Source organism: Streptomyces platensis, assembly GCF_008704855.1.
Lineage (GTDB): Bacteria > Actinomycetota > Actinomycetes > Streptomycetales > Streptomycetaceae > Streptomyces > Streptomyces platensis.
Genome location: NZ_CP023691.1, coordinates 6,464,879 through 6,522,549, shown reverse-complemented (window position 1 = coordinate 6,522,549; position 57,671 = coordinate 6,464,879). Strand labels below are relative to the sequence as shown.

General features: G+C 70.9%; 45 protein-coding genes and 1 riboswitch (2 of these 46 running past the window's edge). Of the genes, 13 read left to right on the top strand and 32 right to left on the bottom strand.

The window, feature by feature from the left end:
• The 4 genes from CP981_RS28900 to CP981_RS28885 form a co-directional block, all read right to left on the bottom strand.
• On the bottom strand, positions 1-528 hold the 5' portion of the coding sequence (locus CP981_RS28900) for a thymidine kinase (RefSeq protein WP_085928613.1). Its footprint begins 138 nt before the window's first position; only the first 528 of its 666 coding nucleotides appear in the window; its start codon is at positions 526-528; its stop codon lies beyond the left edge, outside the window.
• A gap of 61 nt (positions 529-589) precedes the next feature.
• Positions 590-1,780: an alkaline phosphatase family protein gene (locus CP981_RS28895; RefSeq protein WP_085928612.1), complete on the bottom strand. Its 1,191-nt coding sequence runs from the start codon at positions 1,778-1,780 to the stop codon at positions 590-592.
• Positions 1,780-2,370, bottom strand: a complete 591-nt coding sequence (locus CP981_RS28890) for a DUF5998 family protein (protein ID WP_085928622.1) — start codon at positions 2,368-2,370, stop codon at positions 1,780-1,782. Before CP981_RS28890 ends, CP981_RS28895 begins: the two co-directional genes overlap by 1 nt.
• Positions 2,371-2,408: 38 nt before the next feature.
• Positions 2,409-5,393, bottom strand: coding sequence for a bifunctional acetate--CoA ligase family protein/GNAT family N-acetyltransferase (locus CP981_RS28885; RefSeq protein WP_150522373.1), 2,985 nt, complete (start codon positions 5,391-5,393; stop codon positions 2,409-2,411).
• 208 nt (positions 5,394-5,601) lie between these two features.
• On the opposite strand from CP981_RS28885, the gene CP981_RS28880 reads away from it, so the two are divergent.
• Entirely contained in the window at positions 5,602-5,883 is a 282-nt protein-coding gene (locus CP981_RS28880) for an HPr family phosphocarrier protein (protein WP_026170334.1), read from the top strand.
• A 314-nt stretch (positions 5,884-6,197) separates the two neighbouring features.
• On the opposite strand, the gene CP981_RS28875 is transcribed toward CP981_RS28880, so the two are convergent.
• The 4 genes from CP981_RS28875 to CP981_RS28860 form a co-directional block, all read right to left on the bottom strand.
• Positions 6,198-6,887 (bottom strand): GntR family transcriptional regulator, encoded by a 690-nt coding sequence (locus tag CP981_RS28875; RefSeq protein WP_085925299.1) that lies wholly within the window; start codon positions 6,885-6,887, stop codon positions 6,198-6,200.
• Positions 6,888-7,147: 260 nt separating this feature from the next.
• Positions 7,148-7,948, bottom strand: coding sequence for a M23 family metallopeptidase (locus CP981_RS28870; protein WP_085925298.1), 801 nt, complete (start codon positions 7,946-7,948; stop codon positions 7,148-7,150).
• A 12-nt stretch (positions 7,949-7,960) separates the two neighbouring features.
• Positions 7,961-8,116, bottom strand: a riboswitch (cyclic di-AMP (ydaO/yuaA leader).
• Between the two features lie 211 nt (positions 8,117-8,327).
• Positions 8,328-9,710, bottom strand: a complete 1,383-nt coding sequence (locus CP981_RS28865; protein WP_167536253.1) for a M16 family metallopeptidase — start codon at positions 9,708-9,710, stop codon at positions 8,328-8,330.
• Between the two features lie 38 nt (positions 9,711-9,748).
• Positions 9,749-11,089, bottom strand: a complete 1,341-nt coding sequence (locus CP981_RS28860) for a M16 family metallopeptidase (protein WP_085925296.1) — start codon at positions 11,087-11,089, stop codon at positions 9,749-9,751.
• Between the two features lie 289 nt (positions 11,090-11,378).
• Here CP981_RS28860 and CP981_RS28855 point away from each other — a divergent pair, with 289 nt between their 5' ends.
• Positions 11,379-13,826 (top strand): DNA gyrase/topoisomerase IV subunit A, encoded by a 2,448-nt coding sequence (locus CP981_RS28855; RefSeq protein WP_085925295.1) that lies wholly within the window; start codon positions 11,379-11,381, stop codon positions 13,824-13,826.
• A 64-nt stretch (positions 13,827-13,890) separates the two neighbouring features.
• On the opposite strand, the gene CP981_RS28850 is transcribed toward CP981_RS28855, so the two are convergent.
• Positions 13,891-15,015, bottom strand: coding sequence for a CobW family GTP-binding protein (locus CP981_RS28850; protein ID WP_085925294.1), 1,125 nt, complete (start codon positions 15,013-15,015; stop codon positions 13,891-13,893).
• 115 nt (positions 15,016-15,130) lie between these two features.
• Positions 15,131-16,300 carry a citrate synthase/methylcitrate synthase gene (locus CP981_RS28845; protein WP_085925293.1) on the bottom strand — a complete coding sequence of 390 codons (1,170 nt, stop codon included), beginning with the start codon at positions 16,298-16,300 and terminating at the stop codon, positions 15,131-15,133.
• A 112-nt stretch (positions 16,301-16,412) separates the two neighbouring features.
• Between CP981_RS28845 and CP981_RS28840 the strand changes: the two genes are divergently transcribed.
• The 4 genes from CP981_RS28840 (at position 16,413) to CP981_RS28825 (ending at position 22,302) form a co-directional block, all read left to right on the top strand.
• Entirely contained in the window at positions 16,413-17,660 is a 1,248-nt protein-coding gene (locus CP981_RS28840; protein ID WP_085925292.1) for a citrate synthase, read from the top strand.
• A gap of 193 nt (positions 17,661-17,853) precedes the next feature.
• Positions 17,854-18,855: a sucrase ferredoxin gene (locus tag CP981_RS28835; protein WP_085925291.1), complete on the top strand. Its 1,002-nt coding sequence runs from the start codon at positions 17,854-17,856 to the stop codon at positions 18,853-18,855.
• 1,120 nt (positions 18,856-19,975) lie between these two features.
• A complete protein-coding gene (locus tag CP981_RS28830; protein ID WP_085925305.1) occupies positions 19,976-21,631 on the top strand; it encodes an ATP-binding protein in 1,656 nt (551 codons plus the stop codon).
• Positions 21,628-22,302 (top strand): response regulator, encoded by a 675-nt coding sequence (locus CP981_RS28825; protein WP_085925290.1) that lies wholly within the window; start codon positions 21,628-21,630, stop codon positions 22,300-22,302. The genes CP981_RS28830 and CP981_RS28825 overlap by 4 nt, the downstream gene beginning before the upstream one ends.
• Before the next feature lie 114 nt (positions 22,303-22,416).
• Here CP981_RS28825 and CP981_RS28820 read toward each other — a convergent pair whose 3' ends face one another.
• The 6 genes from CP981_RS28820 to CP981_RS28795 form a co-directional block, all read right to left on the bottom strand.
• On the bottom strand, positions 22,417-24,021 hold the full coding sequence (locus tag CP981_RS28820) for a solute symporter family protein (RefSeq protein ID WP_085925289.1): 1,605 nt from the start codon (positions 24,019-24,021) through the stop codon (positions 22,417-22,419).
• Positions 24,018-24,515 carry a DUF485 domain-containing protein gene (locus CP981_RS28815; protein ID WP_085925288.1) on the bottom strand — a complete coding sequence of 166 codons (498 nt, stop codon included), beginning with the start codon at positions 24,513-24,515 and terminating at the stop codon, positions 24,018-24,020. Before CP981_RS28815 ends, CP981_RS28820 begins: the two co-directional genes overlap by 4 nt.
• Before the next feature lie 107 nt (positions 24,516-24,622).
• A complete protein-coding gene (locus tag CP981_RS28810; RefSeq protein WP_085925287.1) occupies positions 24,623-25,297 on the bottom strand; it encodes a response regulator transcription factor in 675 nt (224 codons plus the stop codon).
• The gene (locus CP981_RS28805; protein WP_085925286.1) at positions 25,294-26,460 is read right to left on the bottom strand and encodes a sensor histidine kinase; all 1,167 of its coding nucleotides are present in this window, start codon (positions 26,458-26,460) and stop codon (positions 25,294-25,296) included. The genes CP981_RS28810 and CP981_RS28805 overlap by 4 nt, the downstream gene beginning before the upstream one ends.
• A 30-nt stretch (positions 26,461-26,490) precedes the next feature.
• Positions 26,491-26,979: a DUF1453 family protein gene (locus tag CP981_RS28800; RefSeq protein ID WP_085925285.1), complete on the bottom strand. Its 489-nt coding sequence runs from the start codon at positions 26,977-26,979 to the stop codon at positions 26,491-26,493.
• A gap of 156 nt (positions 26,980-27,135) precedes the next feature.
• Positions 27,136-29,256 carry a DNA gyrase/topoisomerase IV subunit B gene (locus CP981_RS28795; RefSeq protein WP_085925284.1) on the bottom strand — a complete coding sequence of 707 codons (2,121 nt, stop codon included), beginning with the start codon at positions 29,254-29,256 and terminating at the stop codon, positions 27,136-27,138.
• 442 nt (positions 29,257-29,698) lie between these two features.
• Here CP981_RS28795 and CP981_RS28790 point away from each other — a divergent pair, with 442 nt between their 5' ends.
• The gene (locus CP981_RS28790) at positions 29,699-29,929 is read left to right on the top strand and encodes a DUF7455 domain-containing protein (protein WP_006602664.1); all 231 of its coding nucleotides are present in this window, start codon (positions 29,699-29,701) and stop codon (positions 29,927-29,929) included.
• A 123-nt stretch (positions 29,930-30,052) separates the two neighbouring features.
• On the opposite strand, the gene CP981_RS28785 is transcribed toward CP981_RS28790, so the two are convergent.
• From CP981_RS28785 to CP981_RS28760, 6 genes are all read right to left on the bottom strand, one after another.
• Positions 30,053-30,862: a serine protease gene (locus CP981_RS28785; protein ID WP_085925283.1), complete on the bottom strand. Its 810-nt coding sequence runs from the start codon at positions 30,860-30,862 to the stop codon at positions 30,053-30,055.
• Between the two features lie 134 nt (positions 30,863-30,996).
• The gene (locus CP981_RS28780; RefSeq protein ID WP_085925282.1) at positions 30,997-32,556 is read right to left on the bottom strand and encodes an RNA polymerase sigma factor; all 1,560 of its coding nucleotides are present in this window, start codon (positions 32,554-32,556) and stop codon (positions 30,997-30,999) included.
• Between the two features lie 398 nt (positions 32,557-32,954).
• On the bottom strand, positions 32,955-33,902 hold the full coding sequence (locus CP981_RS28775) for a FadR/GntR family transcriptional regulator (protein WP_190839015.1): 948 nt from the start codon (positions 33,900-33,902) through the stop codon (positions 32,955-32,957).
• A gap of 882 nt (positions 33,903-34,784) precedes the next feature.
• On the bottom strand, positions 34,785-35,546 hold the full coding sequence (locus CP981_RS28770) for an NUDIX hydrolase (protein WP_181018681.1): 762 nt from the start codon (positions 35,544-35,546) through the stop codon (positions 34,785-34,787).
• Between the two features lie 48 nt (positions 35,547-35,594).
• A complete protein-coding gene (locus CP981_RS28765) occupies positions 35,595-37,598 on the bottom strand; it encodes a glycogen debranching N-terminal domain-containing protein (protein ID WP_085925280.1) in 2,004 nt (667 codons plus the stop codon).
• 215 nt (positions 37,599-37,813) lie between these two features.
• Positions 37,814-39,442, bottom strand: a complete 1,629-nt coding sequence (locus CP981_RS28760; protein WP_244329820.1) for a DUF4192 domain-containing protein — start codon at positions 39,440-39,442, stop codon at positions 37,814-37,816.
• Between the two features lie 126 nt (positions 39,443-39,568).
• Between CP981_RS28760 and CP981_RS28755 the strand changes: the two genes are divergently transcribed.
• Positions 39,569-41,734, top strand: a complete 2,166-nt coding sequence (locus CP981_RS28755; protein WP_085925279.1) for a RecQ family ATP-dependent DNA helicase — start codon at positions 39,569-39,571, stop codon at positions 41,732-41,734.
• A 213-nt stretch (positions 41,735-41,947) separates the two neighbouring features.
• Positions 41,948-42,649 carry a hypothetical protein gene (locus CP981_RS28750; RefSeq protein ID WP_085925278.1) on the top strand — a complete coding sequence of 234 codons (702 nt, stop codon included), beginning with the start codon at positions 41,948-41,950 and terminating at the stop codon, positions 42,647-42,649.
• Positions 42,650-42,802: 153 nt separating this feature from the next.
• Here CP981_RS28750 and CP981_RS28745 read toward each other — a convergent pair whose 3' ends face one another.
• The 5 genes from CP981_RS28745 to CP981_RS28725 form a co-directional block, all read right to left on the bottom strand.
• A complete protein-coding gene (locus CP981_RS28745; RefSeq protein WP_085925277.1) occupies positions 42,803-43,450 on the bottom strand; it encodes a hypothetical protein in 648 nt (215 codons plus the stop codon).
• A 66-nt stretch (positions 43,451-43,516) separates the two neighbouring features.
• Positions 43,517-44,218, bottom strand: a complete 702-nt coding sequence (locus tag CP981_RS28740) for a ribonuclease HII (RefSeq protein WP_085925276.1) — start codon at positions 44,216-44,218, stop codon at positions 43,517-43,519.
• 310 nt (positions 44,219-44,528) lie between these two features.
• Positions 44,529-45,440, bottom strand: coding sequence for an ADP-ribosylglycohydrolase family protein (locus CP981_RS28735; RefSeq protein ID WP_085925275.1), 912 nt, complete (start codon positions 45,438-45,440; stop codon positions 44,529-44,531).
• A gap of 11 nt (positions 45,441-45,451) precedes the next feature.
• Positions 45,452-46,111 carry a histidine phosphatase family protein gene (locus tag CP981_RS28730; protein ID WP_085925274.1) on the bottom strand — a complete coding sequence of 220 codons (660 nt, stop codon included), beginning with the start codon at positions 46,109-46,111 and terminating at the stop codon, positions 45,452-45,454.
• A gap of 295 nt (positions 46,112-46,406) precedes the next feature.
• Entirely contained in the window at positions 46,407-48,026 is a 1,620-nt protein-coding gene (locus CP981_RS28725) for an ABC-F family ATP-binding cassette domain-containing protein (protein ID WP_085925273.1), read from the bottom strand.
• Positions 48,027-48,109: 83 nt separating this feature from the next.
• Here CP981_RS28725 and CP981_RS28720 point away from each other — a divergent pair, with 83 nt between their 5' ends.
• A complete protein-coding gene (locus tag CP981_RS28720; RefSeq protein WP_085925272.1) occupies positions 48,110-48,832 on the top strand; it encodes a TetR/AcrR family transcriptional regulator in 723 nt (240 codons plus the stop codon).
• Positions 48,833-48,844: 12 nt separating this feature from the next.
• Here CP981_RS28720 and CP981_RS28715 read toward each other — a convergent pair whose 3' ends face one another.
• Entirely contained in the window at positions 48,845-49,450 is a 606-nt protein-coding gene (locus tag CP981_RS28715; protein ID WP_042159834.1) for a YdbC family protein, read from the bottom strand.
• A 69-nt stretch (positions 49,451-49,519) separates the two neighbouring features.
• Complete coding sequence (locus CP981_RS28710; RefSeq protein WP_085925271.1) at positions 49,520-50,932, bottom strand: amidase; 1,413 nt, start codon at positions 50,930-50,932, stop codon at positions 49,520-49,522.
• A 139-nt stretch (positions 50,933-51,071) separates the two neighbouring features.
• Between CP981_RS28710 and CP981_RS28705 the strand changes: the two genes are divergently transcribed.
• Entirely contained in the window at positions 51,072-51,659 is a 588-nt protein-coding gene (locus CP981_RS28705) for a TetR/AcrR family transcriptional regulator (protein ID WP_085925270.1), read from the top strand.
• Between the two features lie 204 nt (positions 51,660-51,863).
• On the top strand, positions 51,864-52,385 hold the full coding sequence (locus CP981_RS28700) for a TerD family protein (RefSeq protein ID WP_085925269.1): 522 nt from the start codon (positions 51,864-51,866) through the stop codon (positions 52,383-52,385).
• 93 nt (positions 52,386-52,478) lie between these two features.
• Here CP981_RS28700 and CP981_RS28695 read toward each other — a convergent pair whose 3' ends face one another.
• A complete protein-coding gene (locus tag CP981_RS28695; protein WP_244329819.1) occupies positions 52,479-53,042 on the bottom strand; it encodes a CGNR zinc finger domain-containing protein in 564 nt (187 codons plus the stop codon).
• A 201-nt stretch (positions 53,043-53,243) separates the two neighbouring features.
• Between CP981_RS28695 and CP981_RS28690 the strand changes: the two genes are divergently transcribed.
• Positions 53,244-54,416, top strand: coding sequence for an MFS transporter (locus CP981_RS28690; RefSeq protein ID WP_244329818.1), 1,173 nt, complete (start codon positions 53,244-53,246; stop codon positions 54,414-54,416).
• 176 nt (positions 54,417-54,592) lie between these two features.
• Here CP981_RS28690 and CP981_RS28685 read toward each other — a convergent pair whose 3' ends face one another.
• Positions 54,593-57,469, bottom strand: coding sequence for a vitamin B12-dependent ribonucleotide reductase (locus CP981_RS28685; protein WP_085925267.1), 2,877 nt, complete (start codon positions 57,467-57,469; stop codon positions 54,593-54,595).
• 124 nt (positions 57,470-57,593) lie between these two features.
• Positions 57,594-57,671: the final stretch of a transcriptional regulator NrdR gene (gene nrdR / locus CP981_RS28680; RefSeq protein WP_085925266.1), read on the bottom strand. Its footprint extends 453 nt past the window's final position; only the last 78 of its 531 coding nucleotides appear in the window; the start codon falls outside the window, past its right edge — the gene reads right to left on this strand; it ends in the stop codon at positions 57,594-57,596.

The following is a 57,671-nucleotide window of genomic DNA, read 5'->3' as shown; positions in this document are numbered from 1 at the left end:
GACGACATCGCCGACCACGACCTGGGCGCCCTCGACGACCATCCGGTTGCCGACCGTGCGGGCGTTGTGCGTGGCGCGGGCGCCGCACCAGCACAGCGCCTCGACCTGAAGCACCTCTACCCGGTCGGCCAGTTCGACCAGGCGCTGGGATCCGGGGAAGAGCTTGCTGCGGAAGTCGGTGCTGATGCCGAAGGCGAAGACGTCCAGTTCGAGGTCGTCGACGACCCGGGCGAGCTGGTCGATCTGTTCGGGGGCGAGGAACTGGGCCTCGTCGGCGATGACGTAGTCGACCCGGCCGCCGGAGGAGAGATGGCCGACGACATGCGCGTAGAAGTCCATGTCGTCCGCCGCTTCCACGGCCTCGGTGACCAGCCCGAGGCGGGAGGAGAGCTTGCCGTGGCCGGCCCGGTCGTTGCGGCTGTAGATCATTCCCTGGAGTCCGCGGGACGAGCGGTTGTGCTCGATCTGTAGGGCCAGTGTCGACTTGCCGCAGTCCATCGTTCCGGAGAAGAACACCAGCTCGGGCATGGGGAGTTGCGGGCCTTTCAGGCTCGTAAGGGGTGGGGCGACGGGCGGGCGGCCGTGCGGGTCAGGTGCGGACTTCCAGGAGCGGCACCAGCTGCTCCACCGGGGTCATGGAGCCGTGCATCCCGACCATCTCCGACTCCCGGGGCTCTCGTTCCGTCGCGATGATCACCATGTCGGCGTGAGCGGCGGCGACGACATCGCCGATCCGGGCACGCACCCGGTCGTCGACCTGCGGCCCGAACCACCCCGCGGCGATGGCCTCTTCGCGACTGGCCACCCACATCTGCTCACCGACCACCTCGCGCCATACGGCGAGCACATCGGCGGCCGCGCCCGGGTGGGCATACACATGGCGCGCCCGGCCCTCGCCGCCCAAGAGGCGTACGCCGGCGCGCAGTTCCCAGTCCTCGTCGAAGTCGATCCGGGAATCGGGGTCGAAGGGGATGTCGATCATGCCGTGATCGGCGGTGATGTAGAGGGCGCTGCGCGGCGGCAGCTGCTCGGCCAGCCGCTGGGCGAGCCGGTCGACATACATCAACTGGCCGCGCCAGGCGTCGGAGTTGACGCCGTAGCGGTGCCCCTTGCCGTCGACCTCGGAGTAGTACGTGTAGACCAGCGAACGATCACCGGCGGCGAGCTGTTCGGCGGCGAGGTCCATCCGCTCCTCGCCGGACAGCCGGCCGTGGAAGGTGCCGCCACTGAGCGCGACCTTGGTGAGCGGGGTGTGCTGGAAGTTCGGCGCGGAGACCTGGCAGGTGTGGATGCCGGCGGCGTCCGCGCGCTGGAAGACCGTCGGATACGGCTGCCAGACATAGGGGTCGGTCCACGGGTACCAGCGCAGCTGGTTCATCAGGGCGCCGGTCGCCGGGTCCTCGCAGGTGTAGCCGGGCAGGCCGTGGGCGCCCGGCGGCAGTCCGGTGCCGACCGAGGCCAGGGAGGTGGCAGTGGTGGACGGGAAGCCCGCGGTGAGCGGACGGCCGCTGCCGTTGAACGATGTGCCCAGGAGCGAGGTGAGGAACGGTGCCTCCTCCGGGTGCGCTCGCAGCAGCTCCCAGCCGAGGCCGTCGATCAGGAAGACACAGGCCCGGTCGGCGGGGGCCAGCTCCATCGCACCGGCGGTGCCGGGTATGCCCAGCCCGGTGGCGATGGTGGGCAGCAGATCGGCGAGGGAGGCGGTGCCGTATTGGGGTACCGGGGCGCTGAGCGGGTCGAGCGGTTCGGGTTCCGGCCAGGCGGGGGCGGTGTGGACCATCAGCTGGTGGTGGTGGCCGCGGTGGCCTCGGAAAGCGCCTGGGCGAAGGTGAGCGTCTCGCGCACCGAGTCCGGGCCGTCCCCGGCCTCGCTGACCCGCAGCGAGAGGTCGTCGGCGGTGGAGGAGCCCGTGTAGCCGTGGTCCGCCTCGCAGTTGGGGTCGCCGCAGGCGGCCGGCTCCAGGTCCAGGCGGGCGACCGCGCCCCAGCCGATGGTCAGCACGACCTCGCGGGGCAGCTGGCCCGGGGTGTAGGACTCCGGGTTGGCGACCACCCGGCTGAGCACCACGGAGGAGATCCGGCCCAGCTTGACGGACTCGGTGGAGGTGGTGGCGTACGGCGACGGGGAGGTGGCGTCGGCGGCCTGCTCGTCGGTGTGGCTGACGATGAAGCGGGTGCCGGTCAGGACCAGGACCGTGACATGGCGGCGGACCTCATTGGCATCGAAGGTCGTCTCTTGATGGACGAGGTACGACACCACCGGCTCACCGCCGACCGCGGCCTGCACCGCCTCGGCCACGAGCGTCGGGTAATAGCCACTGCGCTCGATTGCCGCGCGCAGCCCCTGGGTCGTCGTACCGGTCTTAGCCATGGAGTCCATCTTACGGGGCGTACCGGGCCGCGAGAGCCTCAGTAGACGGGCAGCCGGCGGGGGCCGAGGTCGGTGGTGGCGGGGGGCCTGGCCAGCCGGACGGTCGCGCCGAGGACGGACAGCCCGTGGGCTGCGACGACGACCGGTTCGAGGTCCACGCCGACGACCTCGGGGTGGTCGTCGACGAGCCGGGAGACGCGCAGCAGCAGCTCCGCCAGGGCGGCGGTGTCCACAGGCTGGGAGCCGCGCCAGCCGAACAGCAGCGGGGCGGCGCGGATCGAGCGGATCTGCTCGGCGACCTCGCGGTCGGTGGCGGGGATGAGGCGGTGGGCGATGTCACCGAGCAGCTGGGAGGGCGCCCCGGCGAGGCCGAAGGAGAGGACGGCGCCGGCGGCCGGGTCGATGGCGGCGCGGACGACCGTGTCCACGCCGCGCGGCACCATGGACTGGACGACCGGGCGCAGCTCCTCCGGGGAGCCGAGGAAGTCGGTCAATTCGGCGTAGGTCCGGCGGAGTTCGGCCTCACCGCCGATGTCCAGGCGTACGCCGCCGAGATCGGGGCGGTGGCGCAGGTGGGGTGCGGTGGTCTTGAGAGCCACCGGGTAGCCGAGGCGGGCGGCGGCGCGGACGGCGGTGTCCGGGTCGGGGGCCGGGAGGACGGGGAGGGTGTGGATGCCGTAACGGGCGAGCAGGGCCTCGGCGTCCTGGGGCGGCACCGGGACGGAGCGGCCACTGGGGGTGTCGGGGGTGAGCCGGTCCAGGAGGCGCTCGATGTCGGCGCCGGCCTGGGCTTCCTGGATGTCGTCGTACTCCGGCACCCGGCCCGGGTCGGCCGCCTCCCGGCGCCAGGCGGCATAGCGGACGGCCTCGGCGAGCGAGCGGACGGCGCGCTCGGCGGCAGGGTAGGCGGGGATCCGGAGGGGCTCCCGACGGGGGCGGCGCGGCGGGGCGGCCTCGGCGTCGCGGGCCGGGGGCGCGTGGCGTGCGGCGAGGGTGGGCGGTGGGCCGGTGGGGGCCGGGGGGCGTGGAGCGCGAGCCGGGGCGGGCGGGACGGGCGGGGGTACCGGGGCCGGGTCCGCGGGACGGGCCGCCGGCTCGGGGCCGGCCCCGTCGGGAGCTTGGGACTCGGCCGGTTGGGCCGGTGCCGCGAGCGTGTCCGCCAGGTCGTCCATCGCGAGGTGGACGACCGTGACCGGCTTCTGGGGGTGGGCGGTCGCGGCGGCGCGCAGGGCGTCGGCGAGCGCGGCCCCCTCGCTGGCGCCCGGGGAGACGGCGGCCCCCTCTCCCACCCAGGGGATGGCCGTGACGACCACGGCATCGCAGCCGTCGGCGGACAGCGCTTCGGCGAGCGCGGCCCGGAAGTCGTCCGGTGTCGCGGCGGAGGCCAGGACGTGGGGGCGCAGCGGGCGCAGCCCTTCGGTCAGGCAGGCGTCGTACGCCAGCAGGGCCAGCGACTCGGAGTTGCCGAGGATGGCGATCCGCGGGCCGGCCGGCAGCGGCTGGGAGGCGAGCAGCAGCCCGGCGTCGATCAGCTCGGTGACCGTGTCGACGCGGATCACGCCGGCCTGGCGCATCAGGGCGGCGACGGTGCTGTCGGGGACCCGGACGGTGGGCACCGCATGGCCGGGCGGGGCGGTGCCGTTGTGCCGGGCGCCCTTGGCGACCACCACCGGTTTGACGGCGGCGGTGCGGCGGGCGAGGCGGGCGAATTTGCGGGGGTTGCCGATGGACTCCAGATAGAGGATCACGACATCGGTGTCCGGGTCCTCGTACCAGTACTGGAGGAGGTCGTTGCCGGAGACGTCGGCGCGGTTGCCGGCCGAGACGAAGGCGGAGACACCGGCGATCCCGCCGTCCCCGGGGCCGCGCGCATGCAGTCCGCTGAGCAGGGCGATGCCGATGGCGCCGGACTGGGTGAACAGGCCGATGTGGCCGGCGCCGGGCATCCGCGGGGCGAGCGAGGCGTTCAGCCGGACGTCGGGAGCGGTGTTGATCAGGCCGAAGGCGTTGGGCCCGATCAGCCGCATACCGTACGACCGGGCCTGCCGGAGCAGGGCGCGCTGCCGCTCCCGGCCGTCCGGGCCCGCCTCGGCGTACCCGGAGGACAGCACCAGCACGCCCTGGACCCCGTGCTCGCCGCAGTCGCGGATCGCCTCGGGGACGCTGTCCGCGGGGACGGCGATGACGGCGAGGTCGACCGGGTCGGTGATCTCCCGCAGGGCGCGGACGGCCGGTACGTCTTCCGGGTCGAGCCGCCGCAGGTCCTCGGGGAAGGCGTGGTTGACGGCGTGCACCCGGCCCGTGAAGCCGGAGTCCAGGAGGCTGCGCAGGGCGGTGCGGCCGAGGCCGCCGGGGGCCCGGCCGGTGCCGATCACGGCCACCGAGCCCGGGGCGAGCAGCCGCTGGACGGAGCGGGCCTCGGCGCGCTGCTCCCGTCCGCGCATCACGGCCATGGACTGCTCGGTCGGCTCCAGGTCGAACTCGAGTCGGACCACGCCGTCCTCGAAGGTGCGCTTGTGGGTGTAGCCGGCATCCGTGAACACCTTGATCATCTTGGAGTTCGCGGGGAGCACCTCGGCGGCGAACCGGCGGATGCCGCGTTCGCGGGCGACGGCCGCGATGTGCTCCAGGAGGGCGGAGGCGACTCCGCGGCCCTGGTGGGCGTCCTGGACGAGGAAGGCGACCTCGGCCTGGTCGTCGTCGGGGTCCTTGGCGGGCAGCCCCTGGTCGTTGATCCGGTCGTAGCGGACGGTGGCGATGAACTCGCCGCCGACCGTGGCGGCCAGCCCGACCCGGTCGACGTAGTCGTGGTGGGTGAAACGGTGCACATCGCGGTCGGACAGGCGCGGGTAGGGCGCGAAGAAGCGGTAGTACTTCGATTCGTCCGAGACCTGCTCGTAGAAGGAGACCAACCGCTCGGCGTCGTCAGGGGTGATGGGACGGATCCGCGCCGTGCCGCCGTCACGCAGCACCACGTCGGCTTCCCAGTGGGTCGGGTACGCGTGCTCCGGCGGCGTCTGCATGCGGACAGCGTACGACCGGCCACCGACAACCGACCCGGCGCGCGTACGCTCGGGGTGCGGGGCAGGCTGGGACCCCGTAGGACACACGGAATACCGGGCCTCCTCCGGGCCCCACGGCCGCGCAGGCCGCAACGCAGGGCTGGCGGACCACACCCGGCAGCGTGAGAGACTGGTCTAGACAACTGTCACGACTTTGAAGGGCAACACCATGGCAGAGCGCCGCGTCAATGTCGGTTGGGCCGAGGGCCTGCACGCCCGCCCCGCGTCGATCTTCGTCCGTGCGGCCACCGCCTCCGGCGTCCCGATGACGATCGCCAAGGCCGATGGCAACCCCGTCAACGCGGCCTCCATGCTCGCGGTCCTCGGTCTCGGCGCCCAGGGTGGCGAGGAGATCGTGCTGGCCTCCGACGCCGAGGGTGCCGAGGCGGCGCTGGACCGTCTCGCCAAGCTCGTCGCCGAGGGTCTCGAGGAGCTCCCCGAGACCGTCTGAGTCCGCCAGGACTTCTGCTGCATGCGGCGGCCCCGCAGCGGAAACCGGATCGGTTGCCGCTGCGGGGCCGTTTCGCTGCGCGCATTCCCCTCGGGGACGGATAGGTGGGAATTCCGGGACGCCCGCCATCCGGGGGCGATGGCGAACGATATTCGGGGTCGACCGCGATCTGAGAGCCACCCGCAAAGGCACACACCATTAAGCGCACGCAGCGCCGGCGGAAATAGGCACGCCAAATGCAGGCACGGATCGAATAACGTACCGCCACGCGCCGCAGCTGTCGATTTCGCGCCTCTTTGTATACGGGGCGATTGTTAAGGGCGGACGCGTGCCGTGTTGACGGGCCGTTTCGGATCCCTCACCTCGGGGGCGGTGGGGCGCCGCAGCCGGTAGACGGGGAGCGAGCGCTCGACATGAGCCGCCATCAGGGCGCGCGCCCGTTCCGCGTCTCCCCGGGCCACCGCGTCCAGCACCGCGCCGTGTTCGTCCCAGGACTCGCCGGCCCGGGACGGCGGTTCCACCGTGTACATCCACTCGATCTTGCGGCGCAGCTGGGTCAGCAGCGCGGTCAGGCTGGGGCTGCCGACCGCCTGAGCCAGCGTTTCGTGGAACCAGCCGTCCAGTTGGCGCAGATCCGCGGGGTTGCCGTGACGGGCCCGCTCGCGGCCGAGCCGTACCAGGCCGCGGAGCACCTTGAGGTGGGCCGGGCTGCGACGGGCGGCCGCGCGGGCGGCGCCCAGCGGCTCCAACAGGGCGCGGATGTCCAGGAGGTCGGCGGCCTCTTGCTCGGTGGGCTCGGCGACACAGGCGCCCGCGTGGTGGCGGGTGGTGATGAAGCCCTCGGACTGAAGGGTGCGCAGCGCTTCGCGCACCGGCACTCTGGAGACGCCGTAACGGGCCGCCAGGATCTCCTCGATCAGCCGGCTCCCCGGCGCCAGCGCACCGGAGACAATGTCGTCGCGAATCGCCGTGCACACCGCATGCGCGGAAATATGGCCTCGCATCTTCCGTGCCTCCGCCGTAATCCCCTGGAAACGCCGCCGGTCGGCGACTTTTCCGTGACTCTATTCGACCGGCACGGCTTTTCCGACGGCGCCTGGTTATTCATGGATAACTTTTGGCCGGAAGTCGCGGGCCCGCGGCGTAACCGGTGCGCGCACCGCACTCCGGATACGCCGGAGCCCCGGCCGTGGGACCGGGGCTCCGGAAGGACGCTCGGCGTGTGGCAGGCCCCGTAGGGGGCGCGGCACCGGCGCGACACGGATCAGACGTTGACGCCGTGCCCGCGCAGGTAGGAGACCGGGTCGATGTCCGAGCCGTAGTCGGCGCCGGTGCGGGCCTCGAAGTGCAGGTGCGGGCCGGTGACGTTGCCGGTGGCGCCGGAGAGGCCGATCTGCTGGCCCGGGGTGACCTGCTGGCCGACCGAGACACCGAGCGACGACAGGTGGCCGTACTGGGTGTACGTGCCGTCGTTCATCTTGATCACGATGTTGTTGCCGTACGAGCCGCCCCAGCCGGCCTCGACGACGGTGCCCGAGCCGACCGCGTGGACGCTGGTGCCGGAGGCCGCGTGGAAGTCGATGCCGGTGTGGCTGCCGGAGGACCACAGGCCGCTGGAGGCCTTGTAGGAGGTGGAGACGTAGGAGTCGGAAATCGGGGCGACGAAGGCGTTGAGGCGCTTGCGCTCCGCGTCGCGGGCGGCGCGCACCTTGGCCTCGTGGGCGGCCTTGGCCTTCTTCTTCGCCGCCTCGGCACGCCGCTTGGCCTCGTCGGCCTGCTTCTTGGCGACGGCCTCGGCCTTCGCCCGCGCCGCGGCGATCTCCGCGTCGGCCTGCTGCGCGTCGGCCTGGGCCTCGACACGGCTGGCGGTCTCGTCCCCCAGCACGACGGCCTGCTGGAGACCGGTGTCGTGCGGGCGTGCCTCGTCCGTCGCGGCCAGCGCCGGCGAGGCCACGGAAGCGACCACACCACCGGCCGCGAGGGTGGCTATGCCGGCGATGTTGCGGCCCGTCTTGACGGGACGGCTCGTGCGACGGTGCTTCCCGGTGGCACGGATGAACGCCATGTGCTGGCTTGTCCTTTCCCTCCTTCTCGCCTACCGGGTTAGCTGACGGGTTCGGAGCAGGAAGGTCTCCTACGGACTCCTCGGAGAGGAGCCCGATTCACCCCAAGGGACATATGGGTCCCCGGCTCCCCTGGCTCGCGCCGTACGGGGACTCGGCGATGACTGCCCGGTGCCACTGTTGTGGCGGACTTGTGACGAACAGCCGGACCGACGCTAAACGGGGCAACTTTCAATCGGCAAACAGATCAGCGCTTTTGTGCGGGATGCCACAAGAACCGCGGCACCAGCCGCGATAAACCGGACATACAGCGGCTCCCGTGGCCGATAAGCACCACGGGAGCCGCATGTCGATATATGACCTTCCGTCACCACGGCGGGGCTAGCCGCTGACGACGGTCACCTCACCGATGCCCAGCGCCTTGACCGGCTCGGCGATCTGTGCCGCATCGCCCACCAGGACCGTCACCAGCCGGTCCACGGGGAAGGCGTTGACCGCCGCCGCGGTCGCCTCGACCGTGCCGGTCTCCGCGAGGCGGGCGTACAACTGCGCCTGGAAGTCGTCCGGCAGCTGCTGCTCCACCTGGTCGGCCAGGGTGCCCGCGACGGCCGCCGCGGTCTCGTACTTCAGCGGCGCGACCCCGACGAGGTTCTGCACGGCGACATCCCGCTCCTCGTCCGTCAGCCCCTCTGCCGCGAGGGTGCGCAGCACCTTCCACAGGTCCTCGAGCGCCGGGACGGTGGAGCCGGTGTCCACCGAGCCGCTGATGGCCAGCAGGGCGGCGCCCGTGGACCCCTCGGGGGAGGTGGGGGCGGTGGAGCGCAGCACCTGGCCGAAGGCCCGCACTCCGTAGGTGTAGCCCTTCTCCTCCCGCAGCACGCGGTCCAGACGGGAGGTGAGGGTGCCGCCCAGGCAGTACGTGCCGAGGACCTGTGCGGGCCACACCCGGTCGTGCCGGTCGGCACCGATACGGCCGATGAGCAGCTGCGTCTGGACGGCCCCGGGGCGGTCCACGATCACCACCCGGCCGGTATCGTCGGCGACGATCGGCGCGGCCGTCAGCGGCTCGGCCGTGGAGCCGGTCCAGGCGCCGAGGGTGCCGGCGAGCGCCGCGTCGAGGTCGACGCCGGTGAGGTCACCGACGATGACGGCGGTGGCCGTGGCGGGCCGTACATGGGCGTCGTAGAAGGCACGGACGGCCGCGGCGTCGATGCGTGCGACGGTCTCCTCGGTGCCCTGCCGGGGCCGCGACATGCGGGCGGTGGCCGGGAACAGCTCCTTGGACAGCGCCATCGCGGCACGGCGGGCCGGGTTGGCGAGCTCGTGCGGAATCTCGTCGAGGCGGTTGCGGACCAGCCGCTCGACCTCGCTCTCCGGGAAGGCGGGCGCCCGCAGCGCGTCGGCGAGCAGGCCGAGCGCGCGGTTCAGCCGGGACACCGGCACTTCGAGGGAGACCCGTACGCCGGGGTGGTCGGCGTGCGCGTCCAGAGTGGCGCCGCAGCGTTCCAGCTCGGCGGCGAACTCCTCCGCGTCCAGCGTGTCGGTGCCCTCGGACAGCGCACGCGCCATGATCGTGGCGACGCCGTCCAGGCCCGCGGGCTCGGCATCCAGCGGCGCGACGAGATTGATCTCGACGGCGACGACCTGCTGGCCGGGACGGTGGCTCGTCAGGAGGGTGAGCCCGTTGGGGAGTTGGCTGCGCTCAGGGGCAGGGAAGGCCCACGGCTTGGGCGCGCCCCCCTGGGGCTGCGGGTGGAAGTCCATGGTGCTCACGGGGGAATCGGCGTGGGTGGTGGCGTCGCTCACTGGTCCGCCTTCCCTTCCTCGGTGTCGGCGGCGTCGGTCGGCTCGGTGGGCTCGTAGACGAGCACCGCGCGGTTGTCGGGGCGCAGCCGGGCCTTGGCGACGGCCTGCACCTCCTCCGGGGTGATGTCCAGCACGCGCTGGACGGCGGTCAGCGCGAGCTGCGGGTCACCGAACAGGACGGCGAAGCGGCACAGTTCGTCGGCGCGGCCGCTGACCGTGGCCAGCCGGTCGAGCCATTCGCGCTCCAGCTGGGCCTGCGCCCGCTCCATCTCTTCCGGCGTCGGCCCCTCGGCGGCGAACCGGGCCAGCTCCTCGTCGACCGCGCGCTCGATGTCGGGAACCTCGACCCCGCCGGACGTCTTCACGTCCAGCCAGCCCAGCGAGGGGGCGCCGGCCAGCCGCAGCAGGCCGAAGCCGGCCGCGACGGCGCTGCGGTCGCGGCGCACCAGCCGGTTGTACAGGCGCGAGGACTCGCCGCCGCCCAGGACAGTCAGCGCCAGGTCCCCGGCGTCCGCCTCACGGGTGCCGTCGTGCGGCAGGCGGTAGGCCGCCATCAGGGCGCGGGAGGGCACGTCCTCCTCGACGACCTCGCGCAGCTCGCCACCGAGGACGTCGGGCAGGGTGCCGTCCCGGGGCGGCTGCTTGCCGTCGTGCGAGGGGATCGAACCGAAGTACTTCTCGATCCAGGCCAGCGTCCGCTCGGGGTCGATGTCGCCGACGACCGACAGGACGGCGTTGTTGGGCGCGTAGTACGTGCGGAAGAACGCCCGCGCGTCCTCCAGGGACGCCGCGTCCAGATCGGCCATCGACCCGATGGGGGTGTGGTGGTACGGGTGGCCCTCCGGGTACGCCATGGCCGTCAGCTTCTCGAAGGCCGTGCCGTAGGGGACGTTGTCGTAGCGCTGGCGGCGCTCGTTCTTGACGACGTCGCGCTGGTTCTCCAGTGAGTCTTCGTCGAGCGCGGTCAGCAGCGAGCCCATCCGGTCCGCCTCCAGCCAGAGCGCGAGCTCCAGCTCATGGGCGGGCATGGTCTCGAAGTAGTTGGTGCGCTCGAAGCTCGTGGTGCCGTTGAGCGAACCGCCGGCGCCCTGCACCAGCTCGAAGTGGCCGTTGCCCTTCACCTGCGCGGAACCCTGGAACATCAGATGCTCGAAGAGGTGAGCCAGGCCCGTTCGGCCCTTGACCTCGTGGCGGGAGCCGACGTCGTACCAGAGGCACACCGCCGCCACCGGGGTCAGGTGGTCTTCGGAGAGCACCACGCGCAGGCCATTGGCCAGCCGGTGCTCGGTCGCTGTCAGGCCGCCGGAGCCGGCTTGTTCTGTGGCCGTGTGACCCATGGGCATGTACGTCCCTTCGATCCGCTTGCGAGGAAGTTCTGTCACTGTATGCAAGCGCGTCGGCATCTGGCGAAGTTCCCGTCCGACCGGCCCCGAACGTACGCCGCGCTCGGCTCCAGCGGGGCCGAAGGGGGAGTCGCGGTCGGCGTTGTCAGTGGCGCGGTCCACAATGGTCCGCGTCAGACTCAGACATACTCGCGGGTCGATCCCCCAGCTGGTTGACCCGACTGGTTGACCCGACGCTTTCCCGACATCGGCAGTAGACGCAGCAGAAGGAGCCGCAGCCGCGATGGCCCGCCGCAGCACGAAGACCCCGCCGCCGGACGACTTCGAGGAGAGGATCCTCGACATCGACGTCGTCGACGAGATGCAGGGTTCCTTCCTTGAGTACGCGTATTCGGTCATCTACTCGCGCGCCTTGCCGGACGCCCGCGACGGTCTCAAGCCCGTGCACCGCCGCATTCTGTACCAGATGAACGAAATGGGGCTGCGCCCCGACCGCGGCTACGTCAAGTGCGCCCGCGTCGTCGGCGAGGTGATGGGTAAGCTCCACCCGCACGGTGACGCATCGATCTACGACGCGCTGGTGCGCATGGCGCAGCCGTTCTCCATGCGGCTGCCGCTGGTGGACGGCCACGGCAACTTCGGTTCCCTGGGCAATGACGACCCGCCCGCCGCGATGCGGTACACCGAGTGCCGGATGGCCTCCGCCACGTCCCTGATGACGGAGTCCATCGACGAGGACACCGTCGACTTCTCGCCGAACTACGACGGCCAGGAGCAGGAACCGGCAGCCCTCCCCGCCGCGTACCCGAACCTCCTGGTCAACGGCGCCTCCGGCATCGCCGTCGGTATGGCGACGAACATGCCGCCGCACAACCTCGGCGAAGTCATCGCCGCGGCCCGGCATCTGATCAAGCACCCCAACGCCGATCTCGACACCCTGATGCGCTTCGTGCCGGGTCCCGATCTGCCCACGGGCGGCCGGATCGTGGGTCTCGGCGGCGTACGGGACGCGTACGAGAAGGGCCGAGGCACGTTCAAGATCCGTGCGACGGTCACCGTGGAGAACGTCACCGCCCGCCGCAAGGGCCTGGTCGTCACCGAACTCCCCTTCACCGTCGGCCCCGAGAAGGTCATCTCCAAGATCAAGGACCTGGTCGGGTCGAAGAAGCTCCAGGGCATCGCCGACGTCAAGGACCTCACCGACCGCGAACACGGCCTGCGGCTGGTGATCGAGGTCAAGAACGGCTTCAACCCCGAGGCCGTATTGGAGCAGCTCTACAAGCTCACGCCGATGGAGGAGTCCTTCGGCATCAACAACGTCGCGCTGGTGGACGGCCAGCCGCTGACGCTGGGCCTCAAGGAACTGCTGGAGGTCTATGTCGACCACCGCTTCAATGTGGTGCGCCGGCGCAGCGAGTTCCGGCGGACCAAGCGGCGCGACCGTCTCCACCTGGTCGAGGGCCTGCTGACGGCCCTGGTGGACATCGATGAGGTCATCCGCCTCATCCGCTCCAGCGAGAACAGCGCACAGGCCAAGGAGCGGCTGATCGAGCGCTTCTCGCTGAGCGACATCCAGACGCAGTACATCCTCGACACCCCGCTGCGCCGGCTGACCAAGTTCGACCGTATCGAGCTGGAGTCGGAGCGTGACCGGCTTCAGGACGAGATCGAGAAGCTGACGGTGATCCTGGAGTCGGACACCGAGCTGCGCAAGCTGGTCTCCAACGAGCTGGCCGCGGTCGCGAAGAAGTACGGCACGGACCGGCGGACGGTCCTGCTGGAGTCGGCGGGCCCCGCGGTCGGGGCGGTGCCGCTGGAGGTCTCCGACGACCCGTGCCGGGTGCTGCTCTCCTCGACCGGGCTGCTGGCGCGCACGGTCACCGGGGACATGACCTTCGACGTCGACGCCAAGCGCGTCAAGCACGATGTGATCGTTTCGGCGGTGCCGGCGACGACCCGTGGCGAGGTGGGGGCGGTGACGTCCCTGGGCCGACTGCTGCGGATCTCGGTGATCGACCTGCCGCAGCTCCCGGAGACCGCGGCGGCGCCGAGCCTCTCCGGTGGCGCGCAGCTTTCGGAGTTCCTCACTCTGGAGGACGGCGAGGAGCTGGTCTGTCTGACCACGCTGGACGAGTCTTCACCGGGCCTGGCGCTCGGCACGGAACAGGGCGTCGTCAAGCGGATGGTGCCCGACTACCCCGCCAACAAGGAGGAGTTGGAGGTCATCACCCTCAGGGAGGGCGACCGCATCGTCGGCGCGGTCGAGCTGCGCACCGGTGACGAGGACCTGGTCTTCATCACCAACGAGGCGCAGCTGCTGCGCTATCCGGCGTCACAGGTGCGGCCGCAGGGCCGCCCGGCGGGCGGTATGACGGGCATCAAGCTGGGCGAGGGCGCGAAGGTGATCTCGTTCGCCGCGGTCGACCCGGCCACCGACGCCATGGTGTTCACGATCGCCGGCTCGCACGGCACGCTGGACGACTCAGTGGCGACGGCCAAGCTCACCCCGTTCGACCAGTACCCGCGCAAGGGCCGGGCGACCGGCGGGGTGCGCTGTCAGCGGTTCCTGAAGGGCGAGGACTGTCTGACCCAGGCGTGGGCGGTGCCCGCTCCGGTACGGGCCGCGGACGCCAAGGGCAGTCCGGTGGAGCTGCCGGAGGTGGATCCGCGCCGGGACGGCTCGGGAGTGCCGCTGACGAAGTCGGTGGCGGCGCTGGCGGGGCCGGTGTAACCGCTAGCCGCGAGGGCAGACGTGGCCGACGCCGTCGGGCCGGTGGAGAACCGGCCCGGCGGCGTCACGCGTCTTCGGCTTCCTCGTCTGCTGCCACGTACCGCAGCACACCCCACATGCTGTTCGGATCGGCTTCCGAGGGTGCGCTGTCCCGGCAGCTCTCCAGCTCCTTGCGCAGGGCCGGGGCGTCGATACCGCTGCCGATCATGACGAGCTGGGTGCACCGCTCCTCGCCCTTCGGCCACGGCGCGGGGTAGAAGCGCAGGAAGTCCCCGACGGCGTGCACCGTGAACTTCTGGCGGTTCTCCGGGACGTCGAAGTGGACGAAGCCCTTGATGCGGTACAGGCCGGCCGGGCGGCTGTCGAGGAAGCCCATGAGGCGGCGCGGGTGCATCGGCTCGGCGGAGGTGAACTCCACGCTTTCGTAGGCGGCGTGCAGGTGACCTGCGTGGTGTGTGTGGCCGGGGTGGCCGCACTCACCGGGGTGTCCGCAGTGGTCGTCGGAGTCATCGGCGGGAGCCCCGTTCGCCGCGGCCTCGCGCAGCAGGTCCTCGAAGGACAGCTGGCGAACGGCCGCGTCGAGGTCCTCACCCGGTCCGCGGTCGAAGAACAGCTCGGGATCGACCCTCCCGTATGCGGTGCTGATCACCGGGCGGCCGGGAGCCAGGTCGGCAAGCGTGTCCATGAGTGACCGCCGCGCCGCGTCGCCGATGCGATCGGCCTTGTTGAGCACCACGATGTCGGCGATGGCCACATGCCGGTCCAGTTCGGGATGCCGGGCCCGGGTGTCGTCGAACTCCGCGGCGTCGACGACCTCGATCAGCCCGCCGTAGACGATCCGGTCGTTGTCGCTGGCCAGGATCATCCGGATGAGTTCCTGCGGCTCGGCCAGTCCGCTGGCCTCGATGACGATCACATCGATACGGGCGGCGGGGCGGGCCAGCCGCTCCAGGTAGGTGTCCAGCTCGCTGGTGTCGACCGCACAGCACAGACAGCCGTTGCCGAGCGAGACCATCGAGTCGACCTGCCCGGCGACAGTCATGGCATCGATCTCGATGCTGCCGAAGTCATTGACGATCGCCCCGATCCGGGTGCCGTCACCGTTGCCCAGCAGGTGGTTGAGGAGGGTGGTCTTGCCCGACCCCAGGAAGCCCGCGAGCACGACGACCGGGATCTGTTGCGTGGCCAAGGGAGCGCCTCCATGGTGCGGGTGGCGGGCCGCGCGGACCGGCGGCGGACGAGCTGTCGATCGTAACGGACCGTCGGCGCCGCGGGCCCGGCTCGGCCCCCTGCCGCCTCGCCCGCTAGCGGGGTACGACGCCGGGCACCGGCTGCGGCGGGGGCGGCCCGACATACCGGGCCGCGGGTCGGATGATCTTCGAATCCTGGGCCTGCTCCAGGATGTTGGCGCTCCAGCCGACCACCCTGGCCGCGCAGAAGGTGGGTGTGAACATCTCGCGCGGCAGCCCGCACAGCTCCATGACGACCCCCGCGTAGAGCTCCACATTGATGTGCAGCTCACGGCCGGGCTTGAGCTCGGCCAGCAGCTCTTCGACCCTCGCCTCCACCTGGACGGCGAATTCCACCAGCGGGCCACCGAACCGCTCGGCGATGCCTCGCAGCATCCGGGAGCGCGGGTCCTCGGTGCGGTAGACGGAGTGGCCGAACCCCATGATCCGGTCGCCACGCTGCACGCGGTCACGGATCCATGCATCGATGCGGTCGGGGGTGCCGATGGCGTCGAGCATGTCCAGGGCGCGGCTGGGCGCGCCGCCGTGCAACGGTCCGGAGAGCGCACCGACGGCGCCGACGAGACAGGCCGCGAGGTCGGCACCGGTGGAGGTGATGACACGTGCGGTGAAGGTCGAGGCGTTGAAGCCGTGGTCGATGGTGGAGATCAGATACGCCTCGATGGCCCGCACCTGCTCCGGCTCCGGCTCGTCACCGGTGAGCATGTAGAGGTAGTTGGCCGCGTGGCCGAGGTCCGCGCGCGGCTCGACGGGCGCCAGGCCCTGGCCGAGGCGGTGCAGCGCGGTGATCAGGGTCGGGACGGCGGCGCAGGCGGCAAGCGCGTCAGCACGGCGGCGGCCGGCGTCGAGGTCGTACAGCGGCCGGAAGCCCGCCGTCGCGCCGAGCAGCGACAGCGCGGTGCGGAGCCCGGCGAGCGGACCGGAGAGCGCACCGGCATGGGCGAGGGCGGGCAGCGCGTCCCGCACGGCCGCGGGCAGCGTGCGCAGCGCGGCGGTCTCGGCCTTGAACGCCGCCAGCTGCGCGGCGTCGGGCAGCTCCCCGTGGAACATCAGGTACCAGACGTCCTCGAAGCTGCGGGCGGTGGCCAGCTCGACGGCGGAGTACTGGCGGTAGTGGTAGAAGCCCTCGGTGCCCCGTACGTCGCCCAGTTGGGTCTCGGTGACGATGACGCCCGCAAGCCCCCGGGGAGCGTCGATCGGTGCGTTCACCTCAGCGGTCGGCATGGCTGCTCTCCTTGCTCTTCCTCACCCGAATATTGATCCGACTGTCTATGCTTGACTCAACACTTGTCAATGTTGATTGAATCAATATGGATGGTCTGGATACGGTGACCTCATGGCGGATCGAGAAGCAGCACAGGATGCCGGCGGGCAGCGACTGAGCACCCGGGAGGCGGCCGACCGGCTCGGCGTGAAGCCGGAGACGGTGTATGCCTACGTCAGTCGCGGCCAGCTGACCAGCCGCCGCGAGCCGGGCAGCCGCGGCAGCACGTTCGACGCGAAGGAGGTCGACGCGCTCGCCCGCCGTGCCGGACGCCGCGAACCTCCTTCCTCCGGTGGCGAGTTGGCGGTCCGTACAGGCATCACACTGATCGACCGCGACCACTGCTACTTCCGTGGCGTCGACACCTCGGAACTCGCCGCCCACTACCGCTACGAGGAAGTCGCCGAATGGCTGTGGACCGGCGAGCTGCGGCCCGGCATTCGCTTCACAGCACCGCAGGACGCCCTGGCCGCCGCCCAACGAGCCGTCCAGGCACTGCCGGCCCACAGCGGACCGATGGACCGGCTACGGGTCGCCGTGATCGCCGCCGCGGCCGCCGACCCCCTGCGCTTCGACCTGTCCGAGGACACTGTCGTGGAGACCGCCCGCACCCTCATCCCGACCCTTGTCGACGCCTTGCCGTCACACACCCCGAAGCAATGCACTGCCGACTCACTCGCGCCTCGCCTCTGGTCACGGCTGACCACCGAGCCGGCCGACGCCGCGGCACTCCGCGTCTTGGACGCCGCCCTCGTCCTGCTCATCGACCACGACCTCGCCGCCTCGACCTGCGCGGTCCGGGTCGCCGCCTCGGCCCGTGCCCATCCGTACGCGATCGTCTCGGCCGGCTACGGGGCCCTGGACGGCGTGCTGCACGGCGCGGCGAGCGGGCTCGCCCACCGGATGCTGCTGGAGGTGCTGGACCGCGGCAGCGCGGCTGCCGTCGTCGCCGACCACCTACGGGCCGGCCGCCGGGTACCGGGCCTCGGCCACCCCCTCTACAACAGCGAGGACCCACGGGCCCGCACCCTCTTCGAGCTCCTGGAAGACGTGCCCCGGGCCCGCCTCGCCTTGGAGGCCGCCCACCAAGTGATCACCACAACGGCCCGGCACACGGACTTGCACGCCAACGTCGACCTGGCCTTGGCCGTACTGACCGTCTCGACGGGCATGCCGACCGAGGCAGGCGAAACCATCTTCGCCATCTCCCGCACGGCCGGCTGGATCGCCCACGCCCTGGAGGAATACGCCGAACGCCCTCTCCGCATGCGCCCCAGCGGCCAGTACCACGGTCCCCGCCCGCCACAACCGTTGCCGTGACAGGCAGCCGCGAGTGAGGTACCGGGCAGTGCCGACCCTGACGCCACCAGCGAAACGCGTGGGCGTCGATATTGGCATCGCCGGAACTCACGCGGTGGGACACCCGCTAACGCTTGGGCCCTTCCGCTCGCTCTCGTCCCCTGGATGCCCACCCGAGAGCCGACTCGCGGCGGATGAGGTTAGGCTCACCTATGTGAGTACCTGCGCCACCGCTTCCCGTGAATCGGCCGAATCGCTCGCCGGAACCGCGGCGCCTGCCCGGACCTGGCTGCTCATCGAGCAAACAGGACCCTGGGGCGCCCATGCACTGACGAACAGTCACCTGGATCCTGATGTCGGCCGGGCCCTCGAAGCCGCGGCTGAGGGGACAGGCGTACGCGTCGCCCTTATCCGGCGGCCGGGACGCCACGCCGACTGCCACGAAACCTCCCGGCGGCGAATGTTCCTCGCCCACACCGCCCCGGGACGCTCCTGGATCCGCACGACCACCGTCACCGACCCACGGGCCGCCCTCGACCTGGACTTCTCGGCCCTGGGTGGGGGAGAGCATCGCGGTCTGTGGGAGCCGTACATCGGTGAGCCGCTGGTTCTCGTCTGCACCAACGGCAAGCGGGACCGCTGCTGTGCCCTGCTCGGCCGCCCGCTCGCGGCCGAGCTCGCCGCCGACGGGTCCGAGGTCTGGGAGGTCACCCACATCGGTGGCCACCGCTTCTCCCCCACCCTCTTCGTCCTCCCCTATGGCTACGCCTACGGACGAGCCTCGGCGCCCTTGGTCAAGGAGGCCGTGGAGGCGGCGCGCGACGGACGGATCACGAGCGATCACTGCCGCGGTCGCTCGGCCTGGGACCGGCCGGGCCAGGCCGCTGACCTTGCCGTCCGCGGGCTGATCGGGGAGGACCGGGCGGACGCACTCGACGTCGTACGGACCGACCCGATGTGGCCCGAACCCAAGTCGGCCGACAGCCGGACGCCCAGCAGCGCGACGGTCGGGGGAGCCTCCCCTGCCTGGGTCGTTACTGTCGCGCACTCCGACGGGCGTGCCTGGCAGGTGGCCGTCGAACAGCGCGCCGACGGCGCTGCGGCGCCCGCTAGCTGTGGTGCGCCGCTCGGTCCACCGGCGCGTATGGCGGTTGTCTCCATCACTGCGGCGAACAGCATGCTTCACGGGACGCCCCAGGCCGCCGCCAGTAGGTGATCTCGCCGGCTTGCCCTGACAGTCCGCAAGCCCTCCAACAGCCTTTGCTTCCCCCACCCGCGCGAGGTGCGGGGCTTCGCGCTTGCCGGGCCGATGGTCATGTGTGGGCCGGCTGCCCCGGCCACCTGACGCCGGGCCCGGCTCGTCAGTGCCGTCCCCCGGTAGCGCAGAGTTCCCCCAGGACCAGGTGAAGCGGCAGACGAAACGCACTGACCAACTGTGTCGAGCCCGCAAAGCCCCGCCTCGGCGGCTGAACCGTACGCCGCTTACCCCCTTCCACCGCTGCCGCCATGCACCGCAGCCATCCCCCGCCGACCTCATCGCCGCTCCCTCCTACGCACCCGCGCGCCTCACCCTCGTCTTGGCGGTCCTGACCGCCCCACACAAGGCCCCAATAGGCCTCACCACGCGAGGCTAAGCGCGCACACTCCGCACCCGAAAGGCCTGTGGATAACTCCTCCCAGCGCTCCTCCGGCCTTGCCTACGCACACCTGACCTGCGCCTTCCGCCCGACGGGCAGTCGCCGGGCAAGCAGCCGGCCGAGACGACGCCGACACATCGGTAGCCTCCTGCTGGGGGGCGCCTGGATGAACCGGAGGCTAAAAGCCACAAGCAGGACGAGCCGACCATGGCAGCCGTGAGTCGCGCCATCGTCCTCGTGTGGCCGCTGGCGTCATGGCATGGGCGATCGTGATGACACGGGGGATCTTGGTGTTCGCCTTGGTTAGGCGACAGCGCGGCGAGGCACGCATCCGACCCTGGCCCCAGGCTCGGGAGCGGAGATGTCACATCCCAGTCGCCGCCCGGACACCCTCCGAATTCCCTCCATCAGGTATTACCCACGCGACCACCGCCGCGCTTACTGTTCGTTCGTATGGGCGAAAAGGGAGACTCGGTTCCACGCCCGAGCGGTGCAGAGCCCTCGGGTTTCGCACCGTTTCCCACCGCCACGCCAGGCCCCGGCACGACTACCGACAGACCAGGCAGAGCCCCAGATGCGGCCGACAGACGACCGGCCGCTGAGACCACGGCCTCGGTCAACCAAGAGCCGGCCGCCCCGAGGCCGCGCCGTACCCGGCCACGGCTGGGCTGGCCGCGGCGGGTGTTCTCCCAGGTCCTGATGGTTCAGCTAGCCATCGCTGCCGGTGTCACCGCACTGGCAACCGGCCTGTTCCTTGCCCCGCTCAGTGCGCAGCTCGACGACCAGGCGATGCGCCGCGCTCTCGCGATAGCGCAGACCACCGCGGCTGAGACACACCTCGACGACGCCCTGGAGTCCTCCCGCCCGACGCGCCATGGACCTGTGCAGAACGAGGCAGAGCGGATTCGCGCCGCCACCGGCGCCGAGTACGTGGTGATCATGGACAAGCGGGGTGTGCGCTGGTCCCACACCGACCCTGACGAGATCGGGCGGCATGTCTCGACTGATCCGAGCGCCGCGCTCTCCGGCCAGGACGTCATGCAGATCGACGAGGGCACCCTCGGCCGGTCCGCGCGCGGAAAGGTCCCGCTCCGCGACGAGGACGGCAAGGTCGTGGGAGCCGTCTCCGTCGGCATCGCGTACGAAAGCGTGCAGGAACGGCTGCTCTCCACCGTTCCCCAGCTGCTCGCCTACGCGGGAGGGACACTCGCCGTGGGCGCTCTCGCCGCCTATCTCGTTTCCCGCCGCCTCCAGCGCCGCACCCATGACCTGGCCTTCTCTGACATCTCCGCGTTGCTGGCCGAGCGGGAGGCGATGCTGCACGGCATCCGTGAGGGGTTCCTCGCGCTCGACAAGCACGGGCGCATCCGTCTCATGAATGACGAGGCGCAGCGCCTCCTGGATCTCCGCGCCGAGGACACCGGACGCTCCCTGGAAGCAGCCCTGCCGCCGGGCCGCACCACCGATGTTCTGGCCGGTCGGGTGTCGGGGGCGGACCTGCTGGCCGTCAGTGGGCAGCGAGTCCTGGTGGCGAACCGCATGCCGACCGATGACGGCGGTGCTGTGGTCACCCTGCGCGACCGCACCGAACTGGAGCGGCTGGGGCGCGAGCTGGACGGCACCCGTGGCCTCATCGACGCTCTCCGCGCCCAGGACCACGAGCACGCCAACCGGCTGCACACCTTGCTCGGTCTGCTCGAACTCGGGCTGCATGAGGAAGCCGTCGAGTTTGTGACACAGGCTGTGGGGGTGCATCGCGTGACCGCCGAGCAGGTCACCGAGCGCGTCCACGATCCGCTGCTCGCCGCCCTCCTGGTGGGCAAGGCCACCGTCGCCACCGAGCGCGGCGTCTCCTTGAGCGTCTCTCCCGATACCCACCTGCCCGACCGTCTGGTCGACCCGCCCAGCCTGGTCACCATCCTTGGGAACCTCGTCGACAACGCCTTGGACGCCACATCGGGTGAGCGCGACGCCCAACTGGAGGCGGAGATCCGCGCTGACGGCCGGACCGCTGTGGTGCGTGTCAGCGACAACGGACCGGGCGTGCCCGAGGAACGTCGCGCGGAAATCTTCACCGAGGGATGGACGACCAAGGAGCCACCCGCCCACGGGCAGCGCGGCATCGGCCTGGCGCTCGTTCGCAGACTCGCCGAGCGCTACGGAGGCAGCGCCGAGGTCGGCGAGCGCCCCGGTGGCGGTGCGGTATTCACCGTGACGGTCCCCGACGCACTGTCCGAGGAGCTTCCCGAGCCCCGTGAAACAGCCCCGCAGAATGCAACCCGGGACACCCACGCCACCAGATGGGCTGTAGCACGCTCTCGCCGCCCCGAAGATGCCACGGAGGCGGGCCGATGATCGACGTACTGGTCGTGGACGACGATGTGCACGTCGCGAAGATCAATGCGGCATACGTCGCCAAAATCGAGGGGTTCCGTGTCAGTTGCCTCGCGCACACCGCTGCGGAAGCCCTCACCGCCCTCGAGACGCACCCTGTCGACCTGATCCTCCTGGACCACTACCTCCCCGACAGAACGGGCCTTCAACTGGTCAGCGAGCTGCGGCGTCGCGGTCTGCTCACCGACGTGATCATGGTGACTGCGGCGCGCGATATCGCCACTGTGCAGGCAGCGATGCGCCACGGGGCGTTGCAGTACCTCGTCAAGCCATTCACCTTCGCGGGCCTGCGCTCCAAGTTGGAGGGTTACGCGGCACTGCACCGCACGTTTGCGGGCGGCGGGCAGGCGGAGCAGTCCGAAGTGGACCGGATCTTCGGGGCGTTGGGAGCCGCCAACGCCGGCTCCGCCGAATTGCCGAAGGGGCACTCCACCGCCACCGCCGACCGCGTCCGCTTGGTGCTGCGCTCCGCGGACGCCCCGCTGTCCGCGCAAGACGTCGCCCTACAGGCCAGCCTGAGTCGGCAGACCGCCCAGCGCTACCTCAAACTCTTGGAACGCGCCGGGCGGGTGCGCCTCACACTCAGGTACGGCGAGACCGGTCGCCCCGAGCACCGCTACGAGTGGGTCTAGGCCTTCACCAGGGCCATACGAAGGCGGGGCGACGGCCCCTGGGAGAGGCACTTGCCCCGCCCCATCCGACCCTCCCTTGGCGGGCATGTCCGCCGCTGCCCCACCGGGAACGCCCTAAGCCGCCCCCGCCCCCGTGAGCGCCCGTACCTCCGTCTCCGCGTGCCGTGCCGCGTCGGCGGCCTCTGGGGAGAGCACCGTCCCCAGCCAGCCCATCAGGAAGCCCAGCGGGATCGACACAACACCGGGGTTGTCGAGCGGGAAGACGGCGAAGTCCAGTCCGGGGAAGAGGGCCTCCGGGCTTCCTGAGACCACCGGCGAGAGGATGACCAGGGTGATCGCAGGGATCAGACCGCCATATACGGACCACACCGCGCCCCGGGTCGTGAAGCGTCGCCAGAAGAGGGTGAACAGCAAGACAGGCAGGTTGGCCGACGCGGCGACGGCGAATGCCAGCCCCACCAGGAAGGCCACGTTCAAGTCCTGGGCGAGCAGGGCGAGGCCGATGGCGACCGCGCCAACGGCCACCGCCGCGATGCGCGCAACGGCCACCTCGGCGCGCTGGGCGTCCTGTGCCGTGTCACGCGGGCGTCGTAGGGCGGCATACAGGTCGTGCGCTACGGAGGCCGACGACGCAAGTGTGATGCCGGCGACCACGGCCAGGATGGTGGCGAACGCGACCGCGGCCACCACGGCGAAGAGCACCGTCCCTCCGGTAGAACCGGCGCCGCCCCCCAGGTCGAGGGCGAGCAGCGGGACAGCGGTGTTGCCTGCCGAATTGGACGCGCGGACGGCGTCACTGCCAAGTACTGCGGCGGCACCGAACCCGAGCACGATGGTCATCAGGTAGAAGCCACCGATCAGACCGATGGACCATACGACGGAGCGACGAGCGGAGCGCGCCGTGGGCACGGTGTAGAAGCGGGAGAGGATGTGCGGCAGCCCGGCCGTGCCCAGGACGAGTGCGATGCCCAGGCTGATGAAGTCGAGCCGCGAGGTCCAGTCGCCACCGTATTTGAGACCGGGCGCGAGGAAGTCGCGGCCGTGGCCGCTGCGTTCGGCGGCGGTGTTCAGCAGTGCGTTGATGTCGCCGTGGAAGCGGACCAGTACCAGGACGGTCAGTGCGACCGCTCCTCCCATGAGGAGCACGGCTTTGACGACCTGGATCCAGGTCGTGGCCCGCATACCGCCAAAGGCGACGTAGACCACCATCAGGGCCCCGACCCCGATCACCATCCAGGTACGGGCCTGCTGGCCCGCGCTCCCCACGAGCAGCGCGACCAGACTGCCGGCACCGACCATCTGCGCCACCAGGTAGAGCACGGACACGGTGACGGAGGCAGCGCCGGCCGCGACACGGACGGGGCGTTCCCGCATCCGGGCGGCGACCACATCGGCAAGAGTGAACCTGCCGCAGTTGCGGACCAGTTCGGCCACGAGAAACAGGACGATGAGCCAGGCGACGAGAAAGCCGACCGAGTACAGCAGGCCGTCGTATCCGAAGAGGGCGATGAGTCCGGAGATGCCGAGGAAGGATGCGGCGGACATGTAGTCCCCCGCGATGGCGAATCCGTTCTCCATGGGTGAGAAGAGTCTTCCGCCCGCGTAGAACTCCTCGGTGGAACCGCGCCTGCGGCGGCTCACCCAGGTGGTGATCGCCAGGGTGACGGCGATGAACACGCTGAACAAGAGCAGCGCGAGGGTCTGGTGGTCACCGGTCACCGGGTGTTCCCTCCGGTCAGTTCCTGGGTTTCCCAGCGGATGTCGAGCGCCGCACTGTCCCTGCGCAGCCGCGCATGGCGCGCGTACGCCCAGGTGAGCAGGAAGGTGGTGGCGAACTGGCCGAGTCCGGCGAGCATCGCGACGTTCAGGGCGCCTGCGACGCGGTGGGCCATGAGATCCGGCGCGGCGATCGCCGCGATCACGTAGGCGAGGTACCAAGCCAGGAAGACCACCGTGCCCGGCAGGACGAAGCGCCGGTAGCGGCGACGCACCTCTTGGAAGGCCGCGCTTCGCTGCACCGCCAGGTAGACCTCGTCATGCGGCGCTGACCGCGATCCCGGTACCGGTGGCGGTGGCTGCGTGCCACCCCACCCGTCCGTTGTCTCCGCCGCGTCGTCCAGTTCGCCCCACCCGGAGGCGAGAGTGTCGTACCAGGGGTCGTCGAGCCGTAGGGCCCCTGGGTCACCGACCGAGCGGCCGTCCTGCTTGTCCACCGAACTCTCCTTGATGCACGGGGCTGTTGTCCGTGCGGCCCAAGGGTGGACAGAAAGGGAGATCCGGGATGCTTCATTGCGAATCCTTCACCCCATCAGGTGAGGAGTCACCCGGGCGGCAGTGCGAGACCTTGGCGGTAGGCGTAGTGGATGGCCTGGGCCCGGCCGCGTAGCCCCGCTTTGGCGAAGAGATTGTTGATGTGGGTCTTCACGGTCGCCGTGGAAACGTGAAGCGTGCGCGCGATCTCGGGATTGGAGTGTCCCGCGGCGATCAGCCGCAGCACCTCCACCTCACGGGCGGTCAGCCCGTCAGGCGGCTCGTCCGGCGGACGCGCCCAGGGACTCACGGGTTCTGTGAAGCGCTCCAGGAGCCTGCGCTGGATCTTGGGCGACAGGCCGGCCTCGCCTGAGAGCACATCGTCGATGGCACGGACGATCTCATCACCGTCGGCGTCCTTGGTCAGGTAGCCGCGCGCACCGGCCTGGAGAGCGGGAAAGAGCGACTCGTCGTCCGCATAGGTGGTGAGCACCACGACCTGGGTACCGGGGTGCTCGAGACGGATGCGTCGGGTGGCCTCGACGCCGTCGCAGCGTGGCATCCGCAGATCCATCAGGACGACGTCGGGGGCGAGGTCCGCGACGAGGCAGATCGCTTCCGCGCCGTCCGCGGCCGATCCGACGACCTCGATACCCGGCAGCAGCCCCAGCAGCATCACGATTCCCTCGCGCACCACCGTCTGGTCGTCGGCGACCACGACCCGTGTCACCGTGCGCTCCGTCATGCCGGCACCCGCAACCTCACCACGAAACCGTCTCCATCAGGGCCGGACTCCAGCGTTCCACCGAGGAGTTCCGCGCGCTCCCGCATTCCGGGCAGACCGTACCCGGAGCCGCTCTTGGCGAGCTCACCGGGCTTGCCAGGGCCACCGAAGTCGCGCACCTCAAGTCCCACGTCGCCGGTTCGGTACTCCAGCCGCACGCTCACCCGGGCTCCCGGAGCATGCTTGCGCACGTTCGTCAGCGCCTCCTGGGCGACCCTGCGGACCGCGAGGCCCGCTTCGGCCGGCACGGTGCGGGCCTCACCCGTCACTTTCAGCTGAGCGCCCTCAGCGGCGGTCAGGCGGCTCAGGAAGTCCTCGACCGGGATCATCTCCCCACGCAGCGCGGAAAGCGCCTCACGGGTGCCTTCCAGCCCTTCTCGGGCCATCCCCCGGCACGCCGTGACCCGCTCCAGGAGCTGGTCACGGTCGGCCTCGAGGTCAGCGCTGTGCTGGATGAGCAGCCGTACCGCCTCCAGGTGCACCAGTTGGGCGCTGAGGCTGTGGGCGAGCACGTCGTGGATCTCCCGTGCGATCCGCCCGCGTTCGGTGAGCGCCGCCGATTCGGCCTCCGCCTTGTGGGCCGCCCGTTCCTGGGCCAGCAGCCGCTGGGCATTGCCGCGCGCCTCGGCGTCCAGCCGCATGACGTAGCCCGCCAGCGCCAGGCCCACGGTGGCGGCGGTGGTCGCCACCCAGCCGCCGTTGTTCATCGCCGCGTACGCACCCAGGGCGGCGGCGGAGAACGGCAGGGCGACATTCAGTGGCAGCCGCTCCATGGCGGTGATGGCGCAGGCGCACCACAGGACGATCGCGGGCACCCGCGCCCCGGCGAGGTCGAAGCCGAAGGCCGCGGCCTCCAAGAGGGCGAACAAGCCGATGGACGGCCACAGACGGCGCGCCAGTGTGGTGCGATAGAGGGCGCGGAAGGCCAGGACGGTGCCGACCATGCCGACGCCCGCCGCTGCCAGACCCCAGCCGGTGAACGCCCGCCCTGCCAGGGTGGTCCACATCAGGACCACGACCACGACGGCACGCACCGCCCGGCGGATCCACATCCGGGCGCCGGTCATCCCTTCGGGGGACAGCGACTCCCGCAGTGGCCAGCTCGTCCAGGAGTTCAGCAACACGTACGGTCCTTCCCCGGCGTGCTCACGGCCTCAGCCCGCGACGGGGACACGGTACTTCTGCTGCGCCGCTTGGGCCCGCCACAGGGTGGCCCCTCCACGGGTCAGCAGCATTGCGGCCACGGAGAGCATGGTGGTCGCGCTGCCCTGGTGGACGCCCATGGCCGCGGCGATGCCCAGGAGGCCGAGGCGCAGCAGCAGACCGCAGAGCCACACGCCGGCCGCCGCCCAGCCGCCCTTGGTCCACACGACACCGTCCGCGTCGGTCCAGATGCGCGTCGTCCGGGCCCAGCCCACGCCGCAGGCCAGCCCGATCAAGACCTCCACACCGAGCAGGGCGGCGGACGCCGTGTGGTGTACGGGGTCCAGAAGGCCTGGCTCCCGCACCGCCATGACCGTCAGGACGAGCGGTATCAGCCACCACGTCTTGCTCTCCGAAGTGACACGTTGCGCCTTGAACTGACGGGCGAACACCAGCGCAACAGCCGCGGTGATCACAACGATGTTGAGCAAACCGCTCATGACCTGGCCCTCCTGGGGACGGGGAATTCGACCGTCCCGACGCTACGGAGCGGCGCTGCCGCCCGGATCGGAGCCAGGGTGGGCCTCGGGTGGAAACGGCGACGGGCGCCTGTCCACCCAGGGGTGGAGAGGCGCCCGTCGGGAGCTGTGGCCCCCTTAGGTATCGATGCGCGAACGGTCCAGAGTGGACGCGGAGTTGGTGATGAACTCCTTACGGGGGGCGACTTCGTTGCCCATGAGGAGATCGAAGGCCTTCTCCGCCGCTTCGAGGTCGCTGATGTTGATGCGACGCAGGGTGCGGTGGCGCGGGTCCATGGTCGTCTCGGCGAGCTGGTCGGCGTCCATCTCACCCAGGCCCTTGTAGCGCTGGATGCTGTCCTTGTAGCGGACCTTCTTGCGCTGGAGTTCGAGCAGGGTCTGGCGCAGCTCGTTGTCCGAGTACGTGTAGATGTACTTTTCCTGGCCCTTTTTGGGGTTGATCAGCTCGACGCGGTGGAGCGGCGGGACGGCGGAGAACACCCGGCCCTGTTCGACCATCGGGCGCATGTAGCGCTGGAAGAGGGTCAGCAGCAGGCAGCGGATGTGGGCGCCGTCGACGTCCGCGTCGGCCAGGAAGATGACCTTGCCGTAGCGGGCGGTGTCGATGTCGAACGTACGGCCCGAGCCGGCCCCTATGACCTGGATGATGGCGCCGCACTCGGCGTTCTTGAGCATGTCCGAAACCGATGACTTCTGGACATTCAGAATCTTGCCGCGGATCGGCAGCAGGGCCTGGAACTCCGAATTGCGCGCCAGCTTGGCGGTGCCCAGCGCCGAGTCTCCCTCGACGATGAACAGCTCACTGCGGTCGACGTCGTCGCTCCGGCAGTCCGCGAGCTTGGCCGGCAGCGAGGAGGATTCCAGCGCCGTCTTCCGCCGCTGGGCCTCCTTGTGCTGACGGGCGGCGATGCGTGTCCGGGCCGCGGCGACGATCTTCTCCAGGACGGCGCGCGCCTGCTGCTTGTCGTCCCGCTTCGTGGAGGTCAGGAACGCCTTGAGTTCCCGGCTCACCACCTGGGCAACGATCCGCGCGGCGGCGGAGGTGCCGAGCACCTCCTTGGTCTGCCCTTCGAACTGCGGCTCCGCGAGCCGTACGGTCACGACGGCGGTGAGGCCCTCTATGGCGTCGTCCTTGACGACATCGTCCTCAGCGACCCGGAGCAGTTTGCTCGACCGCAGCACCTCGTTGACGGTCTTCGCGACCGACCGCTCGAAACCGGAGACGTGGGTGCCGCCCTTGGGCGTCGCGATGATGTTGACGAACGACTTGACCGTCGCGTCGTAGCCGGTACCCCAGCGGAGCGCGACATCGACGCCCAGTTCCCGGGTGACCTCGGTCGGCGTCATGTGACCACGGTCGTCGAGGACCGGCACGGTCTCCTTGAAGGTCCCCTGGCCGGTCAGCCGGAGCACGTCGCAGACGGCCTTGTCCTGCGCGAGGTACTCGCAGAATTCGCTGATGCCGCCGTCGTAGCGGAACGTCTCTTCGGTCTTTCCGGCGCCGTCGATGCCGCGCTCGTCACGGACCACAAGGGTCAGGCCCGGCACGAGGAAGGCCGTCTGGCGGGCGCGGGCGTGCAGCGTCTCCAGGGAGAGCTTGGCGTCCTTGAGGAAGATCTGCCGGTCGGCCCAGTAGCGCACCCGGGTGCCGGTCTTCGTCTTGGCGATCCGCTTGCCCTTGAGCAGGCCGTTGCCCGGATCGAAGGGGGCGTCGGGACCGGATTCGGTGAAGATCCCGGGGACGCCGCGGCGGAAGCTGATCGAATGCGTCTTGCTGTTGCGGTCCACCTCGACGTCCAGCCGGGCGGACAGCGCGTTGACGACCGAGGCGCCGACGCCGTGCAGGCCGCCGGAGGCCGCGTACGAGCCGCCGCCGAACTTTCCGCCGGCGTGCAGCTTGGTCATCACGACCTCGACGCCGCTGAGGCCGGTCTTGGGCTCGACATCGACGGGGATGCCCCGGCCGTTGTCCCTGACCTCCACCGACCCGTCGTCGTGGAGGATCACCTCGATGTGATCGCAGTAGCCGCCCAGTGCCTCGTCGACGGAGTTGTCGATGATCTCCCAGAGGCAGTGCATCAACCCCCGGCTGTCCGTCGAGCCGATATACATGCCGGGGCGCTTGCGGACGGCTTCGAGCCCCTCGAGGACGAGCAGATGCCGCGCGGTGTAGTTGGAACCGTCCCGGTCTGCCCCGGTCAGCACTGCGGTGGACGGCACGGACATCTCGGCGGTCACGCGGTTCGCTCCTCGCTGAATTTCTGGCAGTCCGCATTCCGCGGACTCGGTTGTGGCGGTGTCGCCGGTCAGAGGGTACCGAGGCCTGGTAGAGCCGATGTGACGCCACCCGTAAGCATGGCCATGGTAGTAGAATTTCGCTCGTACGTTCGATCCCCCGTTGGGGTGACGTCCGAGTGACGTGCACATCACGTTCCCTTCGAGGCATGAACCATTTAGGCTCCGGGCACGTCCTCATCAACAACCGGCAAGCCAGCCGGGGGGACAGACCAACAACCAACGTGAATCAGACCACCAAGCAATACGGCTCATTCGCCGCCACCCGGCAGCACCCGGCCCCCTCGAAGAAATTTTTCGAGGAAAAGGCACGAGCGGGAACGTTTTCGGCCTGGTTGGATGTTGACCCTGGTACGACAGCTCGTCGAGCTAGAGAAGAGGCGACGTGACTACTGTTCTGACACCCGCGAGCCCGCTGACGGCCGCTGACCGCTGCGACCGCTGCGGCGCCCAGGCATACCTGCGCGTCGTCCTGATGTCCGGCGGAGAACTGCTCTTCTGCGCCCACCACGGTCGCAAGTTCGAGCCAGAACTCAAGAAGATCGCCGCGGAAATACAGGACGAGACGGAGCGGCTGACCGCTTCTCCGGCGTCCGCGTCCGAAGAGGAACGCTGACACTTCGCATCCACGACGAGCGAGCAGCGGCCCAGGGCCGTACCGCGGGCGGCTTCCCCGACACCACCGGGGAGGCCGCCCGCACTCGTGCCCTCATCCATGGCTGACAGCTCCCCACGCCGCTCAGTCGGCCCCGTGGGCAGCCACGGCCGGGAACAACGCAGAGGCGCGCGTATAGACCCCGGGCCTGCCTGCCTGACCACAGCCGGTCCCCCACGACACCAGGCCCACCAGCCGGCCGCGCACGACCAGCGGCCCGCCACTGTCCCCCTGACAGGCATCCCGGCCCCCGGCCGGCTCCCCCGCGCACAGCATCGACTGCGCTCTGTACTTGCCGTCGGCACTGCCCGGATAGGCCCGCGCACAGACCGCGTCCCGCAGCACATTGACGTGCGCCGCCCGCAGGTGTGACGCGTAGCTGCCGCCGCCTGTGGTGTCACCCCAGCCGTAGACCGTGGCCGCATTGCCCGGCCGGTAGGCGCTGTCGTTCCGTCCCGCTATCGGGAGGGGCTGATTCGGGAGCGGCTTGTCGAGCGTGAGGACGGCCATGTCGCCGTCGTTGGTCCAGCTGTTGTAGCGCGGGTTGACCCAGATCTTCGCGGGCTTGAGCTCCTGTCCGCCGCCGGCGGAGAGGTTGTCGCGCCCGACGACGATCCTCAGGTCCCGCACCTGCCGCCAGGGGACGCCCAGGACCTCCCTGCTCAGGCAGTGCGCCGCCGTCACCACCGTCGAATGCCCGACGAGCACGCCGCCGCAGAACTGTCCGGAGCGCTGGGCCCCGAAACGCTCGTGAGAGGCCAGCGCCACCGCCCAGGGGCTGTGCGCCAGCGGTGCGGGCTTCCCGCCGATCACCGACTCGTCCGCGGCCGCCGGCGTCGGCAGGGCGAGGAGCAGCGCGAGGGCTCCGAGGGCGGCGTGGACGGTCGGACGCATTCGGACTCCTGACTCTGGGGCAGTACACGCATACCCAGAGTGAGTCAATCGGCCGCCCGGCGCACCCGGACGGGCGCGAGCCCGGCCCTCCGGCTAGGAGGACCGGGCTCGTGATGCCGTCCGGACGGGTGGGACTAGTCGAGGTAGTCGCGCAGCACCTGGGAGCGCGACGGGTGCCGCAGCTTCGACATCGTCTTCGACTCGATCTGGCGGATCCGCTCACGCGTGACCCCGTAGACCTTGCCGATCTCGTCCAGCGTCTTGGGCTGGCCGTCGGTGAGGCCGAAGCGCATGGACACGACGCCGGCCTCACGCTCGGAGAGGGTGTCCAGCACCGAGTGCAGCTGCTCCTGGAGAAGCGTGAAGCTGACTGCGTCGGCCGGGACGACTGCCTCGGAGTCCTCGATGAGGTCACCGAACTCACTGTCGCCGTCCTCGCCGAGCGGAGTGTGCAGCGAGATCGGCTCACGGCCATACTTCTGGACCTCGATGACCTTTTCAGGGGTCATGTCGAGCTCCTTGGCCAGCTCCTCCGGGGTGGGCTCACGGCCCAGGTCCTGGAGCATCTGGCGCTGGACGCGCGCGAGCTTATTGATGACCTCGACCATGTGGACGGGGATACGGATCGTACGGGCCTGGTCGGCCATGGCGCGGGTGATGGCCTGACGGATCCACCACGTCGCGTAGGTCGAGAACTTGTAGCCCTTGGTGTAGTCGAACTTCTCGACCGCACGGATCAGACCGAGGTTGCCCTCCTGGATCAGGTCCAGGAAGAGCATGCCGCGGCCCGTGTACCGCTTGGCCAGGGAGACGACCAGACGGAGGTTGGCCTCCAGGAGGTGATTCTTCGCCCGGCGGCCGTCCTCAGCGATGATCTCCAGCTCGCGCTTGAGCTTCGGAGCGAGCTTGTCGGAGTTCGCCAGCTTGTCCTCGGCGAACAGGCCGGCCTCGATGCGCTTGGCGAGCTCGACCTCCTGCTCGGCGTTGAGGAGCGGGACCTTGCCGATCTGCTTGAGGTAGTCCTTGACCGGGTCGGCGGTGGCGCCGGCCGCGGCGACCTGCTGGGCCGGGGCGTCGTCCTCGTCGTCGTCGGACAGAACGAAGCCGGCGTTCTCCGTACCCTCGGCGGCCTCGGGGGCGTCACCCTTACCGGGCGCCGGGGTCTCCTCGGTCACGTCCTCGTCGAGCAGCTCGTCGACGTCCTTCTTGGACGCGGTCTTCTTTGCGGTGGCCTTCTTGGCCGTGGTCTTCTTCGCGACCGTCTTCTTGGCAGTCGCCTTCTTCGCCGCGGCCTTCTTCGCAGGCGCGGACTCGGACTCACCGGCCGACGGGTCCCCCATGGAGGCGGGGGCCGCGGCTGCGGTGGTCTTCTTGACCGTGGCGGCCTTCGCCGCGACGGTCTTGGTGGCGGTGCGCTTCGCCGGACTCTTCGCTGCGACGCTCTTGCGGGTGCGCTTGGGCGCCTCTGCGGCACTGACCATCAGCGTCACACCCTCCTCGTCGAGGATCTGGTTGAGGCTGCGCAGAACGTTCTTCCACTGGGTTGGCGGAATCTGGTCAGCCTCGAAGGCCCGACGCACGTCATCGCCGGCGATCTGCCCATCTGCCTTTCCCCGCTCGATGAGCGCCATCACAGATTCGGACTCGGCGATCTCCGGCGGGAGCGTACGGGATGTGCTGGCCGACACGAACAACCTCTCGGAACGATGGAAACGGCTTCCGACCCCGTCCTCTGTGGATCGGAGCCGACGACCGCCGGTAGGGATGGACCGACGGCGCAGGGGCAACCGGGGAGTTGAACAGCGTCACGAACGCCGCTCGTATTCCCTCCTCGGCTATCACCTCTTAAGTCATCGCGCTTCCCTGAAGAGCGTTACGCCCAATCTGCGTGGCCCGAGTCACACCCCATAACGACCCATTCCCAGTCATATGACATGCAACCCTCCCAAGGTCTCTCGCCGGATCCGGTCGACGACCCGGATCCGGCGATCTCGTGCGCCATCGCCGCGTACGGCGTGCCCTGCCCGGAGGGGTGTGCAGGGCACGGGTGCCGCGCGGCGCCTACTGTCCGTACGCGCTCGGGTACGGCCCTTCAGTGCTCGCGGGGCGCGGGGACGACGTGGTCCGCGGGCGTCCCGGGGCCCTGGCCGACGACCTCGCTGTGGGCGGCGAGGAGCTGCCGCATCGCGGATTCGGCGGCCGTGGCGTCGCCGGAGCCGATGGCGTCGACGACCCTCATGTGCTGCCCCACGGACGTCTCGACCGGTCGCTCACAGCCGCCGGCGGCGCCACCCGAGACGTGCAGGGCGGCGGAGACGATGCCCGAGAGGTGCTCGAGCATGCGGTTGCCGGCGAGCTGGAGCAGCAGCGAGTGGAACTCGGCGTCGGCGCGGGAGAAGGTCATGGTGTCGCCCTGGGCCGCGGAGTGGCCCATGATCTCGACCATGTCCGCCAGCCGCTGCTGGATGTCCTCACGGCCGTGGCCGGCGGCGAGGCGGGCGGCGAGGGGCTCGATCGTCCAGCGGAGCTCACACAGCTCACGGCGCTGGTCGTCACGCTGTGGCCCGTAGGCCCGCCATTCGATGATGTCGGGGTCGAGGAGGTTCCAGTCGCTGACCGGTCGCACTCGGGTGCCCACGTTCGGGCGGGCACTGACGAGGCCCTTGGCCTCGAGGACTCGCAGCGACTCACGGACGACGGTGCGGGAGACCTCGAAGCGCTGGCCGATCTCCTCGGGGACGAGCGGGCGGTCGGCACCGAGATCGCCGGAGACGATCATCTGGCCCAGCTGCTGGACGAGTTGGCCGTGCAGGCCTCTGCCTCGACTGCCGGCCGCGCGACGGCCGACCCGGCCGATGTCTGCTTCGGGGCTGTCCCAGACCTGCGAAACCCGCTCGGCACGGTCCTGGCCGGCTGCGTTGTTGGCGTTCGCGGCGTTGGCCGCGTTGGCGTAGGGGTAGCGGTCAAGCTCGCCCGGGCCTGCGAGGCCGGTGTCGCCGGGGCGAGCCGCGGTCATCATGGTGTGCGCAAGGGTACTCACGCATCTTTTGTCGGCGACACCCTGAACACCCTTGAGGTCTTTGGTGAAAAGCACACGAAAGGGTGATCGCCCCCCATCCCTGAATTGACGCTTTATCGGAAAGAAATGCGCTCTCCCAGGCGAGTTGTGGACAGCGCCCACAACAACAGGACGCCAAAACATATGCATTACTCGATCAGCGACTGAAGCCGTCCGACCCGGTGGACACATCACCGCAGACCAGGCCGGTCGACGGCAACACCGTTGCCCCGCTTGCGGGTTGGCGCGTGAAGCACATCACGAACAGAGGCACCTTGGTCGGTTCCGAACGAGCCCTTGACGAGGCGACTGAACGACAGGACGACCCCGGTCGAGGCGTAATGAGAGGTGCCGCGGACAATCCCATTGCGAGGGAAGGAAATGCGCCGATGTCTCAAACCTCCGCCCAGGCAAATTCTGCGACAGGCCGCCCAACTGGGGCCGCGAAAAGGCCACTCGGCGGCAGTGGCGATGAAGGGCGCCCGTGGCCGGCGTCGGACCGTGGTGGGGAGGCGGAACGTGGGTGAGCGGCTGACCGGGCAGGGCGCTGGGAACGGTTCGTGCGGACCGGACGGGGCGGGCCGCGCTAGCGAGGTGGCGCCCCGGCCGAGCGGCGCCGGGCGACCGGGGGTGCCGACGGCGGCGGAATGCACGCCGTAGGGGCCGCCGGGCGACCCGGCAGCGCGAGGCGTCGCACCCCTGGTGGGGCGTGAGGCCGGTCGGGAGCTACGGGAGATACGAGAGGACTCACCCGACCAAGGTAGCGCGATATGTCCTATTTTCTCGTAATTGATCGATCTTGATGGCTCGCCGTGTCACCGCGGGTGAACTTCGGCCCCACGATGACTGGGCTGCGCCCCGGACTCAGACCTCCGGGCGCAGCATCGGCGGGTTGAGCAGCGTCGCCCCGCCGGCTCTGAACAGCTGTGCGGGACGGCCGCCCTGACGCGTCGTCGTGCCGCCCGTGGGCACCAGGAAGCCCGGGGTGCCGGTGACCTTGCGGTGGAAGTTGCGGGGGTCGAGCGCGACGCCCCAGACCGCCTCGTACACGCGGCGCAGCTCGCCGACGGTGAATTCCGGCGGGCAGAAGGCCGTGGCCAGCGAGGAGTACTCGATCTTCGAGCGGGCGCGCTCCACGCCGTCGCCGAGGATCCGGGCGTGATCGAAGGCGAGTGGGGCCGCGAGCTCGCCTTCGCGGGTGGTGTCGTCCTGCTCCAGGAGGGTCTCGACCGGTGCCCAGCGTGCGCTGTGGGCGTCGCCGCCGGCCCGGGGAGCGGGCAGGTCGGGGGCGAGGACCAGGTGGGCGACGCTGACGACCCGCATCCGGGGGTCCCGCTTGGGGTCGCCGTACGTGGCGAGCTGCTCCAGGTGCGCGCCGTAGATCGGCGACGCGCCTGCCGGGGTCTGGGCTTGCAGACCGGTCTCCTCGGTGAGCTCCCGGGCGGCCGCGGCCTCGAGGTCCTCATCGGCCCGGACGAATCCACCGGGCAGCGCCCAGCGGCCCTGGAACGGCGGCTCACCGCGGCGCACGGCCAGCGCGCACAGGGCGTGGCGGCGCACGGTGAGCACGACCAGGTCGACGGTGACAGCGAAGGGCGGGAAGGCCGACGGGTCGTAGGGAGGCATGGGCGTGATCATAGTCGTCCGCCTGACGATAAACAGGCCCGAAGCACCTCACGAACCCAGCCGCAGACCGTCCGCCGCCGTTTCCACCACCCCCGTCCCGAGTCTGCTGATCCGTACGGCGAACGGTTGCTCCGCGACGCTCAGACCGGTGAGCTGAAGTGCGCCGAGCGGGGCCGTACCGGGCGGCCGGACGGACACCGTCTTGGCGGGGACATCGGGGCGCAGGCCGGCGAGCGCGACCAGTATGTGCACCGCGCCGGCGGCCGCCACGGCAGCGGGGCGGCAGGCCGCCGGATGCGGCACGGGGGCACTGGCGGCGGTGCGCTGCTCCCCCGCGTACATCTCGGGGAGGCGGTAGCCGAAGCTTTCCGCGGCAGCGAGAACCCCCTTGGTCAGGACACCGGCTGTCCGCTCATGGCCGGCCGCGGCCAATCCGGCAGCGGCAATGGCCGTTTCGTGGACGCGGACCGCGCCGCTGCGGTGGCCGAAGGGGTTGTAGCCGCTCTCCTTGGCGCTGAGCCCCCGTAGGCCCCACCCGGAGTCCATGGCTGGGCTGCCCAGCAGCCGGGCCAGTTGGTCGGTCTGGGCCGCGTCCAGCAGGCCGGGGGCGAGAGCGCCGCCGCCGAGCAGGCCGGTGTCGAGGAGTGAGGCGGTGGTGGAGGCGAGGTGCGGGACGGGGCGTCCGTCGGCGGTGAGCAGGGCGGCGGGGCGGCCACCTGCGCCGTCGTCCGGCCAGAAGTCCGTACGGAAACGGGTGCGCAGGTCATCGGCCCAGTCCCGTAAAGCTGCCGCGTCAAAGGATCCGAAGGCATCGAGGAGATCGGCGCCCAGCAAGGCGGCGCGATGGGCGTGGGCCTGGGTCTCGCAGCGGTACGGTCCGCCGGGCGCGGGGTCGGGGACGTAGCCCCTGGGGCTGCTGCCCCGTGGGTCGGTGATGATCATCAGCCACCGCAGACAGCGCTCAGCGGCGGGGAGCAGCCGCTCCGTCTCCCGATCGGGCAGGCCCCAGCGGCGGGCCTCCGCGAGCACCACGGGGAACAGCAGGGTGGCCTCGATGCCGGTGCAGCTCGGTGGAGCGTGCGGTCCGGCATCCCTGAGAGAGCCGGGGATTCGGCCGAAATCCGTCCCTGGAGCGGCTTGTTGACCTCGGGCGAGGGCGCGGAGCGTGCCGGCGGCGAGCCGGGTGCCCAGGGGAAGCAGCATCCGGGCGGCCCACAGCGCCTCGACCGGTGCCAGGCCGCAACGCCAGGGGAACCCGCCGGCGAGATAGAGATCCGCAGCGGCCGCCGGGTCGCGCATCAGCAGGCCGTGGAGATCGTCGAGACTGCCGGCCAGGAGCGCGTCGGCCCGATGGTCGTCGCACTCCAGCCGGGCCGCCGACCAGGGACGCGGTGGCCCGTCGCCACGCGTGCGCGGGGCGACCGGTCCGGTGCGGGGACCAGGGATGCGGGCTTCACCGGGGAGCCGGTGGTTGCCCGGAGCGCCTCCCGGGCCGCCGTTGTCTCTTTCCAGTCCGGCGCGCAGTTCGATGGTGCGGCAGGCACCTGGCGGCAGATCCAGTTCCCAGCGCAGCAAGCCAGCCAATGCCAGTGCGTCCGCGGGACCGGGCGTCGCGGACACCACCGCGTGCACACCGGGCCCGGACCAGCGGAGTCCGGAGCCGTGGACCGTCGCTTGCAGGCCGGGGCCCGGGAACCCGGCGGCGACGGACCCGAGCTCCGCGAGATCCGTGCCCAGCCGGAGCTCGACCGGAAGCCGGAGGGGCCGGGTGGCGCTGCTGCGGAATGTGATCTGCTCGGTGCCGTCGGCGGACCGCAGCCGCTCCATGTGGACCTCCGGATCCGGCCCGCGCTCGCCGATCTTGCGCATCGTCCCGACGAACCGGGCACGGTCCGCTCCGGTCAGCCGCCCCTGGACGACGAGCGGTTCCTCGCCCGCGACCAGCAGTTCGCAACGGGACAGGACCCGCCGGCCGTCGCGGTAGTAGCCGTCCATGCCCTGGCCGGTCAGCTGTCCCGACACCGGGGAGACGGCGAGGGACGGGAGGGCCACACAGACGAGTGCGGAGTGGACGGGCTGCGGTTGTGGGGCCCGGGGCGGTGCCGGGCGGCGCGCTCCGGGCAGCCGGCGGGCCGGCTGAGCTGTGGGGACGAGGCCTGGCACGCGCTGTGCTCCCTGGTGAGGTCGGGGGTCCGTACGGGTTACGCCACTCGGGTGAACGCGCCGGCCGGCTCCCAGGTCACGCCGGCCTCTCAGCAGCGGCCCGGTCACCGTCGGCTCCCGTCCCGGCCGGCCCGGCGCCTGCCGCGCCCGTCGGTCGTACGGCTGCCCGGGCCCGTGGCTCCGCGCGGCCCCCGGGGACGGCCTGCGGATCCCGAGCGGGGCGGCCCGGAGCGCTTCCTGGGCCGCGGTGTTTCCTTGGCGGCCGGAGCGGTGGAAGACGTGGGCGCCTCGGTGTCGGACCCGGCCTCCTGGTGCTGCTCGCGCAGACAGCGGCGCAGCGGCTCCGGATCGAGGCCTTCGTTGATGGCGCGGTACAGCAGCTGGGCGAAGGTGTAGTCGGGGTCGAGGGCCAGGGCACAGCTGAGGGCGACGCGTGCCGAAGGTCCGTCCTCGGTGGACCAGCACACCCAGCCGGCCAGGGTGAGCGGTGCCACCGCGTGTTCGGCGTAGCCGCCGACGCAGCGGCGGGCGAGGGCGCGCCAGAGCCGGAGGGCCGGCGCCGCGGCGGGGCCGTCCATCCACTCCGCCGCCCGGTCACGGGTGACCCGGTCCTGGAGGCCGAGGATGAGAGCGGCGGCCTCGGAGTCGGTGATCAATGCGTCGTCGCAGGCGTCCCTGGCCCGGTTGCTGCCCGAGGGGGTGTCCAGACGGAACCGGCGGATCATGGCGCCGGCCCGATCGAGGGTTTCCCGGCGGACGGCCGTCGCCCCGTCCCGCCGGAGCATGTGCGGCACCAGCGCACCGGCCGCCGCGTCCAGCGCCTTCTCCTGTTCGGCGGCCCGCGGTCCGGTGCGGGGCCTCAGCCTGGCCTCCATCTCTTTGAGGGAGCCGCGCACCTGCATTCCCGCATATGCGGCGGCCGCGGCCATTACGGACGTCCCGGGCATGACCATGGGTGTGCCCTCGGCGGGGCAGCAGCGGAAGTCGGGACAGCAGTAGGACCAGAAGCGGCCGTTGGAGAGACAGAGGGCTTCCAGGACCGGTACGTCGAGAGCTCCGCAGGCGGTACGCAGCCGCTGGGCGAGCGGGCGCAGCCGGTCCTTGACGTCCTTGCCGCTCTCTCCCGCCGCGGGCTCCTGGCAGAGGTAGACGATGATCGCCGCAGGCCGGTCGCCACGCTCCTTACCTGCCGAGATCAGACAGTCTGCGAGCTCGTCGGCGACATCGGGCCACTGCGCGGTGTCGGTCGGAATGCCGAGCCTGACCCGGCCGCCGAACCGGCCGCGCTCGCCGTGCAAAGCGACCATCACGACGCTGTCGTCCGGATAGAAACCCAAAAAATACGGCAAGGCGTCGGCGAGCTCGGCCGGGCTGCGCAGGGTGACCTGGGCGTCGGCGGACGGCGCAGTGTCCCCATCAGCGGGGGCGGAGGAGGAGTGGGAGGAGTCGGGCGGGCTCGCGGAGCCGGCGATGTAGGCGGGGTTGGAGAGCGCGGAAGGGGTGGCGGTGTGCGCGGGGGCGGCCGGACCGGCCGGTTCTGCGGCGCTGGTGGGGTCAGTGGGGCCACTCGGTGTGATGGGGCGGGAGGGCCTGGTGATGTTCGGCGGGTTGGCAGGGGGCGACGGCTTGGGCGGGCGGGGGGAGTTCGAGGGGGTAGGGGCGGACGAATGAGAGGGGGTGGCGGCGGAGTTGCTGTCGTCGGTGCGCTTGCTCGGTTCGCTGTGCGGATTCATGACTCGAAGATCCCGCGACCGGCCGCTGCGCCGCGACCCCTGTGGATAACTCGCGGGCGACGAGGTTATCCACAGGTTCGGGCGGGGGGTTCGCGCGATGTCAGTGGCATCGGGTTGCATGGGGGCATGAGCAACGAAGATCTGCGTGCCGCAGCCGATGCCGTCCTGACCCGCCTCGTCGGAGACCCCGGCGGCGACGTCAGGCTGCGTGAGGATCAGTGGCGCGCGATCGAGGCCCTGGTCGCCGACCACCGCCGCGCCCTGGTCGTGCAGCGCACGGGCTGGGGCAAGTCCGCGGTCTATTTCGTCGCGACGGCGCTGCTGCGCGAGCGCGGCAGCGGCCCGACCGTGATCGTCTCCCCGCTGCTCGCCCTGATGCGCAACCAGGTCGAGGCGGCCGCGCGCGCCGGGATCCGCGCGCGCACGATCAATTCCGCCAACACCGAGGAGTGGGACACCGTCCAGGCCGAGGTGGCGGCCGGTGACGTGGATGTCCTGCTGGTGAGCCCCGAGCGGCTCAACAATCCCGATTTCCGCGATCAGGTGCTGCCCAAGCTCGCCGCGACGACAGGGCTGCTGGTGGTCGACGAGGCACACTGCATCTCCGACTGGGGCCACGATTTCCGGCCGGACTACCGACGGCTGCGCACGATGCTCGCCGATCTCCCGCCCGATGTGCCGGTGCTCGCCACCACCGCGACGGCCAACGCGCGGGTGACCGCCGATGTCGCCGAACAGCTCGGCACGGGCGAGGGCTCCACGGAGGCGCTGGTGCTGCGCGGGCCGCTGGACCGGGAGAGTCTGAGCCTGGGGGTGCTCCCGTTGCCGGATGCCGCGCACCGGCTGGCCTGGCTCGCGGACCATCTGCACGAGCTGCCGGGCTCGGGGATCATCTACACACTCACCGTCGCCGCGGCCGAGGAGATCACGGCGTTCCTCCGTCACCGGGGGCACACGGTTTCCTCGTACACCGGCAAGACGGAGAACGCGGACCGCCAGCAGGCCGAGGACGACCTGCTCGCCAACCGGGTCAAGGCGCTGGTGGCGACCTCGGCGCTGGGCATGGGCTTCGACAAGCCCGACCTGGGGTTCGTGGTGCATCTGGGTTCGCCATCGTCCCCCATCGCCTACTACCAGCAGGTGGGCCGGGCCGGCCGTGGGGTCGAGCACGCCGAGGTGCTGCTACTGCCCGGGCGGGAGGACGAGGCGATCTGGAAGTACTTCGCTTCGCTGGCCTTCCCGCCCGAGGAGCAGGTGCGGCGCACCCTGGACGTCCTGGCGGCCGCCGGCCGACCGGTGTCGCTGCCGGCCCTGGAGCCCCAGGTCGAACTGCGCCGCTCGCGCCTGGAGATCATGCTCAAGGTCCTGGATGTGGACGGCGCCGTGCAGCGCGTCAAGGGGGGCTGGACCTCCACCGGCCGGCCGTGGGCGTACGACGCCGAGCGCTATGCGTGGGTGTCCCGTCAGCGCGAGGCCGAACAGCAGGCGATGCGGGAGTACGCCACCACGACGGGCTGCCGGATGGAGTTCCTGCGGCGGCAGTTGGACGACGAGGCGGCGGTGGCGTGCGGCCGCTGTGACAACTGCGCCGGGGCGCGGTTCACCACCGAGGTGTCCGCGGCCTCGCTGGACGCGGCGCGGGGTGAGCTGGGGCGGCCGGGCGTGGAGGTCGAGCCGCGCCGGATGTGGCCGACGGGGCTGCCGGCCGTCGGTGTCGATCTCAAGGGGCGTATCCCTGCCGGTGAGCTGGCAGCGACCGGCCGTGCCCTGGGGCGGCTCTCCGACATCGGGTGGGGCAACCGGCTGCGTCCGATGCTCACCCCGCAGGCCGCGGACGGTCCGGTCCCGGACGATGTGGCGGCCGCGGTGGTCACGGTTCTCGCCGACTGGGCCAAGGGGCCGGGCGGTTGGGCCTCGGGGACGGCGGAGGCGCCGGCCCGCCCGGTGGGCGTCGTCGCGCTCTCCTCGCGCAGCCGGCCGCAACTGATCCGGTCGCTGGCCGAGCGGATCGCCACGGTCGGCCGGATGCCGTTCCTCGGCACGGTGACCTCGTCGGACGACGATGCCGAAGGCAGGATTCCGCGCAGCAACAGCGCCCAGCGGCTGCGGGCCCTGCACGGTTCGCTGGGTGTGCCGCCGGAGCTGGCGCAGGCCCTTGCCGCGGCAGGTGGCCCGGTGCTGCTGGTGGACGACTACGCCGACACCGGCTGGACTCTGGCCGTGGCCGCCCGGCTGCTGCGCCGGGCGGGAGCAGAAGAGGTGTTTCCGCTGGTCCTCGCCGTACAGGGCTGAGCGCGGGACGACCTGCGGCGGCGCGCAGGGATATTTGGGATACCTGCGGCGATTCCGGTCATGGGCGGAAATTGCTCGTTGCCGCATGCGTGTACGACCGCGAGAATTGGAGGTGCTTCCCCTTACCGGCCGTCCGTGGTCAGGCAGGGCCATGTCGTGGTGCGTACGGTGCCCGGCCGCCCGACATGCGGACGCGTAGACGAAGGGAGGAACGTGACCTTCGGCTTCGCCTCGCCCTCGCATGTGCCCCCGCCCGCGTCCGCCGATTCCGCCCGACTGGGACGGATGCTGGAGCCCGCCGAATGGGCCTCGGCCGGAATCCCGTTGCTGCGCAACCCCCGTGAGGTCGTCGCCGACCTGCACGATCGCCATCGCCCGGGGCCGTCAACGGCCATCGTCGCGGTGCTCGATGCGCAGGATCGGGTGACGGCCAGCGCTTCGTTCACCGAGCTCGCGGCCGCTCCCGACGGCTGGGGGTTCCGCAATGTGCTGCTGGCGCATCTGCGCCGGGTCATCCCGCACGACCTGCGGCTGCGTGCCCCGGTGCGCACCGCCGTGCTGCTCTACTGCCGCGAGGGCGAGCCCCGTTGGACAGAGACGGACGGGGCGTGGATGTGGGGACTGCGCGATGCCTGCCTTCTGCACGGGCTGCGCTGCGGGGCGTACATCACGCTGACCCCGGACCGCTGGCAGGTACTGGGAGAGGGCCGGGGCGGGCGCCGCCCCAGGCAGTCCCCGATGAATGAACCGCCCGGAGAACCGACCGGGGGGAGCCGCCGGGTGATGCGTCGCACGACGGCTTCACTTCCGGATGCCCCGTACACGGCCATGGGTATTCCCGCGCAGAACCGGTCCATGCCGCGGCGCACCGGCGGCGGCGCACCGGAAGCCCATCGGCACACCGCGGCGCGCTGAGCGGAGCGGGCGGGCGTCCCGGGTTCCCGTGCAGCGCGGGAGCAGCGGGCCGCCCTCACTCGGCATCGGCGTACCGTCCGGGCCTCAACTGTCGGGTACGCAAACGAGCCCGACGGCCTCCAGGGCCGACGGGCTGTTGCGAACCGGCAGCGGTCAGGCGGGGGCGCCGAGCACGGCGTTGATCCGCTGCGGGTCACCGCAGACGATCAGCAGCGTGCCGGCACGGGCCATCGCCGCGGGCAGCGCCCGCCCGGTGACCTCGTCCGAACCACCATTGACGGCGACGACCACGACGGGCCGGCCGGTGGCGCGCTCGGCCGTGGCGTCCGCGTAGAACACATCGTCCGCGGCGTCGTGTTGGGCCCAGTAGGACGCCTCACCGAAGGACCGTTCATGCACGGCCCACGGGTGGGTTTCGCCGGTGGTCAGCACCAGGATTTCGCCCGGTGCACGTCCGGAGTCCAGCAGCAGGTCGACGGCCTCGTCGGCGGCGTCGACGGCGCCGTCGGCGGGGGCCGGGATCAGCTGGAGCTGCGCTCCCGCGGCGGTGCCGGGATCACCGGCAGGCTGCGGGGAGTTGGTGCGCTGCGCCGGCGGGGCGGCGACAGGCCCACGCGGCGGGGCAGCAGGTCCGGGCTTGCCCGGACGGACACTGGACGCGGGCGCGCCACGCGGAGGCGCGGGGCGGGGACCGGGGCCAGGAACGGGGCGGGGGGTCTGCGCGGTACGGCCGGCGGCCGGAGTTGCGCGGGGACCCGGGACACTCTCGTGAATCTGAGGCTCCTCGGGGATGAGAGGCATAAAGGGATGTCTATCAAACGTAAGTGCGGAACACGTCATCGGGTACCGAATTCATGTCCGCACCGCTCAGAAGTCGAAGCCGAGTTGGCCACCGGCTTGCAGAGCGGCTGCTTCGGGGGTGATGCGCACCTTCTTCAGATGCCGCCACCGGGGCAGAGCGTCCATGTAGGACCACGACACTCGGTGGTGCGGCGTAGGACCGTACTCCTCCAGGGCGATGCGATGGGTCGGAGAGGGGTAGCCGGCGTTGGCCGCGAAGTCGAAGTCGGCGTAGGCCAGGCCCAGTTCGGCCATCATCGCGTCGCGCCGCACCTTGGCGATCACGGACGCGGCAGCAACCGCGATGCAGGACTGGTCGCCCTTGATGACCGTGCGGACGCGCCAGGGCGCGCCCAGGTAGTTGTGCTTGCCGTCGAGGATGATCGCGTCCGGCCGGACCGGCAGCGCCTCCAGGGCGCGTACGGCCGCGAGCCGCAGGGCAGCGGTCATGCCCAGCTCGTCGATCTCCTCCGGTGAGGAGTGCCCCAGGGCATACGACGTGACCCACTCACCGAGCACATCGCACAGTTCGGTGCGGCGCTTGGGGGTCAGCAGCTTGGAATCGGTGAGTCCGTCGGGTGGCCGGCGCAGACCGGTGATGGCTGCGCAGACGCTGACCGGACCGGCCCACGCTCCGCGTCCGACCTCGTCGATACCTGCAACGATCTTGGCGCCCGTCGTGGCGCGCAATGATCGCTCGACGGAATGTGTGGGGGGCTCGTACGGCATGGCGCCAGCAAGGTTACGCCTATTCGGCCCAGCCGTCCGCATCGGATCCGAACCTGGCGGCAAACGGTCTCGGCGAACCTGCGAGAGGGGCCGGGCGGTGCCGCTACCGACGGGTATGACGAAGCGGGCGCAGGTGGGCGGGGGCCGGCATGCGGACGCCGCTGTTCCGCCTCCTCGCATGCAGCCGTACGGAGGCGAACTCACCGTGCGGCGCTGCCTGTTGCACGGCACCGCACGGCACGAACGCAGGAGCGGACGATCGGGCTACGAGGGACCCGGAAGGACAAGAGGTGGGGCGGTACGGCGGTGATCAGTCGGCGAGGGCGGGGGCCCACGACGGGAGGGGCTCGGTGCCCTCCAGCCATGCCTCGGGCGGGGCGCCGGCGGGACCGGCTGCGGCAACGATGCCGCCGACGATGGCGCAGGTGGTGTCGACGTCGCCGCCCGCCTGAACCGTGGTCCAGAACGCCCGCTCGTAGTTGCCGAGATGCTGGGCGGCGGCCCACAGGGCGAAGGGCACGGTGTCATGTGCGCTGGTGCGTCGTCCGCAGCCCAGGACGGCGGCGACGGTGCCGGAGTCGGCGTAGTCGAGCATGTCGCGGGCCCGGCGCAGCCCGGCCTGTACGGCGCTGCGCGGGATCAGCTCCAGGACCCCGTCGAGCAGCTGCTCGGGGCCGTTGTCGCGGGTCGGGTCGGCCACCAGGGCGGCCGCGGCGGCGACGGCCATGGCGCCGACGACGGCCTCGCGGTGCTGATGGGTGGTGTAAGCGGAGATCTCCGCCTGGTGGGTGGCCTGCTCGGGGTCATCGGCGTACCAGGCGCCGAGGGGAGCGATGCGCATCGCGGCGCCGTTGCCCCACGAGCCCTGGCCGTTGAAGAGCCCGGATGCCAGCTCGCGCCAGTCGCCGCCCTCGCGGATCAGCCGCAGCATGCGGTTGACGGCCGGACCGTAGCCGCGGTCGAAGTCGTGGTGGTCGGCGAAGGAGCGGGCGAGGTCGTCCTGGTCGATCCGTCCGTGAGCGGTGAGGACGGCCAGGACGGAGCAGGCCATCTCGGTGTCGTCGGTCCACTGCCAGGGGGCGGGCGGCGGCTCACGGCGCTTGAGGGAGGGGTAGTTCGCGGGGACGAAGAACTGGGATCCGAGGGCATCACCCACGGACAGTCCGCGCAGGCTCGCCAGAGCCCGCTCACGGCGGTCTGCGTCACGGTGGTCGAGGGTCATCGGTGTGCACTCTAACCGGTGGCCCCATAAGGAACGGGTTCACACCAGCGCTCGAAGGGCCGGTCGAGGGTGTAGCGGCCGTCCGGGCCGAGCAGCAAAGTGCGCCACTCCGCATTGCCGGGGTTGGACAGCGACTCGAAGTCCGCCACCGTCCAGTGGAACCAGCGCATGCAGAACAGCCGCATGGTGAGCCCGTGCGTGACGATCAGGACGTTCGGCGGGTGCTGGGGGTCCTCGAAGCTGCGCCACAGGCTCTCCAGGAAGGCCCCGACCCGGTCGTAGACATCGGCTCCGGACTCGCCCTGGGCGAAGCGGTAGAAGAAGTGGCCGTAGGCGTCCCGATAGGCCTTCTGCCGGCGGACGTCCTCGCGGTCCTGCCAGTTGCCCCAGTCCTGCTCGCGCAGCCGGGGTTCCTCGCGTACGCGGACCCGGGCGGGGTCGAGGCGGAGTTCGCGGAAGGTCTGGTGGGTGCGGCGGTACGGCGAGACATACGCGGAGACCCGCTCGTCGCCGAACATCTCCCGCACCGCGCCGCCGGCCTCCGTCGCCTGCCGCAGCCCGGCCCCGGTAAGGGCGAGCGCGTGATCGGGTTCCCGCTCGTACACGGTGTCGTCGACATTCCCCTCCGACTCTCCGTGGCGGATGAGGACGATGCGTCGGGGCCGAGCCATGCCGCCAGCCTAGATCGGGTGGCTTGTGCATGTCGCACGCTGTCATGGTCGCGGCCCGGTCGAGTGTCCATCTGTCACCTTCCGGTCTCCTTTCTGCGCGTTTCCGAGCCAGGCGTGGGTTCGGGTGTCGGGGGGCCGTGGCCGTAGACCCGTCGACGCCCTTGCGTACGGAATCCTGGTGGTCGTCCCCGTCGGATGTCCGCTGCCCGGGGCGAGGTCGGCGTCGATGTCCGGAGGCAGCGGCTGCGCGGAGGCCACGCCGGGCCGTCGGGCGTACCGGATCAAGGAGCGCCGGTCAGAGGGCGGCCAGGGCCGGGCGGCCGTCGCGTAACTCGTAGGAGCGGCCGCCGAAGCGTCGCCGCAGCAGCCGGTCGTGGGAGACGACGACCAGGGCGCCGGGCCATGCCGCCAGCGCGGCTTCGAGCTCTTCGACGAGGCCGAGCGCCAGGTGGTTGGTGGGTTCATCGAGCAGCAGCAGGTCCGCCGGGCGGGCCAGCAGCCGGGCCAGCGCGAGCCGGCGCCGCTGCCCGGCGGAGAGCGCCCCCACGGGGACATCGAGGTCGCGTTCGCGGAACAGGCCGAAGGACAGCAGCAGGGCGGTGTGCTCCTCCACGTCCCCGGCCAGCCCACGGCGGAACGCCGAGAGCAGCGGTTCGGCGGGGCGGGAGACCGGTATTTCCTGCGCGAGATAGCTGGTCCGGCCTCGGCGCCGCACCGTACCGCTGTCCGGTGTGGTGACCCCCGCCAGCACCCGGAGCAGCGTGGTCTTGCCCGCTCCGTTGGCACCGTGGATCAGCACACGTTCGCCGGCGGCAACGGTGAGGGAGTCCACCGCGAGCCGGTCCCCCACCCGCACTCCGTCGAGCCGGACGAGGGTGCCCTCGGCCTCGCCGGCGTCAGGCACGGCACGGAACCGGAGCGGGTCGGGAGGCCTGGGAACGGGCTCTTCCCGGAGCCTGCGCAGCCGTTCCCGGGCGTTGCGCACCCGGCCGGCCACAGAGGCCTGGACACGGCCCTTGGCCCGGTCGCACGCCATCTTGTTGCCGTCCTTCATGGCTCGGCCCTGAGCGACGTTCCGCGCCGCGCCCCCGGCGAAGTCGGTGAGCTGTGCGATCTGTGCGCACCACTGGGCATGGTCCTGCTCCCAGCGCCGGCGGGCGGCGGCCTGGGCCGCGAGGAAGGTGCCGTAACCGCCGCCGTAGCGGACCAGGGTCCGTCGGTCGGCATCGACCTCGACCAGTGCCGTGGCGATGCGCTGGAGGAAGAGCCGGTCGTGCGAGACGGCGAGGACCGTGCCCCGGTGGGCGAGCAGGGCGCCTTCCAGCCAGTCCAGGGCGGTGACGTCGAGGTGGTTGGTGGGTTCGTCGAGAAGCATGACCTCGGGGGCCGCGGCGATCAGGCAGGCAATCCCCAGCCGGGCCTGCTCGCCCCCGGAGAGACTGCCGAGCAGCCGGTCGTGACCCAGCTGCGCCAGCCCCAGGGCGTGCAGTGCCCGGACGACGCGGGCGTCGGCTTCATAGCCGCCGCGCAGCTCGAAGAGGGTGAGCAGATCGCCGTACTCCTCCAGCCCGCTGGGCGTGGCCCGGTCGAGCCCGCGCTCCAGGGAGCGGAGTCGGCGCTCCATATCCCTGAGGTCCGCCAGAGCGGCGTCGATCGCATCCTGGACGGTGCGGTCCGGCGGAAGGTCCGGGGTCTGGCCCAGGTAGCCGATGCCACCGTCGGCCCGGAGCACCACCTGGCCTTCATCGGGCTGCTCGGCACCTGCGACGATGCGGAGCAGTGTCGACTTCCCGGCACCGTTCTCCCCCACGATCCCGACGCGTTCGCCGGGGCGCACCGACAAAGAGACGCCGTCGAGCAGCACGTGGTCACCGTAGGACTGGGTGATGTCATGCAAGGAAATCTGAGTGGTCACACATCCCCCCGAAGTAAATGCAACCTTCGTCGCATTACGATGATGATGACAGACGGAATCCGCTAACGCAACTGGAGTAGCAATTGTCTGACGAGACGGTGCCCGACCGCGGTCGCGAGAGCGGCGGTACCGCACCCTCCCCCGGCACCCGCCGCCCCGGCGGCCGCACCGCCCGCACCCGCGCCGCCGTCCGCGACGCCGTGCTGGCCGGCCTCACCGAGCACGGCTATCCCGGCCTGACCGTCGAATATGTCGCCGCCCACTCCGGCGTGCACAAGACCACGCTCTACCGGCGCTGGAAGGACATCGAGGGCCTGGTGGCGGACGCTCTGGATCTTGCGGGCGAAGACAGCTGGGTCCCGCCCGACACCGGGTCCCTGGAGGGCGATCTGCGTGCCCTGGCCCAAGAGGTCGTCGTTTCGTTCACCGACCCGGCGGTGGCCGCGTCGGGCTCCGCGATGATCGCCGCCGCCTTTCAGTCGGAGCGGGCGGCCGACGCCCTGCGCGACTACTACACCGAGCGGTTCGCGCGCTGCGAGGCCCTCGTCGAACGCGCCGTGCGACGCGGGGAGTTGGCAGCGGACCCGGACGCCGCCGCGGAAGCCGGCGCCGCCCACTGCGGCATCGACGCCGGAGCGCTCGTCCGCTCCGTCTCCGCGCCGTTGTTCTTCCGCCTGTTCATCACCCGGGAGCCGGTCGACGACACCGTCGCCGAGCAGGCCGTGGCGGCCACACTGGCGGCCGCCCACGCCGGGGCGTTCACGGTCGCCGGCCGGGCGGACGCCTCCTCCGGAGCAAGCTCCTGACCGCGCCGACCCTCACACCGTCCACGACGGTTCGAGCTGCACCACATCCCCCGCGATGGCCCGGACATCCGCGGCTATCTGGGCACGGAGCGCCAGCCGCTCCACCCGCTCGGGCCGGTACTTCCCCCGCTCGGCCGCCGACTGCCACATCGACAGCACCAGGAACTCCTCCCCCGGTGCCCGCCCCAGCATCCCCCGCAGCATGCCCGGCGAACCCGCCATCGCCGGGTTCCAGACCTTCTCCTGCATCAGCATGAAGTGATCCACCCGGTCCTGGCGCACCTGGCAGTGTGCCAGCCGCAGGACATCCACATCGCCGAACGACGGGCGGAAGCCCACCTTCACATCAAACTCGTGCTCGAACAGCCGGACTTGGGCGTCCTTGTACGTGCCGACCTGGGAAGCCGCCAGCCGGTCGTGCGAGCGCGCCATGAAGGAGTCGTAGAACGCCCGGCTCTCCCAGAAGGCGACCAGATGCGCGACGCCCGGCCGCCCCCGGCTCCACCCCCCGCCCTGCCCTCGGAACCCCGGCTCACCCAGCAGCCCCGCCCATTTCCGCTGCCCCCGCTCGAACCCTCGACGGTCCACGACGGTGAGGCGAATCCACTTGACCAGCACCGCGCCATCGTACGGCCCAAGGACGGACCGGGATCACTGCGCGTCACATTCGCACCACCCCGAACTTCCTTACGGGCGCGGATCGATGGGCGTGCGGACACCGAGCCGCCGCTCCACGGCCTCGGCCGCCGCCAGGCACAGGTCCTCCCGGTAGGAGCGCCCGATCAGTTGCACTCCGTACGGGAGCCCGTCCGCCACCCCGGTGGGGACGGCCACCGCGGGCACCCCGACGAAGCTGGTCGCGGTGCACAGCCGCATCGCGTGCTGCACCCGCCGATGGCTCTCCTCGTCCCGTAGCTCCTCCCCCGGAGCGAACGGCGGATCGGTGAACACCGGCCCCAGGACCAGCGGATACTCGTCCAGAAAGGCCGCCCAGTCCCGCTGGATGCCCAGCCGCACCCCGGTCAGCCGCAGATACTCCGGCAGCTCCACGGGCGCCGACCTCGCCATCCCCCACTCGACATAGCGATGGCCGCCCTCCCCGAGCAGCGGTTTGACGGCGGGCCAGGTGGTGGCGAACTCCGTGAGCGTCATCCGGGCGTAGACGTCGAGGGCGTCGTCCAGCCGCGGTACGTCCGCCACTTCGCGCACCTCGTACCCCGCCTCCCGCAGTGCGTCCGCCGCGCTCTCCACGGCCCGGCGCACCGCGGGATGCACCCCGCCACCTCCGGGATCAGCCACCATCGCCACCTTGAGGCGACGCCCCGGCGGCGCCCCATAGGGCGGCACCGGCACAGCCCGCGGGTCGCGCGGATCGGCCCCGGCCAGCACCTCGTACGCGAGCCGCAGATCATCGACCGTACGGGCCAGCGGGCCGTCGACCACGAGGAACTGGGCGGCGAGGGAGGGGTCGTCCGGGCCGATGCGGTGATCGGCGGCGAACCGCCCGTAGGTCGGCTGCAGACCCGCGACGCCACAGAAGGACGCGGGTATGCGGACCGAGCCCCCGGAGTCGTTGCCGAGTCCGAGCGGGGCCATGCCGCTCGCCACGGCCGCGCCGTCGCCGCCACTACTGCCGCCCGGAGTGACCGCGGCACTCCAGGGGTTCACGGTGTCGCCGAACAACTCACTGCGGGTATGGATGCCGGCCAGGATGAGCGTCGGCATGTTGCTGTGCCCCACGGGGATACCGCCCGCCGCGCGCAGACGCGCCACCGGGGGCGCATCGGAGTGCGCGACAAAGTCACGGAAGTGCTCCACGCCGTAGGTCGTGGGCACCCCTTCGATGGCCGTGGTCTCCTTGACGGTGAACGGCACCCCGGCCAGCGGCCCCAGCTCCACACCCGCCGCCCGCCCGCGGTCGACCTCCGCCGCCTCGCCCCGCGCCCGTTCGGCGAGCAGCTGGGTGACGGCATTGACGGCCGGGTTGACCTCGGCGATCCGCTCCAGATGCGCCTCGACCAGCTCCACCGCCGACACCTCACCGGTGCGTACCGCCGCCGCCTGGGCGCGGGCCGTCATCTTCCACAGCGCGTCGCGCATGTCCTCCCCTTCCCGTGGCCTCAGCCGGCCCTCCCGTGGGCCGCCAGGACCGTTCCCGATCGTTCCGATGCAGTTGCATCGGTTCGGCATCGTAGCCTTGTTGCCGATACACACGCATCGAATAACTGGAGTACGGGGCATGCCCAAACAGGTCGACCACGAGAGCCGGCGCCGCCAGATCGCCGAGGCGGTGTGCCAACTCGCCGACGAGAGCGGCCTGGAGGGCGTCACGCTCCGCGATGTGGCGGCCCGCGCGCAGGTCTCCATGGGCGCCGTCCAGCGCTGCTTCCGCACCAAGGAGGAGATGCTGGTCTTCGCGCTCGGCCACATCGGCGAACGGGTCACCGCCCGGGTCTCGGCCCGGCTGGCCGCCTCGCCCGCCCAGTCGGCCCGCACGGCGCTGGGGCACGCCACGACGGAGGTGTCACTCCTCCAGGAGGAACATCGCGCCGAGGCGCGGGTCTGGCTGGCCTTCGTGGCGCAGGCCGCCGTCAGTCCGCCCCTGGCCGGAATTCTGCGTACCAACTACGCCGATCTACAGACGGTGTTCGCAGGGCTGATCGCCGAGGCCTCCGACACCCCCGGCCCGGACCGCGCGGCCCGCACCCTCCTCGCCCTGGCCGACGGCCTCACCACCCATGTCCTGATCGGCCACCTCTCCCCCGCCGAGGCGCTGGACGTACTGGACGGTCAGCTCAACAGCCTCTGGGACGAACGGACAAGCTGAGCCGCATCCGACGACCCCATTGGCCGGACGGCACTTTCCAGCCACCCGAGCCGGAGACAAACCACGGATGACCAGGGGCAGTTCACCCCGCCCACGGGCCGTGAGGCGTGGCACGATGGACAGCCAACGGGAAGCCCTGGGGAGTCGCCCGCCTGCCCGCGCAGGCCACGCCACGCCCCCGGGAGATGACGGGAGGGAAGTCCGGTGAGCACGCTCAGCAAAGGAATCGAGAAGGTCGAGGTAACGCTCAAGTGGGACCCGAGCCCCCTCGGGACGCCGGACAATGATCTCGACATCGTCGCGGCCACCTATACGGCCGACGCGCCGCACGGCGAGCCCGCCTATCTGGTGCACTTCGACAGCCGGTCGCCGGACGGGACCATCACCCTCAACCGGGACAGCAGGACCGGCCAGGGGTTCGGCTTCGACGAGATCATGACGCTGGAGCTGGACCGGCTGGCCGAGACCTACACCCGGGTGATCGTGGGGGTGGCCATCCAGCAGGCCGAGGGCCGCAAGGTCTTCGGCGATATCGCGAACACCGCCGTCCGGATCCGCGAGGGGTACACCGATCTGACGGAGCACGACTTCACCGAGGTCGCGGGGGCAACTGCGGCGACGGTCGCCGAATTCACCCGGGACGAGGGAGGGCAGTGGCGCTTCCGCTCGGGCCTCCGGGGGTTCGACACCGACCCCCACGCGTTCACCTCGGAAATGGGCCGCTGACGGGCAAACGGCGCGCGGACGGCGCTGAGCCCGAGGGCAGCAGCGAGGGGGAGGTGGCCAGGTGCCGCCTCCCCCGTTGCCATGCCCGCGCCGTCAGTCGCCCGCCCGTTTGCGGCGGCGGTGCGCCGCCACCCGCTCCCGCGTGGCACAGGCCGTCGAGCAGTAACGGCGGGCGCTCCCGGGGCCGGTGCCCAGATAGAGCGTGCCGCAGCGGGCGGACGCGCACTCCCCCCAGGGGGCCCGGCCGTATGTGGTGAGAATCTGGGCCAGCGCCAGGGCACCGGACGCCAGGAACCAGTCCGCCCAGTCGGCGTCGTCACCACGGTCGACATGGAGATGCCAGGCGTGCCCGCCGTGCCGTGACAGGTGCGGACGGGCGCCGCACTCCGCCAGCAGCGCATTGATGGCGTGGGCGGCCAGGTCCGTATCGGACTCGGCCAGGAGCGCGGCCAGCCGGGCGGCGGCCGCCCGCAGGCGCACGGCATCGTCCGGCGAAAACGCCTGCTCCGTAAGGTCTTCCGGGCTCTCCCCATGGCGCGCGAGCAGCTCGGCCAGTGCGCCCCGCGGAAGACCGGGGTCCGCACGCACCGCGTTCGCCAGCTCGATCAGCCGCTCAGCGGGCCGAAAGCCGCGCCGCGGCAGCGTCTCATCCTTCACAACCGGCCTCTCTTCGCGCCCCGTTGCCCATGGGCCACGCACTCTCCACAACAGAGTAACGTCTTATCTAAATAAGCCGTTACGGCTCTGCCCGTCCTTCCGGAGATGCGTATGCCGCGACGCCCAGCCACACCAGGGACACGCTCAGGATTACCGCTCTATCTGGCCACGGCCTTCTGCGCCCGCCTGGCAGAGGAGGGCATGGCCGTGGCGGTGGTGCTGCTGGCCTTGCAGCGCTCCGGGAGCGCGGGGCAGGGCGCGTTCGTCCTCACCGCCTGGATGGCGCCGCACGTGATCGCCGCTCCCCTGGTCGGCACCCTCGTCTCCCGTATGCGGCGTCCCCGGCTCTGCTACCTCGGCGCCCTGGGCGGATTTGCCGTAGCCATCGCCGTGCTGGCGACGAGTGTGGTGCGGGCGCCCGCACCGGTAACCCTCGCCGTCGCCCTGGTCGGCGGCAGTTTCGGGCCGGTGGTCTCCGGAGGACTGTCCAGCCTGATCACCGGGTTGCTGCCGGCGGGCGGACCGCGTGAGCGTGCCTACGCACTGGATGCGGCGGTCTACAACGCCGCGTCGGTGGCGGGTCCCGCCGTGGCCGGCCTCGCGGCCGCGGAGGCGTCGCCCGGCGCGGCGATGCTGTTGCTCGCCGGGGCGGCGGCCACCGCGGCGGCACTGGCCACCGGACTGTCGTACGGGCGCGCCCAACCAGCCGCGGCGGACAACGCCCCCGCCGGCACGCTGCGCGCCGATCTGGCCGCGGGCCTGGCGGCCGTCTGGCGCATCCGCGCGCTGCGCGCCCTCACCGCGGGCACCTGTCTGGCCTTCGTCGGCGTGGGCGGCTTGACCACCACCACGGTGCTGCTCGCCGGCCACCGGGGGCACCCCGGGGCGGGCGGCATCCTGATGACCGCGTTCGCGCTGGGTGCGCTCGCCGGTTCGCTGGCCGTGGCCCGATGGCGACCGCCGCTGTCCGATCCGCGCCTGGCCACCTTTGCCCTGTGCGGCACCGGTGTCGCGCTCGCCGCCGCCGCGCTCCCGGTGTCGCCGACGGCCACCACGGCGCTGTTCGTCCTCGCCGGGCTGTGCGACGGTCCGCTGCTGACCGCGACCCTGCGCCTGCGGGCCGCGCACGCCCCGCCGCCGGTCCGTGCGCAGGTCTTCACCCTGGGGGCGGGCCTCAAGATCACGGCAGCGGCCTGCGGAGCCACCCTCGTCGGTGCGGCCGCCACACTGCCGCCGCCCCTGTTGCTGCTCGGGATCGCCGCCGTCCACCTGGCCGCGGCGCTCCTCTACACCCTGGTCCGTCCCCGGGAGGAGGGCCCCGGCGGCGCGGCATGCCCACGGGCCCCGCTGCCGGACGCCCAGGTCCTCCCGTAGAGGGCCACCGGCGAGAGGTTGCCTCAATGGGTGGCGGCCGCTCGGGCCATGCCCGTCCCCGTGCCGCAAGACGCCGAAGAGGGTGCCGACCGATGGTCGACACCCTCTCTCAGGTGCGGTGCGGCGCCCTCAGCGGCAGTTGCTCAAGGCCGCGTCGGACGCCGTTCCGTGCGCGGTCAGCTGCAACCGCTGGTCGATCCGCAGCCCTCGCACAGGTAGCAGCTGCCGGCCCGCTGCATCTTCGTCCCGCAGGAGAAGCACAGGGGGGCATCGGCGTTGATGCCCAGCTGCATCTCGACGAGTTCGGCGTTGGTGTGCGCCTGCTTGGGGGCCGGGGCGGCGGCCTCCTCGACGATCTTCGCCGCCGGGGTGGACTCGTTCACCGACTCCGTCTGGCGCGGCGCCGACTGGGCCAGGCCCTCGACGTCGACCTCGTCATCGGACGGCTCGTACGAACCGGTCTCCAGGTGGCGCGTGCGCTCCTCCACGGAGTGGATGCCGAGCGCCGAGCGGGTCTCGAACGGCAGGAAGTCCAGCGCCAGGCGACGGAAGATGTAGTCGACGATCGACTGGGCCATCCGCACGTCCGGGTCGTCCGTCATACCGGCCGGCTCGAAGCGCATGTTGGTGAACTTCGAGACGTAGGTCTCCAGCGGCACGCCGTACTGGAGGCCCACCGACACCGCGATGGAGAAGGCGTCCATCATGCCCGCGAGGGTCGAGCCCTGCTTGGACATCTTCAGGAAGACCTCACCGAGACCGTCGTCCGGGTAGGAGTTGGCGGTCATGTAGCCCTCGGCGCCGCCGACCGTGAAGGAGGTGGTGATGCCGGGACGGCCCTTGGGGAGGCGCTTGCGCACCGGGCGGTACTCGACGACCTTCTTCTCGGCGACCGGCTCGGCCTTCTTCTCCTCCTCCTTCTTCTTGGCGGAAAGAGGCTGGCCGACCTTGCAGTTGTCGCGGTAGATCGCCAGCGCCTTCAGGCCGAGCTTCCAGCCCTGGAAGTAGACGTCCTCGATCTCCTCGACGGTGGCCGTCTCCGGGACGTTGACCGTCTTGGAGATCGCACCGGAGAGGAAGGGCTGCGCGGCCGCCATCATGCGCACATGGCCCATGGCGGAGATCGAGCGCGCGCCCATGGCGCAGTCGAAGACCTCGTAGTGCTCGGCCTTCAGGGCCGGGGCGTCGAGGACATTGCCGTGGTCGGCGATGTGGGCGACGATCGCCTCGATCTGCTCGGGCTGGTAGCCGAGCCGCTTGAGCGCCTTGGGGACCGTGTTGTTCACGATCTGCATGGAGCCGCCGCCGACCAGCTTCTTGAACTTGACCAGCGCCAGGTCCGGCTCGACTCCCGTGGTGTCGCAGTCCATCATCAGGCCGATGGTGCCGGTCGGCGCGAGCACCGACGCCTGGGCGTTGCGGAAGCCGTTCTTCTCGCCGAGCCGCAGCACGTCCTGCCAGGCCTCGGTCGCCGCGGCCCACACCGGGGTGTCCAGGTCGTCCATGCGCACGGCGCTGCCGTTGGCGTCCGAGTGCTGCTTCATGACGCGCTTGTGGGCGTCGGCGTTACGGGCGTAGCCGTCGTACGGGCCGACGACCGCGGCCAGTTCGGCCGAGCGCCGGTAGGAGGTGCCCGTCATCAGGGAGGTGATGGCACCGGCCAGCGCGCGGCCGCCGTCGGAGTCGTAGGCGTGGCCGGTGGCCATCAGCAGGGCGCCGAGGTTGGCGTAGCCGATGCCCAGCTGGCGGTAGGCGCGGGTGGTCTCGCCGATCTTCTCGGTCGGGAAGTCGGCGAAGCAGATGGAGATGTCCATCGCGGTGATGACCAGCTCGACGACCTTGGCGAAGCGCTCGGCGTCGAAGGACTGGTTGCCCAGGTCGTCGTCGCGCAGGAACTTCAGGAGGTTGAGCGAGGCGAGGTTGCACGAGGAGTTGTCCAGGTGCATGTACTCGCTGCACGGGTTGGACGCGGTGATCCGGCCCGACTCCGGCGAGGTGTGCCAGTGGTTGATGGTGTCGTCGTACTGGATGCCGGGGTCGGCGCACGCCCAGGCCGCCTCCGCCATCTTGCGGAAGAGCCCCTTGGCGTCGATCTCCTCGATGACCTCACCGGTCATCCGGCCGCGCAGCCCGAACTTCGAGCCGCCCTCGACGGCCTTCATGAACTCGTCGTTCACCCGGACCGAGTTGTTGGCGTTCTGGTACTGGACGGACGTGATGTCGTCGCCGCCCAGGTCCATGTCGAAGCCCGCGTCGCGCAGCGCGCGGACCTTCTCCTCCTCCTTCACCTTGGTCTCGATGAAGGCCTCGACGTCCGGGTGGTCGACATCCAGGACGACCATCTTGGCCGCACGGCGGGTGGCGCCGCCCGACTTGATCGTTCCGGCGGACGCGTCGGCGCCGCGCATGAAGGAGACCGGGCCGGAGGCGTTGCCACCGGAGGAGAGCAGCTCCTTGGAGGAGCGGATACGGGAGAGGTTCAGACCGGCACCGGAGCCGCCCTTGAAGATCATCCCCTCTTCCTTGTACCAGTCGAGGATCGACTCCATGGAGTCGTCGACGGAGAGGATGAAGCAGGCGCTGACCTGCTGCGGCTGCTGGGTGCCGACGTTGAACCACACCGGCGAGTTGAAGCTGAAGACCTGGTGGAGCAGGGCGTACGCCAGCTCGTGCTCAAAGATCTCGGCGTCCGCCGGGGAGGCGAAGTAACCGTTCTCCTCGCCGCTCTTCCGGTACGTCTTGACCACTCGGTCGATGAGCTGCTTGAGGCTCGACTCACGGGTCGGGGAACCCACCGCGCCACGGAAGTACTTGCTCGTGACGATGTTGACCGCGTTCACCGACCAGAAGTCGGGGAACTCGACGCCACGCTGCTCGAAGTTCACCGAGCCGTCGCGCCAGTTGGTCATGACGACGTCACGAGACGCCCACTCCACCTCGTCGTACGGATGCACGCCGGGTGTGGTGTGGATGCGCTCGATACGCAGACCCTTGCTCGCCTTGCTGCCCTTGGCGCGGGAGCCTCGTGCCGGGCCGCTCGTCGTCTCTGTCATGCCGCCTCCCTGTATACGGGCAAACGCCCATATGTGCGCACGCATTCCGTGGCACGGTGTATGTCTTTCAGCGACCGGGACGCCCTGCTCTCGCCCCGGTACAGGTCCTGGATGTTCGCCGAACTCAGTCGGCGGCGGTGGCGGGCACGGGGACGGCCGGGCCGCCGGCCTCCCCCTCGGTCCCGCATTCCTGCCCGGGCGG

Excerpts from the sequence above, each read along its gene's own strand:
- CP981_RS28810 (WP_085925287.1), bottom strand. The coding sequence starts at position 25,297 with ATGACGGAGCGCACGGTGACACGGGTCGTGGTCGCCGACGACCAGACG.
- CP981_RS28770 (WP_181018681.1), bottom strand. The coding sequence starts at position 35,546 with ATGCCTCCCTACGACCCGTCGGCCTTCCCGCCCTTCGCTGTCACCGTC.
- CP981_RS28830 (WP_085925305.1), top strand. The coding sequence starts at position 19,976 with ATGGTTCAGCTAGCCATCGCTGCCGGTGTCACCGCACTGGCAACCGGC.
- CP981_RS28760 (WP_244329820.1), bottom strand. The coding sequence starts at position 39,442 with ATGAATCCGCACAGCGAACCGAGCAAGCGCACCGACGACAGCAACTCC.
- CP981_RS28890 (WP_085928622.1), bottom strand. The coding sequence starts at position 2,370 with ATGGCTAAGACCGGTACGACGACCCAGGGGCTGCGCGCGGCAATCGAG.
- CP981_RS28870 (WP_085925298.1), bottom strand. The coding sequence starts at position 7,948 with ATGGCGTTCATCCGTGCCACCGGGAAGCACCGTCGCACGAGCCGTCCC.
- CP981_RS28800 (WP_085925285.1), bottom strand. The coding sequence starts at position 26,979 with ATGAGCGGTTTGCTCAACATCGTTGTGATCACCGCGGCTGTTGCGCTG.
- CP981_RS28730 (WP_085925274.1), bottom strand. The coding sequence starts at position 46,111 with ATGGCTCGGCCCCGACGCATCGTCCTCATCCGCCACGGAGAGTCGGAG.
- CP981_RS28745 (WP_085925277.1), bottom strand. The coding sequence starts at position 43,450 with ATGCCTCTCATCCCCGAGGAGCCTCAGATTCACGAGAGTGTCCCGGGT.
- CP981_RS28785 (WP_085925283.1), bottom strand. The coding sequence starts at position 30,862 with ATGCGTCCGACCGTCCACGCCGCCCTCGGAGCCCTCGCGCTGCTCCTC.
- CP981_RS28710 (WP_085925271.1), bottom strand. The coding sequence starts at position 50,932 with ATGCGCGACGCGCTGTGGAAGATGACGGCCCGCGCCCAGGCGGCGGCG.
- CP981_RS28685 (WP_085925267.1), bottom strand. The coding sequence starts at position 57,469 with ATGACAGAGACGACGAGCGGCCCGGCACGAGGCTCCCGCGCCAAGGGC.
- CP981_RS28885 (WP_150522373.1), bottom strand. The coding sequence starts at position 5,393 with ATGCAGACGCCGCCGGAGCACGCGTACCCGACCCACTGGGAAGCCGAC.
- CP981_RS28840 (WP_085925292.1), top strand. The coding sequence starts at position 16,413 with ATGGCGGATCGAGAAGCAGCACAGGATGCCGGCGGGCAGCGACTGAGC.
- CP981_RS28735 (WP_085925275.1), bottom strand. The coding sequence starts at position 45,440 with ATGACCCTCGACCACCGTGACGCAGACCGCCGTGAGCGGGCTCTGGCG.
- CP981_RS28845 (WP_085925293.1), bottom strand. The coding sequence starts at position 16,300 with ATGCCGACCGCTGAGGTGAACGCACCGATCGACGCTCCCCGGGGGCTT.
- CP981_RS28740 (WP_085925276.1), bottom strand. The coding sequence starts at position 44,218 with ATGCCGTACGAGCCCCCCACACATTCCGTCGAGCGATCATTGCGCGCC.
- CP981_RS28690 (WP_244329818.1), top strand. The coding sequence starts at position 53,244 with ATGGCCGTGGCGGTGGTGCTGCTGGCCTTGCAGCGCTCCGGGAGCGCG.
- CP981_RS28855 (WP_085925295.1), top strand. The coding sequence starts at position 11,379 with ATGGCCCGCCGCAGCACGAAGACCCCGCCGCCGGACGACTTCGAGGAG.
- CP981_RS28880 (WP_026170334.1), top strand. The coding sequence starts at position 5,602 with ATGGCAGAGCGCCGCGTCAATGTCGGTTGGGCCGAGGGCCTGCACGCC.
- CP981_RS28860 (WP_085925296.1), bottom strand. The coding sequence starts at position 11,089 with ATGGGTCACACGGCCACAGAACAAGCCGGCTCCGGCGGCCTGACAGCG.
- CP981_RS28825 (WP_085925290.1), top strand. The coding sequence starts at position 21,628 with ATGATCGACGTACTGGTCGTGGACGACGATGTGCACGTCGCGAAGATC.
- CP981_RS28705 (WP_085925270.1), top strand. The coding sequence starts at position 51,072 with ATGCCCAAACAGGTCGACCACGAGAGCCGGCGCCGCCAGATCGCCGAG.
- CP981_RS28755 (WP_085925279.1), top strand. The coding sequence starts at position 39,569 with ATGAGCAACGAAGATCTGCGTGCCGCAGCCGATGCCGTCCTGACCCGC.
- CP981_RS28875 (WP_085925299.1), bottom strand. The coding sequence starts at position 6,887 with ATGCGAGGCCATATTTCCGCGCATGCGGTGTGCACGGCGATTCGCGAC.
- CP981_RS28895 (WP_085928612.1), bottom strand. The coding sequence starts at position 1,780 with ATGGTCCACACCGCCCCCGCCTGGCCGGAACCCGAACCGCTCGACCCG.
- CP981_RS28865 (WP_167536253.1), bottom strand. The coding sequence starts at position 9,710 with ATGGACTTCCACCCGCAGCCCCAGGGGGGCGCGCCCAAGCCGTGGGCC.